The organism is Stenotrophomonas nitritireducens, from assembly GCF_050984405.1.
GTDB lineage: Bacteria > Pseudomonadota > Gammaproteobacteria > Xanthomonadales > Xanthomonadaceae > Stenotrophomonas > Stenotrophomonas nitritireducens_B.
This window is the reverse complement of sequence record NZ_CP158790.1, coordinates 2,068,610-2,123,995: the sequence shown is the minus strand read 5'-3', so window position 1 is coordinate 2,123,995 and position 55,386 is coordinate 2,068,610. Positions and strand designations below refer to the sequence as shown.

At 68.6% G+C, this 55,386-nt stretch carries 55 protein-coding genes (2 of these 55 only partly in view); 21 read left to right on the top strand and 34 right to left on the bottom strand.

The features are described from left to right. The 6 genes in view from ABTV91_RS09170 to ABTV91_RS09145 are tightly spaced (at most 4 nt apart) and all read right to left on the bottom strand, a layout consistent with a single transcriptional unit that may run on beyond the window. Positions 1-267, bottom strand: the 5' portion of a protein-coding gene (locus tag ABTV91_RS09170; protein WP_433851154.1) for a type IV pilin protein. The gene continues 138 nt to the left of window position 1, outside the view; 267 of the gene's 405 nt are visible here — the first part of the coding sequence; its start codon is at positions 265-267; its stop codon lies off the left edge, out of view. Positions 268-271: 4 nt separating this feature from the next. After that, positions 272-3,979 (bottom strand): pilus assembly protein, encoded by a 3,708-nt coding sequence (locus tag ABTV91_RS09165; protein WP_433851153.1) that lies wholly within the window; start codon positions 3,977-3,979, stop codon positions 272-274. Positions 3,980-3,981: 2 nt separating this feature from the next. Beyond that, entirely contained in the window at positions 3,982-4,536 is a 555-nt protein-coding gene (locus tag ABTV91_RS09160; RefSeq protein WP_433851152.1) for a pilus assembly PilX family protein, read from the bottom strand. After that, positions 4,533-5,393 (bottom strand): PilW family protein, encoded by an 861-nt coding sequence (locus tag ABTV91_RS09155; RefSeq protein ID WP_433851151.1) that lies wholly within the window; start codon positions 5,391-5,393, stop codon positions 4,533-4,535. The genes ABTV91_RS09160 and ABTV91_RS09155 overlap by 4 nt, the downstream gene beginning before the upstream one ends. Continuing rightward, entirely contained in the window at positions 5,390-5,878 is a 489-nt protein-coding gene (locus ABTV91_RS09150) for a type IV pilus modification PilV family protein (RefSeq protein ID WP_433851150.1), read from the bottom strand. The genes ABTV91_RS09155 and ABTV91_RS09150 overlap by 4 nt, the downstream gene beginning before the upstream one ends. Next, entirely contained in the window at positions 5,875-6,408 is a 534-nt protein-coding gene (locus ABTV91_RS09145; RefSeq protein ID WP_433851149.1) for a GspH/FimT family pseudopilin, read from the bottom strand. Before ABTV91_RS09145 ends, ABTV91_RS09150 begins: the two co-directional genes overlap by 4 nt. Positions 6,409-6,548: 140 nt before the next feature. On the opposite strand from ABTV91_RS09145, the gene ABTV91_RS09140 reads away from it, so the two are divergent. Continuing rightward, a complete protein-coding gene (locus ABTV91_RS09140; RefSeq protein ID WP_433851148.1) occupies positions 6,549-7,553 on the top strand; it encodes a sensor histidine kinase in 1,005 nt (334 codons plus the stop codon). Positions 7,554-7,714: 161 nt separating this feature from the next. Here the strand turns inward: ABTV91_RS09140 and ppnN are convergent, their stop codons facing one another. The 5 genes from ppnN to grxD form a co-directional block, all read right to left on the bottom strand. After that, entirely contained in the window at positions 7,715-9,100 is a 1,386-nt protein-coding gene (gene ppnN, locus ABTV91_RS09135; protein WP_433854163.1) for a nucleotide 5'-monophosphate nucleosidase PpnN, read from the bottom strand. Between the two features lie 114 nt (positions 9,101-9,214). Continuing rightward, positions 9,215-12,472, bottom strand: coding sequence for a TonB-dependent receptor (locus ABTV91_RS09130; protein WP_433851147.1), 3,258 nt, complete (start codon positions 12,470-12,472; stop codon positions 9,215-9,217). 216 nt (positions 12,473-12,688) lie between these two features. Beyond that, positions 12,689-13,282, bottom strand: a complete 594-nt coding sequence (locus tag ABTV91_RS09125) for a YhgN family NAAT transporter (protein ID WP_433851146.1) — start codon at positions 13,280-13,282, stop codon at positions 12,689-12,691. Next, positions 13,279-14,037, bottom strand: a complete 759-nt coding sequence (locus ABTV91_RS09120) for an SDR family NAD(P)-dependent oxidoreductase (RefSeq protein ID WP_433851145.1) — start codon at positions 14,035-14,037, stop codon at positions 13,279-13,281. Before ABTV91_RS09120 ends, ABTV91_RS09125 begins: the two co-directional genes overlap by 4 nt. Further along, a complete protein-coding gene (gene grxD, locus ABTV91_RS09115) occupies positions 14,034-14,354 on the bottom strand; it encodes a Grx4 family monothiol glutaredoxin (protein ID WP_104938499.1) in 321 nt (106 codons plus the stop codon). Before grxD ends, ABTV91_RS09120 begins: the two co-directional genes overlap by 4 nt. A 120-nt stretch (positions 14,355-14,474) precedes the next feature. Here grxD and ABTV91_RS09110 point away from each other — a divergent pair, with 120 nt between their 5' ends. After that, positions 14,475-15,050, top strand: a complete 576-nt coding sequence (locus tag ABTV91_RS09110) for a superoxide dismutase (RefSeq protein WP_433851144.1) — start codon at positions 14,475-14,477, stop codon at positions 15,048-15,050. Between the two features lie 107 nt (positions 15,051-15,157). On the opposite strand, the gene ABTV91_RS09105 is transcribed toward ABTV91_RS09110, so the two are convergent. From ABTV91_RS09105 to purE, 3 genes are all read right to left on the bottom strand, one after another. Next, entirely contained in the window at positions 15,158-15,493 is a 336-nt protein-coding gene (locus ABTV91_RS09105) for a carboxymuconolactone decarboxylase family protein (protein WP_433851143.1), read from the bottom strand. Positions 15,494-15,625: 132 nt separating this feature from the next. Continuing rightward, entirely contained in the window at positions 15,626-16,771 is a 1,146-nt protein-coding gene (locus ABTV91_RS09100; protein WP_433851142.1) for a 5-(carboxyamino)imidazole ribonucleotide synthase, read from the bottom strand. A gap of 67 nt (positions 16,772-16,838) precedes the next feature. Next, on the bottom strand, positions 16,839-17,342 hold the full coding sequence (gene purE / locus ABTV91_RS09095) for a 5-(carboxyamino)imidazole ribonucleotide mutase (protein ID WP_433851141.1): 504 nt from the start codon (positions 17,340-17,342) through the stop codon (positions 16,839-16,841). A gap of 59 nt (positions 17,343-17,401) precedes the next feature. Between purE and ABTV91_RS09090 the strand changes: the two genes are divergently transcribed. The 4 genes from ABTV91_RS09090 to ABTV91_RS09075 all read left to right on the top strand — a co-directional run bounded on the left by ABTV91_RS09090 (position 17,402) and on the right by ABTV91_RS09075 (position 20,060). Further along, a complete protein-coding gene (locus ABTV91_RS09090) occupies positions 17,402-17,671 on the top strand; it encodes a Trm112 family protein (RefSeq protein WP_433851140.1) in 270 nt (89 codons plus the stop codon). Beyond that, positions 17,671-18,543: a carboxylating nicotinate-nucleotide diphosphorylase gene (gene nadC, locus ABTV91_RS09085; RefSeq protein ID WP_433851139.1), complete on the top strand. Its 873-nt coding sequence runs from the start codon at positions 17,671-17,673 to the stop codon at positions 18,541-18,543. The genes ABTV91_RS09090 and nadC overlap by 1 nt, the downstream gene beginning before the upstream one ends. A 145-nt stretch (positions 18,544-18,688) precedes the next feature. Beyond that, on the top strand, positions 18,689-19,624 hold the full coding sequence (locus ABTV91_RS09080) for a DUF2272 domain-containing protein (RefSeq protein ID WP_433851138.1): 936 nt from the start codon (positions 18,689-18,691) through the stop codon (positions 19,622-19,624). An 85-nt stretch (positions 19,625-19,709) separates the two neighbouring features. Next, positions 19,710-20,060, top strand: a complete 351-nt coding sequence (locus ABTV91_RS09075) for a DUF3301 domain-containing protein (protein WP_433851137.1) — start codon at positions 19,710-19,712, stop codon at positions 20,058-20,060. Positions 20,061-20,126: 66 nt separating this feature from the next. Here ABTV91_RS09075 and ABTV91_RS09070 read toward each other — a convergent pair whose 3' ends face one another. The 6 genes from ABTV91_RS09070 to ABTV91_RS09045 all read right to left on the bottom strand — a co-directional run bounded on the left by ABTV91_RS09070 (position 20,127) and on the right by ABTV91_RS09045 (position 25,157). Further along, positions 20,127-20,567, bottom strand: coding sequence for a ClpXP protease specificity-enhancing factor (locus ABTV91_RS09070; RefSeq protein WP_433851136.1), 441 nt, complete (start codon positions 20,565-20,567; stop codon positions 20,127-20,129). Between the two features lie 77 nt (positions 20,568-20,644). Then, entirely contained in the window at positions 20,645-21,280 is a 636-nt protein-coding gene (locus ABTV91_RS09065; protein ID WP_433854162.1) for a glutathione S-transferase N-terminal domain-containing protein, read from the bottom strand. Positions 21,281-21,433: 153 nt separating this feature from the next. Next, positions 21,434-22,177: a cytochrome c1 gene (locus tag ABTV91_RS09060; protein ID WP_433851135.1), complete on the bottom strand. Its 744-nt coding sequence runs from the start codon at positions 22,175-22,177 to the stop codon at positions 21,434-21,436. Beyond that, entirely contained in the window at positions 22,170-23,432 is a 1,263-nt protein-coding gene (locus tag ABTV91_RS09055; protein WP_433851134.1) for a cytochrome b, read from the bottom strand. Before ABTV91_RS09055 ends, ABTV91_RS09060 begins: the two co-directional genes overlap by 8 nt. Before the next feature lie 2 nt (positions 23,433-23,434). After that, positions 23,435-24,055 carry a ubiquinol-cytochrome c reductase iron-sulfur subunit gene (gene petA, locus ABTV91_RS09050; protein WP_433851133.1) on the bottom strand — a complete coding sequence of 207 codons (621 nt, stop codon included), beginning with the start codon at positions 24,053-24,055 and terminating at the stop codon, positions 23,435-23,437. Between the two features lie 172 nt (positions 24,056-24,227). Then, a complete protein-coding gene (locus tag ABTV91_RS09045; protein WP_433851132.1) occupies positions 24,228-25,157 on the bottom strand; it encodes a lytic transglycosylase domain-containing protein in 930 nt (309 codons plus the stop codon). Positions 25,158-25,299: 142 nt separating this feature from the next. On the opposite strand from ABTV91_RS09045, the gene miaB reads away from it, so the two are divergent. Continuing rightward, a complete protein-coding gene (gene miaB, locus ABTV91_RS09040; protein ID WP_433851131.1) occupies positions 25,300-26,754 on the top strand; it encodes a tRNA (N6-isopentenyl adenosine(37)-C2)-methylthiotransferase MiaB in 1,455 nt (484 codons plus the stop codon). Positions 26,755-26,892: 138 nt separating this feature from the next. Here the strand turns inward: miaB and ABTV91_RS09035 are convergent, their stop codons facing one another. From ABTV91_RS09035 to ABTV91_RS09025, 3 genes are read right to left on the bottom strand one after another with little or no spacing between them, the layout of a single operon-like run. Continuing rightward, entirely contained in the window at positions 26,893-27,981 is a 1,089-nt protein-coding gene (locus ABTV91_RS09035) for an ABC transporter permease (protein WP_433851130.1), read from the bottom strand. Next, positions 27,978-28,898 carry an ATP-binding cassette domain-containing protein gene (locus tag ABTV91_RS09030; protein WP_433854161.1) on the bottom strand — a complete coding sequence of 307 codons (921 nt, stop codon included), beginning with the start codon at positions 28,896-28,898 and terminating at the stop codon, positions 27,978-27,980. The genes ABTV91_RS09035 and ABTV91_RS09030 overlap by 4 nt, the downstream gene beginning before the upstream one ends. A gap of 28 nt (positions 28,899-28,926) precedes the next feature. Next, complete coding sequence (locus ABTV91_RS09025; RefSeq protein ID WP_433851129.1) at positions 28,927-29,895, bottom strand: HlyD family secretion protein; 969 nt, start codon at positions 29,893-29,895, stop codon at positions 28,927-28,929. A gap of 289 nt (positions 29,896-30,184) precedes the next feature. On the opposite strand from ABTV91_RS09025, the gene ABTV91_RS09020 reads away from it, so the two are divergent. The 7 genes from ABTV91_RS09020 (at position 30,185) to ABTV91_RS08990 (ending at position 36,816) form a co-directional block, all read left to right on the top strand. Continuing rightward, positions 30,185-31,171, top strand: coding sequence for a PhoH family protein (locus ABTV91_RS09020; RefSeq protein ID WP_433851128.1), 987 nt, complete (start codon positions 30,185-30,187; stop codon positions 31,169-31,171). Then, positions 31,168-31,653: an rRNA maturation RNase YbeY gene (gene ybeY, locus ABTV91_RS09015; RefSeq protein WP_433851127.1), complete on the top strand. Its 486-nt coding sequence runs from the start codon at positions 31,168-31,170 to the stop codon at positions 31,651-31,653. The genes ABTV91_RS09020 and ybeY overlap by 4 nt, the downstream gene beginning before the upstream one ends. Before the next feature lie 4 nt (positions 31,654-31,657). After that, on the top strand, positions 31,658-32,224 hold the full coding sequence (locus tag ABTV91_RS09010) for a hypothetical protein (protein WP_433851126.1): 567 nt from the start codon (positions 31,658-31,660) through the stop codon (positions 32,222-32,224). A 70-nt stretch (positions 32,225-32,294) separates the two neighbouring features. Further along, positions 32,295-33,173 (top strand): HlyC/CorC family transporter, encoded by an 879-nt coding sequence (locus tag ABTV91_RS09005; protein WP_433851125.1) that lies wholly within the window; start codon positions 32,295-32,297, stop codon positions 33,171-33,173. An 89-nt stretch (positions 33,174-33,262) separates the two neighbouring features. After that, on the top strand, positions 33,263-34,423 hold the full coding sequence (locus tag ABTV91_RS09000; RefSeq protein WP_433854160.1) for a DUF4105 domain-containing protein: 1,161 nt from the start codon (positions 33,263-33,265) through the stop codon (positions 34,421-34,423). Positions 34,424-34,437: 14 nt separating this feature from the next. After that, complete coding sequence (locus ABTV91_RS08995) at positions 34,438-35,451, top strand: magnesium and cobalt transport protein CorA (protein ID WP_433851124.1); 1,014 nt, start codon at positions 34,438-34,440, stop codon at positions 35,449-35,451. Positions 35,452-35,511: 60 nt separating this feature from the next. Further along, the gene (locus tag ABTV91_RS08990; protein WP_433851123.1) at positions 35,512-36,816 is read left to right on the top strand and encodes a M24 family metallopeptidase; all 1,305 of its coding nucleotides are present in this window, start codon (positions 35,512-35,514) and stop codon (positions 36,814-36,816) included. A gap of 255 nt (positions 36,817-37,071) precedes the next feature. Here the strand turns inward: ABTV91_RS08990 and ABTV91_RS08985 are convergent, their stop codons facing one another. The 6 genes from ABTV91_RS08985 to ABTV91_RS08960 all read right to left on the bottom strand — a co-directional run bounded on the left by ABTV91_RS08985 (position 37,072) and on the right by ABTV91_RS08960 (position 44,418). After that, positions 37,072-38,439 carry an NAD-dependent succinate-semialdehyde dehydrogenase gene (locus tag ABTV91_RS08985; RefSeq protein ID WP_433851122.1) on the bottom strand — a complete coding sequence of 456 codons (1,368 nt, stop codon included), beginning with the start codon at positions 38,437-38,439 and terminating at the stop codon, positions 37,072-37,074. A 146-nt stretch (positions 38,440-38,585) separates the two neighbouring features. After that, positions 38,586-39,431: an ABC transporter permease subunit gene (locus ABTV91_RS08980; RefSeq protein WP_433851121.1), complete on the bottom strand. Its 846-nt coding sequence runs from the start codon at positions 39,429-39,431 to the stop codon at positions 38,586-38,588. Then, the gene (locus tag ABTV91_RS08975) at positions 39,428-40,354 is read right to left on the bottom strand and encodes an ABC transporter permease subunit (protein WP_433851120.1); all 927 of its coding nucleotides are present in this window, start codon (positions 40,352-40,354) and stop codon (positions 39,428-39,430) included. The genes ABTV91_RS08980 and ABTV91_RS08975 overlap by 4 nt, the downstream gene beginning before the upstream one ends. Further along, a complete protein-coding gene (locus tag ABTV91_RS08970) occupies positions 40,351-41,493 on the bottom strand; it encodes an ABC transporter ATP-binding protein (RefSeq protein ID WP_433851119.1) in 1,143 nt (380 codons plus the stop codon). The genes ABTV91_RS08975 and ABTV91_RS08970 overlap by 4 nt, the downstream gene beginning before the upstream one ends. Positions 41,494-41,754: 261 nt before the next feature. Beyond that, positions 41,755-42,879: a polyamine ABC transporter substrate-binding protein gene (locus ABTV91_RS08965; protein ID WP_433851118.1), complete on the bottom strand. Its 1,125-nt coding sequence runs from the start codon at positions 42,877-42,879 to the stop codon at positions 41,755-41,757. A 147-nt stretch (positions 42,880-43,026) separates the two neighbouring features. Next, the gene (locus ABTV91_RS08960) at positions 43,027-44,418 is read right to left on the bottom strand and encodes a glutamine synthetase family protein (RefSeq protein ID WP_433851117.1); all 1,392 of its coding nucleotides are present in this window, start codon (positions 44,416-44,418) and stop codon (positions 43,027-43,029) included. 187 nt (positions 44,419-44,605) lie between these two features. On the opposite strand from ABTV91_RS08960, the gene ABTV91_RS08955 reads away from it, so the two are divergent. The 3 genes from ABTV91_RS08955 to ABTV91_RS08945 all read left to right on the top strand — a co-directional run bounded on the left by ABTV91_RS08955 (position 44,606) and on the right by ABTV91_RS08945 (position 47,909). Next, positions 44,606-45,898 carry an NAD(P)/FAD-dependent oxidoreductase gene (locus ABTV91_RS08955; protein WP_433851116.1) on the top strand — a complete coding sequence of 431 codons (1,293 nt, stop codon included), beginning with the start codon at positions 44,606-44,608 and terminating at the stop codon, positions 45,896-45,898. Positions 45,899-46,053: 155 nt separating this feature from the next. Then, entirely contained in the window at positions 46,054-47,358 is a 1,305-nt protein-coding gene (locus ABTV91_RS08950; RefSeq protein WP_433854159.1) for a GGDEF domain-containing response regulator, read from the top strand. A gap of 89 nt (positions 47,359-47,447) precedes the next feature. Continuing rightward, positions 47,448-47,909 (top strand): bacteriohemerythrin, encoded by a 462-nt coding sequence (locus ABTV91_RS08945; RefSeq protein ID WP_433851115.1) that lies wholly within the window; start codon positions 47,448-47,450, stop codon positions 47,907-47,909. Between the two features lie 144 nt (positions 47,910-48,053). Here the strand turns inward: ABTV91_RS08945 and ABTV91_RS08940 are convergent, their stop codons facing one another. Next, positions 48,054-49,334, bottom strand: coding sequence for an MFS transporter (locus tag ABTV91_RS08940; RefSeq protein WP_433851114.1), 1,281 nt, complete (start codon positions 49,332-49,334; stop codon positions 48,054-48,056). Positions 49,335-49,697: 363 nt separating this feature from the next. Between ABTV91_RS08940 and ABTV91_RS08935 the strand changes: the two genes are divergently transcribed. Next, positions 49,698-50,132: a PepSY domain-containing protein gene (locus ABTV91_RS08935; RefSeq protein WP_433851113.1), complete on the top strand. Its 435-nt coding sequence runs from the start codon at positions 49,698-49,700 to the stop codon at positions 50,130-50,132. A gap of 92 nt (positions 50,133-50,224) precedes the next feature. Here ABTV91_RS08935 and dapA read toward each other — a convergent pair whose 3' ends face one another. The 4 genes from dapA to ABTV91_RS08915 all read right to left on the bottom strand — a co-directional run bounded on the left by dapA (position 50,225) and on the right by ABTV91_RS08915 (position 52,478). Continuing rightward, positions 50,225-51,124 carry a 4-hydroxy-tetrahydrodipicolinate synthase gene (dapA, locus tag ABTV91_RS08930; protein WP_433851112.1) on the bottom strand — a complete coding sequence of 300 codons (900 nt, stop codon included), beginning with the start codon at positions 51,122-51,124 and terminating at the stop codon, positions 50,225-50,227. 149 nt (positions 51,125-51,273) lie between these two features. Beyond that, entirely contained in the window at positions 51,274-51,708 is a 435-nt protein-coding gene (locus ABTV91_RS08925; RefSeq protein WP_433851111.1) for a hypothetical protein, read from the bottom strand. A gap of 4 nt (positions 51,709-51,712) precedes the next feature. Further along, entirely contained in the window at positions 51,713-52,069 is a 357-nt protein-coding gene (locus ABTV91_RS08920; RefSeq protein WP_433851110.1) for a GlpM family protein, read from the bottom strand. Positions 52,070-52,118: 49 nt separating this feature from the next. Further along, on the bottom strand, positions 52,119-52,478 hold the full coding sequence (locus tag ABTV91_RS08915) for a DUF1304 domain-containing protein (protein ID WP_433851109.1): 360 nt from the start codon (positions 52,476-52,478) through the stop codon (positions 52,119-52,121). 120 nt (positions 52,479-52,598) lie between these two features. On the opposite strand from ABTV91_RS08915, the gene ABTV91_RS08910 reads away from it, so the two are divergent. The 3 genes from ABTV91_RS08910 to ABTV91_RS08900 all read left to right on the top strand — a co-directional run. Beyond that, positions 52,599-53,462 carry a plasmid replication/partition related protein gene (locus ABTV91_RS08910; RefSeq protein ID WP_433854158.1) on the top strand — a complete coding sequence of 288 codons (864 nt, stop codon included), beginning with the start codon at positions 52,599-52,601 and terminating at the stop codon, positions 53,460-53,462. A 135-nt stretch (positions 53,463-53,597) separates the two neighbouring features. Further along, a complete protein-coding gene (locus ABTV91_RS08905; RefSeq protein WP_433851108.1) occupies positions 53,598-54,671 on the top strand; it encodes a DUF5671 domain-containing protein in 1,074 nt (357 codons plus the stop codon). Between the two features lie 2 nt (positions 54,672-54,673). Then, positions 54,674-55,386 carry the 5' portion of a DUF445 domain-containing protein gene (locus tag ABTV91_RS08900; RefSeq protein WP_433851107.1) on the top strand. The gene runs 571 nt beyond the window's last position, so 713 of the gene's 1,284 nt are visible here — the first part of the coding sequence; the start codon lies at positions 54,674-54,676; its stop codon lies beyond the right edge, outside the window.

The window sequence follows — 55,386 nt, the reverse complement described above, 5'->3', positions numbered from 1 at the left end:
GTAATAACGGAGCGCATCGCTGTCGCAGGAGGCGCTCAGCGTGGCGATGTTCGGCGCCGCGGCGTAACTCAGGTCGGTCGTATATACCCGCTCCAGGCGCTGGGCGACCGCAGCCACGCACGCCGCGCCGGCCGCCCGGCGCGCCTTGCGCACGTGGTTGTTGTAACTGGGCAAGGCGATGCTGGCCAGTATCGCCAGTATCGCCACCACCACCATCAACTCGATCAGGCTGAAGCCGGATTGCCGGGCGTTTCTTGCGTTCTTCACGTTCTCAGTCCCCCCTCAGGTCGCGCCAGGATACCCGCTCCCAGCGCGGCGGGATGGTCGGCACGGCTACGATTTCACCATTGCTGCCGGCAACCAGCATGACGCCGCGCATCAGGTTCGGCAGCGTGGGCATGCCCACCCCGGCGTCCACCGAGCCGATCGGCAGGTCATTGACCGTGTCGTTCGTACTCGAGTTCCTGTCCAGATCGAAATAGGACGTACTGGCGCTGGTGCCGGTGAAAGCATCCAGGGCGTTGATGTAGCCACGCCCGTCCGCTTCGCAGGCGTTGCCGGTCGGAATCATGCTCGCAGTAAGCAGATAGCTGGAAACCACCTGTGCATCCTGCACGATGCGCTCACCGGTGTCGGGCAGGTCGATGTACCAGCCCTTGGAATCGGACGGCAGCTTGGCCTTTTCTTCGAAGGCACGCACCGGATAACCATCCTGCGTCGCCGACGTCACTTCGACACTGCGCTGGGTCAGGTCGGAACGCTCGACCGCCGAGCCCTCATCCATGAAGCCGTACATGCTCTGCACGGCTACATTGCTGGAATCGGCGTCATCCACGGTGAGGTAGCGGCCGGTGCCGAAGAACACCCAGCGCTTGTTGTTCCAGGGGTTCGTCGCCACCGTCACGCCCGCGCTGATCGGCTGGGCGTTGCCGTCTTCATCCTGGGCGGTGAACAACTTGGTGGCGGTCCAGGCCGCTGCCGAGGTATTGGTCAGGTCGAACTTCCACACGTTGCCCAGCAGGTCGCCGGCGTAGACGTATGCCAGCGTCCTGCCATCGGCCCCGTAGATGCCGGTCGCCGCGGAAAGGCCATTCGGCGCATCGGCGGAGCCGGCGCCGGTATCGATCTCGCGGATGACGGCGCCGGTCTCGGCATTGAGCACGACGAGTACCGCACGATCATGGCTGCTGTTGACGCCGTTACCGAAGACGACGGCGGCACTGCTACTGCCCTGCACCTTCGCCAGGATCGGCCTGCCCAGCACCTGCCCCATGTTGCCTTCGGTGGTTTCCGCACGCTCCCACAGCGAGACGCTCGTCGCGGTAGCGTCCGCCGGAGCCGTCACGTCCAGCGCGTACATGCCCTTGCCGCCCCTGCCCAGGGTGCCCACGAGGATGTTCCTGTTGGGCGTCAACGCCCGGTTGGTCACGACGACCGGACCATCGACGAAGAACTTGTGCGCATAGTCGCCGCGGCTCAGCGTCCCGAGCTGGGTGAAGTTGATGATGCCCGGCACATAGGCGAAAAGCTCCTGGCCGCCGCTGCCGTCGAACGCATGCAGCATGCCGTCGTTCGCACCCACATACAGGGTGTCGGTCTCCTTCACGTAGTAGGGAGAGGAGCCGACGATGTCGCCCAGCACGGTCAGGGAACGATTGCGCAGCAGGCCACGGTTGCGCTCCTCGTTGCTGCTGTCGCCCTTGATGTAGTTGGCGTTGGCCTCGCCCGTCACCGCGTAGTCCGCAGGTCCGCCGGTACGCGTCAACGCCGTCTGCTGGGCGCTGGTCGGGAACGTGCTGCCATAGGTGAACACCCTGCGGTCGGCGAACGCCGGGATGCTGGACGTCCAGCCATCGCCGACGCCGTCGCGGGTTACCGCCCGGCCCCGCACCTCGCCCGTCCAGACCCCGGACACATAGCTGGCACTGAACACCTTGGAGCCGGTATTGAGGGAGGCGGAGTTGGTGGCCACGTTGGAGAACGAACCCGTACGCTGCGCGATGGCCGCCAGCGCCTTGCCCAGGCCCGCCGTGAATTCGGAAGGACTGGAAGCAGCCACGAACTGGCCATGGCCATTGACCGCGGCATGCAGCAGGTCGTCGATACGCCGCGCGTTGTCCGTACCGGGATTCGCGGTATCGGGGTCGGGCCAGGCAGGATTGGCGGGCACGCCCTCGACGCTCGACCAGCCCATGGTGGTCTTCAGGCCGATCGAGATGCCAAAGGTGACCATGTGCTGCCAGAACGCCGGATCGGCATCCGTGGAGGGCACATTGTTGTTGTCCGGCTTGGTCGCATTGCCCATGTAATCTTCGGTGCGAAGATCCGTCTTCCAGTACTTCATGGCCACGTCGGCCAGCGTCTTGGAATAGCTGTCGCTGTACGGCGCCGCCGCGGCATAGGTATAGGTCTTGCCTTTCGGCCCCTTGATGGTGGATCCGCTCGTACCGTCGGCGTTCCCGCTGTCGACGGTGGAACTGTTCCAGTAGCCGTCGGTGGTGAGGATCGCGAAGTTCTGACGGCAGGAAAGCTGGTTGTTGCCATCTTCAGGGCCGTAAGGCCCACTGGCGCTGGCACTGCTGAAGTACTGGCCGGCATCGTTCAGCGCGCTCTGCAACGGCGTACCGCCATTGGCGCCGGCCGCGAACAGGCGGTTGTACCAGGTCGACCGCGAAGTGGTGCTGGTACTGCCAGGCACGGAGGAATCGGCCACGTTGTTGACGAAGCGCCCGTCGTTGCCGTCGCCGACCGGAATGTCGAAGCCGTTGCGCCCCCAGATGGTACGGAACCCGACGCGCACCTTGCTGTTCAAGGGGCTGAATGCCTCAGCGGCACCCGCCTTGGCGGCCTTGGTGCGCGTGCGATGGTAGGAATACCAGGCCGCGAAGTTGGCCTTCTCCGCCTCCACGGTGTTCGCGACATCGGTGCGGGAAGCGGGCAGAGCCGACGTACAGTCGATCCAGCCATAGCCGCTCGTGTCGGCGTCGCAGCTGTTGGTGGTGTAGCGTACCGCCGAAAGACTGTAGCTCGTGGAGTTGTTGGTTGCCCGCTGCACCCTGACCGTGTACTGGCCCGCCTCTGCGACCGGCACCGAGCAATCCACCGAGCGTCCACGGGATACCGTCCCGGAACATACCCGGGTACCCGACGGGCTGTTCACCTGATAATCCATGTCCCGGTTTCTGGACGAAGAGGACGTGTTTTCGATGGTGATCACAAGGCCGGAGCCGGCCGACACGGAAGCCAGCCTGTTGTCGACAGCCGTGTTGTTTTCAAGGCTGCCCGTATCGATATTGCTGCCATCGATCTGCACCGTCTGTCGGCTGGATACGACGACCGCGCCATAGACGCCGCGCTGGATGCCCGCGTTCCCCGGCAGGATCTGGTAGCGATAATAGTTGGAGACGTTGGAAAGATAGGCGGCACTGGTGTTCGCCACGTTCTTCGGAACGTAGAAGGTCTGGGTGTTGGCCGACAGATCCTTCGAACCACCACTTGTGCCCGCCCCCGAGTGGGTCACATACAGGTCGCTGCTGTAGACCGCGGTGAAATCGGTGCCCCCCGTCAGTCGATTGCCATCGGCCCCCATCCACGGCTGGTATGTCACCGCAGGATTGTAATAAAGCGAGTTGGTGGCGTAGCTCTGCATGTACATGCGGGTATTGCCGGTGGTTTCGCTGCTGATACCGGTGCCCGACGACACGCCATTGGCATCGGGCCGGCTGCTGAATCCGTCCGGACCGGTGATCTCGCTGACATCCTGGTTGTTCATGTTGCGCCAGGCCATGGAGCCCGAGTCGTCGAGGATGAACAGGATGTTCGGCGCCACGCGCGCCGAGGTGGTCAGCGGATCGTCCGGGATCACGATGCCCGCATTGACCGGCAATGCCAGCATGCTGACAAGAAACGCGGCCGGGCCTGCCCACCACTGGCGCGACGGCCGCGCGGACATTTCGTGTTGTGGATGCTTGCGTTTCATGATCATTGTCCCGGCGTTGGGGTGCGGCTGGCCACGTTGGCCTGGAGCACGACATCGGCGCGTCCTTCGGAACGGCTGCGCGCGGTGATACGGAAGAGCGGGCTTTCGCAGTCCGGCGAGGGCGGCAGGCTGTCGCAGCTGCCCTTGTAACCAGGACCGATACCCAGGTACTCGATCCAGTACTGCGGCGCTGCGCCCAGGCGCGTGTCGTAGGTGCCAGTGGGCAGGCTGGCCCAGACCGCTGTCGCCCCTGTCGGGCAGATGCTGGAGTTGGTGCAGTTTTCGGCCACCGGCACGGTCCCGCTTTCCCAGGTCGAATTACCGGCCAGCACCACCTCCTGGGCGTAACGAAGCGCCGTCTCCGCGCCCTGGAACGCAAGGCTGCGGTCGCGCATGTTGGCACTCATGCGCTCCTGCATGGCGGAACTGCGCAGGATCACGATCCCCAGCACCGAAAGGATCAGCAGCAGGATCAACACCACCAGCAGGGTGATGCCCGCCTGCCTGCCACCGGCCGCCAGGCGGATATGGCGACGGACGTCGACGGCAGGGCTCATAGCGTACGACTCCGCAGGCTGAAGACATTGGAGGAGTTGCGGGTCAGCGCCTTGCCGTCCACGTCCTGTCCAGTGAGTACCAAGGCGGCGCGTACGCCGATGACGGTCGACCAGTCACCGGGAGAAGACGTGTAACTGGAGCCTCCCTGCTGCAGATAGGAGAAGGCGATGGACTGGACACCGTCGGTGACCTCCTCGCCCGCACCGCCGAAGCGCGAGACAAAAAGGGAGCTGCCGCCACGGTCGTTGTCGGCGACATACCAGCGCGCGCTGCGCAACCGGCCCACCATCAAGGAGGAAGGCGGCGCATGTGGATCCGCACCCGGGTTGTAACCGCCGGGCAACGCCGCGAATCCGATCGAGCTGGAGGTCACGCTCGTCGCCTGCACCACGAAGCTCTTGCGCACATTGCACAGCAGCAGCCAGTCGCCAACTTCGAACCGCTCGGTCGCGTCCGAGATCTGCGACGAATCCAGGGTGATGGACGTAGCGCTCGAAGCCGTGATCCTGAAAGCGGCATCTTCGCCGGACACCACCGTCAACTGGCTGGCATTGCCGCTGATGGGCGCATCGCGGAACGCATTGGACTGGGTGCCCGTCGTCTCCACCACCGAAGCGGTGGAACAGGCCGAACCACCCGCCGAACGGATGTCCTGCGACATCAGTTCGAAGGCGACACGCGCGCTTTCCTGGATGCGGTTCAGGCCTTCATTGGCGCGGTAGGAGTTCTGGTTCGACTGGAACACGACGAAGGCCGCGCCCAGCACCAGCAGGCCCAGCACCAGCGCGATCATCAGTTCGATCAGGCTGAAGCCGCCCATGCGACGCGGCCCCTGGAAATGGCGTTGTCCTTTCATATGCGCACCTCGGTGGCGACCTGGCGGGTGCTGCTGCCGCCGGCGCGCTGGTCATCCCATTGCACGGTGACCCGGTAACGGCCATTGCCCAGCGCCTCGATCCGGCCGCAGGTGCTGGTGTCGTTCGTCGTGCCCATCGTGCTCTTCAACGCGTTGATCCAGGCCGCCAGGTCGTTCTGCGCCAGGCTCCCGCCCGAGCCCGCGGTGCAGGTCATGTTCATCGCATAGCTGGCGGCGTTCACACGGTTGGCGCGCATGGCCTCGACGATGGACGTGGTCTGCATGACCGCCTGGCTGCTTTCCAGCGACCCTTGGCCGCCGCGCAGCGCGAGCGCCTGCATGGCCGCGATGCCCAGCAGGCCGATGCCTAGGATCAGCACGGAAATCATGACTTCCAGCAGGCTGACGCCATGCTGCCTTCGTCCCGAACGGCACGCGCCGCTCCGGCGCCGACCACCCACGACGCATCGGGTGCGATTGTTCATGAACATGCTCCATCTCCACTCTGCTTGCTGGTGGCGACCCCGCCCCCCACCATCATGGTGACGACGCGCTGGTTGCTGGGCGGGTTGCTGACCGGCAGGCACAACGTCACGGCGGCCTGCGCATCGAGCAGGCCGGTTGGACGGAAGCGGATGCCCGCCGCCGGGCCGGCTACCTGCATGTCGCCGGTCACGCTCGAATCGCGGATGACTTCGGCGTTGCCGGTGGCGTTGTCCGTGCCGGTCACGATCCAGCGTCCCCAGTCGGTCGAGTTCTCGCAGTTCGTTCCATCGTCGCTGGCGCAGACCGTGACCGGCGCGTTTCGGCGGATCGCTTCCGAACGCGCGAGCTGCAGCGCGGTGACCAGTTCGGTCGAGGCCGCGCTGAGGCGGTTGGCGGCGATCAGCCCCTGCATGGCGGGCACGGCGATCGTGGCGATGATCGCCAGCACCGCCACCGTCACCATCAGTTCGATCAAGGTGAACCCCGCCCCTTTCGATGGCCGCGGAATTCCAGCATCGCGTCGCGACATAACACCCCCATGCTTCCCGGTCGGACATTACGCAGGATCACCCGGCCCTTTCCACACAAAGGCGACGGGCGGGCCGATCACCGGAGCCAGCGGTAGCCCGCCGTGGCTATGATCAGCAGCTCCTCGTCCAGGACGGCCCCGTGCCCCACCCCAACCGCCCGATCGACATCCTGTTCAGCCCGACAACCCTGATCGCCGTGGTCCTGGCCGGCGAGGCGCTGGCCGCGCTGCTCGCCTTGTCGCCGGCGCCGATGGACGACCGCCTGGTGCTGTTCGGCCTGTTGTCGCTCGGAATCCAGTGGGCGACGCTCGGCACGCTGGCGGTGGCCCACGCGCTGCGCCCCGCCCTGGGCCGCCTGCCGCCGCAGACACTGGCATGGGCGTGCCTCGGCATGCTGCTGGTCATGACCCTGCTGGTCGCCCTGGTTTCCTGGAAGCTGGTGAGCTTCCGCCACGCGCCAGGCGGGCAGGCGGGCGCCATCTTCGTGCTGCGCGCCTTGGCCCTGGCCCTTGTGGCCGGCCTGCTGGTGCTGCTCGCCTTCCAGAACCACTGGCGCGCACGGCAACTGGTCCTGCGCGCCAAGCAGGCCGAACTGGACGCACTGCAGGCGCGCATCCATCCCCACTTCCTGTTCAATACGCTCAACACCGGCGCCGCGCTGGTGCACCAGCAGCCGGAAAAGGCCGAGGAACTGCTGCTGGACCTGGCGGACCTGTTCCGTGCCGCACTCACCGGATCGCGCCGGATTCCACTACGGGAGGAACTGGAGCTCGCCCGCCGCTACGCAGGCATCGAGCAACTGCGCTTCGGCGCGCGCATGCAGGTGGAATGGGCGGTGCCGGAAACGCTGCCCGATCTGGAAGTACCGATCCTGTCGATCCAGCCGCTGGTCGAGAACGCCATCCATCACGGGGTGGAACCCTCGCCGGGCACCTGCACGCTGCGGATCGCCATCCAGCCCGAGGGCGGAGGCATACGCATAACGGTCAGCAACGACCTGCCTCCGACGCCCGCCACCGCCCACCGGGGGCATCACGTGGGTCTGCAGGCGCTGCGCGCGCGTGTCCAGGCGATGGGCGGGGATGTCGAGAACGGGGAAGTCGACGGCCGCTACCTGGCAACGCTGGTCGTACCTGCGCCGTGACTGCCGGACGCTGCGTGGCAGGCAGCGCCCACCTTCGCGGAATACTGATCCAAGGCCCCGCATCCAACGGCGCTGTGCCCCGCGACGGCGCCAAGGCAGGCAGAAGCAGAATGCCGCCCCGGAGGGCGGCATCCGATGTCAGGCCCCGGAGCGCTGCCGGCTCAGGTCACGACCCGATAGCAGGGATGGTATTCGCCGGAAATCTTCATGCGCCGCTGTTCGACGAAGGCGCGCAGCAGCGCATCCAGCGCCTGCATCATGTCCGGGTCACCGTGGATCACGAACGGCCCGAACTGCTCGATGCGCTGCATGCTGTCCTCCTTGACGTTGCCGGCGACGATGCCCGAGAACGCACGCCGCAGGTCGGCGGCCAGTTCCGGCGCGGAGCGCCCGTGATGCAGGTCCAGCGCGGCCATCGCCTCGTGCGTCGGCACGAACGGCTGCTGGTACTCGCTCGGGATTTCCACCGACCAGTTGAAGAAGAACGAATCCTTGTGCGCCAGCCGGTACTCGCGCACGCGCTTGATGCCCTGCGCCATGCGGCGGGCCACGGCGACGGGATCGCCGATGATGATCTCGTACCGGCCGGCCGCCTCCTCGCCCAGGGTCATGCGGATGAACTGGTCGATCTGCTCGAAGTACGGCGCGGCGACGGTCGGGCCGCTGAGGATCAGCGGGAACGGCAGCGCCTTGTTCTCCTCGCGCAGAAGAATGCCCAGCAGGTACAGGATCTCCTCGGCGGTACCGACGCCGCCCGGGAACACGATGATGCCGTGGCCCATGCGCACGAACGCCTCCAGGCGCTTCTCGATGTCCGGCATGATCACCAGGTGGTTCACGATCGGATTCGGCGACTCGGCCGCGATGATGCCCGGCTCGGTGATGCCGATGTAACGCGTATTGGTCCGGCGTTGCTTGGCGTGAGCGATGGTCGCGCCCTTCATCGGCCCCTTCATCGCGCCCGGCCCGCAGCCGGTGCAGATGTCCAGGCCGCGCAGCCCCAGCTCGTAGCCGACCTGCTTGGTGTACAGGTATTCGTCGCGGGAAATCGAATGGCCGCCCCAGCACACCACCAGGTTCGGTTCGCTCGGCTGCAGGATGCGGGCGTTGCGCAGCACGCCGAACACGGCGTTGGTGATGCCTTCCGGTGTCTCCAGGTCGGAGGCGTACTCCGGCCCCAGTTCGATGGCCATGTAGGCCAGGTCGCGCACCACGGAGAACAGCAGCTCGGCGATGCCGCGGATGATCTCGCCATCGACGAAGGCCATCGCCGGCGCGTTGCTCAGGTCGATGCGGACGCCACGGTCCTGCTGGGCGACCTGGATGTCGAAATCGGGGTACAGGTCGCGCGCGGCGCGCGGATCGTCCGAGGCGCTGCCACTGGTGAGCACGGCCAGCGCGCAACGCCGCAGCAGTTCGTGCATGCCGCCGCTGGACGCGTCGCGCAGGCGCGCCACCTCCGCCCGCGACAACACGTCAAGGCCACCGCGCGGGTAGATCCGCGCGTCCTGCACCGGCAGCGCCCGCGCCACCGCTTCTTTCGTCATTTCCATCGTCGGTTCCGTCTTCACAGTTGGTCGAATGTAGCGCTGCCCCCATGAAAAGGAAAACGGCCGGGTTGCCCCGGCCGTTTCCTTGTCCAGCACTGATCCGTCAGGGCATCAGAACTTGTACTTCAGGCTCAGCATCATCGACCAGCGCGACACGGCGGTGTTGCCCTTGTCGTTGTTGTTTTCCTGGATCTGCGAGTTGTCCGTGGAACCGGTGAAGTTGTAAACGTACTTGCCGGTAGCCGGATCGATGCCCGCATAGTTGGCGATGCGACGGGTCGCATAGAAGCCGTAATCGTCGATCAGGCCCCACTTCTTGTTGAGCAGGTTGCCGACATTCATGATGTCCAGCGCCAGCTCGGTCTTGTGGCCCTTGAAGAAGCCCGGCAGTTCCTGGCTCAGGCGCACATCGAAGCTGTTGACCCACTTGGCGCGGTGCGAGTTGGCCGGCACGACCTGGCCCGCATAACCCGCCAGTTCCGGGGTCTTCTCCAGCCAGTCGAAGAACGCCTTCTCCATGTCCGCACCACCGGTCCACAGCACGTCGCCATAGCCCTTCGGCACATAGAACAGATCGTTGGTCGCAGCGCCGTCGCCGTTCGCGTCGTTGTAGAAGATGTAGCTGTACGGACGACCGGTGCGGCCTTCGTAGAACAGGCCGACGCGGGTGGAGTAATCGCCGAAGAAGGCGTGCTTCCACTCCACGGTACCGGTCACGCGGTCCTTGATCGCATAGCGCGAGTCGTAGGCTACGTTCTCATTGGCCTGATAGATCAGCGTGTTGTTCCAGTTCGAAGTGTTCTGCGAGCTGGTCAGCGGGCTGACTTCCTTGGCGGCGGTATAGGTATAACCCAGCGACCAGCCCCAATGCTCACCCATCGGCTTGCTCAGCGCGAAAGTCGCCTGGGTGCTGCGGCCCTTGTCGGTATTGCGGAGCAGCATCACATCGCCGATGTCGCTCGGGCGGTTGCCCTTCACATCCGGGCACAGGCCGGCGCTGACCTGGGCGGGGGTGCAGTTGCTGCCCTTGATCTTGCCAATTTCCATGCCGTACTTGCCGGCATTCTTCGGGTCGCGGCCTGCGGCATTCCAGTAGTTGTCACGATCGTCCTGGGTGCCGGTGAACGTCGGGGCCATCACGTCCAGACGCTCGAAGTACAGCGCGTCCTTGACCTTGGTGACCAGCAGTTCGGCCGACGCGGTGATGCCGTACCACGGCAGTTCGTGATCGAACGCCAGGTTCGCCTTCCACACCGAGGGCAGGCGCGTGCCCGGCTCGATGATGTCCACGTTCTGACGGGCCGAACCCGGGGTCAGGCCGTCGGTCGACGGCGGCAGATCAAGATCGAACGCCGGGGCCTGGCCACCCTTGAGGTCGTATTCGACGTAGTTCAGGCCGGTGTTCTGATAAGCGCCGGCCAGCCACACGTTCGGGGCAGCGCCGCCGAACAGGCCTACGCCACCGCGCAGCTGGGTCGGGCGATCCGAGTCGAAGGTGTAGTTGAAGCCCACGCGCGGCTGCACCAGCTTGCGGTCAGGCAGCACGGTGTTGTCGTAGCCGTACAGCTGCTCGATGCGCGGGTTGTACAGGCGCTGGTTGCTGAAGTCCGGCATGTCGATGCGCACGCCGTACATCAGGCTCAGGTTGTAGTTGATCGCCCAGGTATCCTGCAGGAACAGACCCGCATTCTTCAGCGTGAACTCGGCCGGGATGTCGCTGTAGCTGCCGCCATTCGGACGCGGAGCGCGCAGCTGATACTGGTTCACCTTGCCGTTGAGGAAATCTTCCAGGTTGCTGAAGACGTAAACGCCATTCAGGTTGCGGCCGTAGAAGTTCATCAGATCGTTCTTCGAATAATCGAAGCCGAACTTGACGGTATGGTCGCCCACGTACCAGTTCGCGGCACCGAAGGCACTCAGCTCCTTCGATTCAACGATGTTGACGTGCGTGTTCTGCTCGGTGCCGAACAGCAGGCCCGAGGTGCTGGAGCCGAAGCCGTTGATGCGGACCTGCGGCATGTTGACCGAGGGCACGCGCGAGGCGTTGTAGTCCTTGTGCGAGACCTTGAACTCGGTGGAGAAATTGTCGCTCCAGTCGGAGAACAGCTCGCCCATCCAGGTTTCATAGGTCTTGGGCTGCGCATACCAGTGGCTGCTCAGCGAAACGGCGCTGGAGGACATGCCCGGGAAACGCATGACGCTCTGCTCCATCTTGTTGTAGCGCAGGGCGGCACGGTGGTTCTCGTTGATGTTCCAGTCCAGCTTGACCGCGTATTCCTCGATCTCGGTCTTGTTGTCCGGAGCCGACAGTCCGCCGATGTCATAGCCCTTGGCGGACATGAAATCCTGGACCTTCTTGATGTCGGCATCAGTGATGCTGCCCTTGCCGTACAGCGTGTCGCTCAGCGCAACGCCCGGCGCCGAACGCTCGTACTTCTCGTAGTTGGCGAAGAAGAACAGCTTGTCCTTGACGATCGGGCCGCCGAAGGTCAGGCCGTAGGTCTTCTCGTCCTCGAACCCGTTGAAGTCGCCCTTGTCGGCATCGAGGCGGCGGCGGACCATGTCGTCCTTGTTGCGGTACGAGCCATAGACCGTGCCGTGGAACTCGTTGGTACCCGACTTGGTCACGGCGTTGATCACCGCGCCGGTGCCACCGTAGATGGTGGTGTCGTAGTTGGCCAGGTCGATGTTGATTTCCTGGATGGCGTCCATCGACACCGGCTGACGCTCGGTCGGCAGGTTGTTGGACTCCAGGCCGAACGGATCGCCGGCGCCGATGCCGTCGATGCGGATGGCGTTGTAGCGGGTGTTCTGGCCACCGGCAGAGATCGCGCCGTCAGCCTTGCTGACCTGCGAGATGCGCGGATCCAGGCGGATGTAGTCCTGGATGTTGCGGTTGGCCGACGGCAGCGCGTCCATCTGCTCGCGGGTGACGTTCGAACCGGTGCCCATCTTGTTGGCGCTGAACAGGTCGGAACCGACCATCGCGGCCACCACTTCCACGCCCTGCAGGGTCGTCACGTCGCCGGCAAGCGCGGCGTTGACGGTGTTCACCTGGTTCAGGTTGAGATACACACCCTCTTCGGTCTTGGTGCCTTCACCCGGCTTGGTCACGGTGATCGTGTACGGACCGCCCACGCGCAGACCGCGCGCGTTGTAGCGACCGGACGCGTCGGTGGTGGCGCGGCTGACCGTGCCCGACTCGACATGGGTGATGGTGACTTCGGCACCGGCCACCGGCGAACCGCCGTTGTTGGTGACCAGGCCGCCGACGCCGGCGGAGGTGCTCTGTGCGAAAGCCGGCGCGGCCGCGAGAGCGGCGACGAGACCAAGGGCAAGCTTGGACATCCGGATGCGAGGGTGGTTCATTCTGGGTAGCCTCGATACGAGTTGGCGATTGGGAAAAAACGCGATCCATCAGCCCCGGGGCCACCGGGCGCCTGATCGGCTTGAATCTGGGGGTACCTTCCGCGGCGGTTACATACGCAACGGTTAAGATAAGGTTAACACGGTAAGCACCGAATATGACCGCAGCAAGACAGCGATCTTGCAGTGCAGCAAAACCAGAACAATCGAATCAACGACTTACGGAATCGACGCTAGGTAGACGGCGACACCGTCCAGCAACATTTGCACGGAAATCGCGACAAGCAGCATGCCCATCAGGCGCTCCAGCGCCGTCAACGCACGGGCGCCGAGCAGCTTGTAGAGCAGCGTGGCCGACATCAGGATCGCCGCCGTCGCCCCCCAGGCCAGCAGCAGCGCCAGGCTCCATTCACCGAGCCGGTCGGGCTCGTTGCTGCCCATCAGCATGACCGCCGCCATCCCCGACGGACCGGCCACCAGCGGGATGGCCATCGGCACGATGAACGGCTCGCCGTCCGGCACCGCGCCCATCAGCCCTTCCGGCCGCGGGAAGATCATGCGGATGCCGATCAGGAATAGCACGATGCCGCCGGCGATGGAGACCGATTCCTGGCGCAGGTGCATCAGCTCCAGCGCGTACTTGCCGCCCCACAGGAAAGCCATCAGCACCGCCAGCGCGATCAGCAGCTCACGCACCAGCACCACGCGCTGGCGCCGTGGCGCCAGCGGCTTGAGCAGGCTGAGGAACACCGGGATGTTGCCCAGCGGATCCAGGATCAGGAACAGCAGCAGCGCGGCGGAAAGAACGGTCACCCGTGCAGTTCCATCACCTTGCCGCGCCAGGACGCTCCCTCGGTGGCCAGCAGCTGCACGCAGGCATCGGCGCAGGCCGCGGGATCGACCGGCGCGAAGTCGGTTTCATGGGTGAATGCGCGCGCGCGCAGGGGCGTACGCATCGGCCGCGGCTGCAACCCGCTGACCCGTACCGGGCCGCTGCGCAGTTCGTGGTGCAGCGTGTCCAGCAGCCCGCGCAGGCCGTACTGGGCCACGCCATAGCCGCCCCAGTAGGCCTGCCCGACCCGCTGCGGGTCGTCGAGCGCGAACACCACGGCCGCGTCCTCGCGCTGGCGCAGCAGCGGCAGGCAGGCCTGGGTGAGCCAGGCGCGGGCGGTGAGGTTCACGTGGATGGCGCGGGCGAAGGCGGCCGGATCGCCCAGGGCGAACGGCGTCAGCCCGGCGAAGTCGGCCGCGCAGTGCAGCAGGCCATCCAGCCGGCCGACCTCCGACTCCAGGCGGGCGGCCAGTTCGGCGTAGTCGTCCGGCGAAGCGCCTTCCATGTCCAGCGGATACAGCAGCGGCTCGGGGCCGAGCGGCGCGGCGCTGTCGTAGACGCGGTTGAGCTTGGCGACCTTGCGCCCGAGCAGCACCACCGTGGCGCCGGCGGCCGCACAGGCCCGCGTCGCGGCCGCGCCCAGGCCACCGGCCGCGCCGGTCACCAGCACCACCCGCTCCGCCAGCACGCCTTCTCCAGCGGCATTGCCCGCCACGTTCGTCGGCTGCGCGCTCACGCCTGCCCCGCTTCGGCGACGATGCGCTTGAGTTCGCCGGACTCCAGCAGTTCGAGGATGATGTCGCAGCCGCCGATCAGTTCGCCGTGCATGAAGAACTGCGGGAACGTCGGCCAGTTGGAATAGCGCGGCAGGTTGGCGCGCACTTCCGGCAACTCGAGCACGTTGACGGTGCGCAGGTTGACCGCCCCCGCGGCCAGCAGCGCCTGCACGGCGCGGCTGGAGAACCCGCACATCGGGTATTGCGGCGTCCCCTTCATGAACAGGACGAGGGGATGCTGCTCCACCTCCGCCTGGATTTGCTCCATCACCGCCATTGAATTCTCCCTGCTGCGGCGGAAGAAGGTCCGTCCGGTCGGATAGACTCTTCCTCCGTGGCTGCCGATTGTAAGCCGAGCCGGCCGGCTCCCGGCGCCCTCGACCGAAAGAAACGGACCATGCCCGTCGAACTGCCCGACCCGCCCTACCCCCGCGACGCCCTGCAACCGCACTTCACGGCGGCGGCACTGGACCTGCATCACGGCCACCACCGCGCCGACGTCGACGCACTGAATGCACGCATCGCCGGCACCGAGCTGGACGGGCTGCCGCTGGAGGACATCGTCCGCGGCAGCCAGGGAAGCCTGTTCGAAGCCGCCGCGCAGGCATGGAACCACGCCTTCTACTGGCAGTGCCTGCATCCGCGGGCCGGCGGCGAGCCGCACGGCGCGCTGGCCGAACGCATCGCCCGACAGTTCGGCGACACCCAGAAGCTGCGCGAGGAATTCAACCGCGCCGCGATGGCGCTGTTCGGCTCCGGCTGGGCATGGCTGGTGCAGCACCCCGATGGCCGCCTGGCCATCGTCACCACCCGCAACGCGAATACGCCACTCACCGGCGACAGCACGCCGCTGCTGGCCTGCGACCTGTGGGAGCACGCTTACTACACGGACTTCCAGAACGACCGCGTGCGTTACCTGCAGTCGTTCTGGAAGCTGGTGAACTGGGATTTCGTCGGCGCCCAGCTGCGCTGAGCGCCGTCCGGAACCAGCGACATCGGCCACCGGCGCCAGGCCGGGAAAGGCCAGGCGCGGAATGACCCGACCCCAATCCACCGCCGAGCGGTCACGCATCGCCGGGTTCAGCCGTGGGCGGCCACCGCGTCCAGCACCCGCGCCGAGTACACCAGCGCCGCGCCGGCGTTGAGCGCCACCGCCACGCCCAGCGCCTCGGCAATCTCCTCGCGGCTGGCGCCCTGCTTCAGCGCCGCGTCCACGTGGGTGGTGATGCAGCCGTCGCAGCGGGTGGTCACCGCCACCGCCAACGCGATCAGCTCGCGGGTCTTGCCGTCCAGGTGCGCGGTCTGCGCGCCGGCGCCGCTCAGGGTCAGGTAGCCCTTGAGCGTATCGGGCGAAAGCCGGCCGAGTTCGCCGATCCGGCCCTTCAGTTCGCGACGGTATTCGTTCCAGTCCAGCATGGCGGCGACTCCGGTGAAAGGAGCTCCACGCTACCACCGCGTCCGTCGCGCCGCAGCGCGCATGGACGCATCGCTGCGTTGTCGAACCGGCGCGTGCGGGACCACGGCCGGCAGCGCCCGCGGAAAGGCCGGTCAGCTGCCGCGCAGCGCGCGCGCCACCGGTTCGACCTGCGCCTGCCGGCCCAGCGCCTGCCCCACCCGTTCCAGCGCGGCGGCCAGGGTTTCGGCGTCGTCGTCGCGCAGGTTGGCGTGGCCCACCTTGCGTCCTTCGCGCGGCTGCTTGCCGTAGTCGTGCCAGTGGCCGGCAGGTTCGGCCAGCACGGCATGCGCATCGGGCATCCGGCCGAGCCAGTTGAGCATGCAGGCATGGCCCAGCACGCGCGTATCGCCCAGCGGCAGGCCGAGTACCGCGCGCAGATGATTCTCGAACTGCGAGGTCTCGGCGCCGTCGCTGGTCCAGTGGCCGGAATTGTGCACGCGCGGCGCCATCTCGTTGGCCAGCAGTTCGTCGCCGCGGCAGAACAGTTCCAGCGCGAACACGCCCACGTAGTCCAGCCGCTCGGCCACGCGGCGCGCGTAACCGATCGCCGCCTCGTGCTGCGCCGCGCTCGCGACCGCAGGGGCCAGGCTCGCCGACAGCACGCCGTCGACATGCCAGTTGCCGGTCAGCGGCCAGGCGCGGAACTCGCCATCGCGGCCGCGCACGGCCACCACGCTCACCTCACGGTCGAAAGCGATGAAGCCTTCCAGGATCAGCCCGGTCGTCCCGACCTGCGCGCCCAGCGCCTGCCAGGCGGCGTCGATGTCGGCCGCGCCGCGGAGGCGGAACTGGCCCTTGCCGTCGTAGCCGAGCCGGCGCGTCTTGAGGATGCAGGGCATGCCGAACTCGACCGCCTTCGCCGCCAGTTCCTCGCGGCTGCGGATATCGGCGAACGGCGGCAGCGGGATGCCCAGCTCCTGGAACAGCGTCTTCTCGCTGAGCCGGTCCTGCGCCACCGCCAGCGCGGCGGGGTTCGGGAACACCGGCCTGCGCTCGGCCAGCCAGCGCGCGCTGGCGGCCGGCACGTTCTCGAAGTCGAAGGTGACCACATCCACCTTCGCGGCGAATTCGGCCAGCGCGGCAGTGTCGTCGAACGCCCCCACCTGCAGCGGCGCCAGTTGCCCGGCGCAGGCGTCGGCGGCCGGGTCGAACACCACGAAACGCAGGCCCAGCGGCGCGCCGGCCAGCACCATCATGCGGGCCAGCTGCCCGCCCCCCAGAATCCCTATCGTCGTCATGCGCGGAACTGCTCCGGAAATTCGTGCGGCCTGCCGATGCGAACCCGCGCGGCAATGCCGGCCGTGGTCATTGGCGCGGGTCGTCGGCGGCCATCACGTCGGCGGTCTGGCGCGCGCGGAACGCGTCCAGCGCCTGGCCGATGGCCGGTTGCGCCGGCGCCAGCATCGCCGCGGCGAACAGCGCCGCGTTCGACGCGCCGGCATTGCCGATGGCGAAGGTGGCCACCGGAATCCCCGCCGGCATCTGCACGATGGACAGCAGCGAATCCATGCCGTTGAGCGCCTTGGACTGCACCGGCACGCCCAGCACCGGCACCGCGGTCTTGGCCGCGATCATGCCCGGCAGGTGGGCGGCGCCGCCGGCACCGGCGATGATCGCGCGCAGCCCGCGCGGGCCGGCCTCCTCGGCGTAGGTGAACAGCACGTCCGGCGTGCGGTGCGCCGAAACCACCTTCACTTCATACGGAACGCCCAGCGCGTCGAGCTTCTGGGCCGCATGCTGCATGGTTTCCCAGTCGGAACGGGAACCCATCACGATGCCGACAAGCGGCGCGGAGGAATTGGGGGTCATTGGCCGTCACCTGCTGCAAAGACGTATTCTAGCCGTCTTCCACGCAAGACCACGACCCGATGGACCGCAAACTGCTCGACCTGCTCGTTTCGCCCGACACCCGCCAGCCGCTGGCCCTGCTGGACAGCGCCGGGCTGGAGGCGCTGAACCGCGCCATCGCCACCGGCGGCGTCGTCCGCGCCGACGGCAGCGCGCAGTCCGAAGCGCTGCGCGAGGCGCTGGTCACCCGCGACCGCAGGCAGGTGTTCCGCGTCGAGGACGGCATTCCGGTGCTGCTGGCCGAGGAGGCCATCGCCACCGCGCAGATCGACGGTTTCCCGGGCAAGTGATGCTGCCGCAGCCGCCGGCCGCTCCGCCGCAGGAGCAGATCGACGCCGACGTCGCCCGCGCCCTGGCCGAGGACATCGGCAGCGGCGACGTCACCGCCGCGCTGCTGCCCGATACCGCCGACAGCGCCTACCTGCTGTGCAAGCAGGACGCGGTGATCGCCGGCCGGCCGTGGTTCGACGCCACCCATCGCGCGCTCGACCCGCAGGTCCGGATCGACTGGCGGGTACGGGAGGGCGAGCACGTCGCCGCTGGCACCGTGCTGGCCACCCTGCAGGGCCGCAGCCGCGCGCTGGTCAGCGCCGAGCGCACCTCGCTGAACTTCATGCAGACGCTGTCGGCCACCGCCACCACCACCGCGCGCCATGTCGCGGCCGTGGCCGACACCGGCGCGCGCATCCTCGACACCCGCAAGACCCTGCCCGGCCTGCGCCTGGCGCAGAAGTACGCGGTGCGCTGCGGCGGCGGCGACAACCATCGCATCGGCCTGTTCGACATGGTGATGCTGAAGGAGAACCACATCCGCGCCGCCGGCTCGCTCACCGCCGCGGTGCGGGCCGCCCGTACGCAGCAACCCTACCTGCCGCTGGTGGTCGAGGTCGAGGACCTGGCGCAGCTGGAAGAAGCGCTGGCCGCCGGTTGCGACCGCATCCTGATCGACGACTTCACTCCGGCCATGCGCCGCGACGCGGTGCGCATCGCCGCCCTGCAGGCGCCAGGAAAACGCATTCCGCTGGAAGTCTCCGGCAGCGTGGGCCTGGACGGACTGCGCGCGATCGCCGAGGACGGCGTGGACTGCATTTCCATTGGCGGGCTGACCAAGCACGTGCAGGCCATCGACCTGTCCCTGAAGCTGGGCCTGCCGCCGCGCTGAGCCCTGCCCACGGATCGGGCCATGCCGCAGGCACGCACGCCGATCGAACATCGCCTTCGGGACGCAGCCCTGGCCTGTCCGTGATTTCACGACACAGGAACGGCCATTTCTGCGAGGCTCGCTCCATGCCCGAGGGGAGCCCGCCGTGGTTCAACGATTCCTGTTCTGCTGCACCCTGTCGCTGCCCGCCTTTTCCGCCGCGGCCGTGGAGGCCTGCGACGTTCCGCCACGTTACGGCGTGGGCGAAACCGCCAAGGCCATCGTCCGCGCCGCCTGCGGCGAGCATCGCCTGTGGTATCGCCCCTTCATCGACCGCGAAGGCCGCATCGCCAGCCTCGCCGTCACCGAGGCCGAGAGCGGCAGCCTGGCCGACGACGGCGTGGTCGCCTGGCAACGCGTGGCCGGCTACTGGCGCGAGAGCGGCACACTGTCGCCGATGGCCGCCCTGCCCGGCGCGCAGAGCTGTCTGGCCATACCCGGCGAACGCATCACCGACAACGATTGCCGCGCCTTCCTGATAGACAACCCGTGGTCGGCTGCGTTCGTGTCCTGGGTCATGCTCCGCGCCGGCGTGCCGGGCTTCGTCCGTTCGCCGCGCCACATCGACTACATCCGTGCCGCCTACCGGGGCGGCAATGCCGCCACACCCTATCGGCTGGTCGATCCCGCGCAGGACAAACCGGCCCCCGGCGACCTGCTCTGCTTCCTGCGCGACCGCAGCACCGCGCTGAACCACGACGGCCTGGTGAAGGCGCTCGCGGCGGGCGGTGCGGATCGCTGGAAATCGCATTGCGAAGTGGTCGTGGCGGCCAATGTCGGCGGCGACCGGACGCTGTACCTGGTCGGCGGCAACGTCGCCAACGCCGTGGTGATGCGCAAGCTGGCGCTGGACCGCAGCGGGCGCCTGGTCGCTCCAGCTCCTGTCGATGCGACGCGACAAACCTCGCCCGTGGATACGGCATGCTCGCCCGGCCGCGAGGAAGAATGCGATTTCAACCGGCAGGACTGGGCGGCGCTGCTGAAGCTGGTCGAGCCGCCAGCGCCGCCGGCATCGGCCGCGCAGCAACCCGGGCAGCAATAGCCACGGCGCCGTGCGGATCGCGCGCCATCGCCCCCTCAGGCGCTGAGTGGTTCCGCTTTCGCGCGCGCGCCCCTAAAGTGGCGTCATGCCTACCCTGCTGATCCTGATGATCCTCGGCGCCATCGGCTATGCGTTCTGGGATGCGTCCCGCGCCGCGGCCGAACGTGCCACCGAACTGGGCCGCAATGCCTGCCAGGCCGCCGACGTGCAGTGGCTGGACCAGAGTGTGCACGCGATCGGCCTGCGCCTGCGCCGGCTGCCCAGCGGCTGGCTCGGCTTCGAGCGCACCTTCCATTTCGACTATTCCTACGACGGCGTCGAACGCCACAGCGGACGCATGGTGCTGCGCGGGAAACAGCTGGTTTCGTTCGTCGGCCCCGCCACCGCGCGGGTCAGCATGCTGCAGCCGCGCAGCGACGAAGCCGAAGACATCTGACGGCGCCACCTGCGGTTGGGCGCGCTCTGCGGAACGAAAACCGCCGCCTTGCGTCGGCGGTACGGGTTACTTCACTACCCTGAGGAACGGACGCTTGCCCGAAGGCTGCGGCGGCTCCGGTGGCGCGCTGGGCGGCGGCGTATCGTCGTCATGCGGCTCCGGGCCGTCCGTGCCCGGGATGTCGTCGGGCAACGCCATGCCCTGGCCGGTCTCGCGCGCATACACCGCCAGCACCGCGGCGATCGGCACGTTCACCGGAAAACTGACACCGGAAAAACGTGCGGTGAAACTCACCGCCTCGTTGTCGATGTGCAGGCGCATCACCGCCCGCTCGGCGATGTTGAGCACGACCCGTTCGTCCTTGACGGCGCTGGCCGGCACCTGCACGCCCGGCACGCCGGCGTCGACCATGATGTGCGGGGTCATGCCGTTGTCGTTGATCCACTCCACCAGCGCCCGCAGCAGGTAGGGGCGATGGCTGCTCATGCGGAAAGATTCTTCACTCATGGGGCAAGTGTACGCGGCATCGATGCGCGATCGCCGCCCGCAGGCGGCGATCGATAAGTCAGCATACAGCCGGTCGCTCAGGCCGGCAGGTCGCGCAGCTTCTTTTCCTGGTCGGTGAGGCTGCGGATGAAACCCGGGTTGCGGAAGATGCGGTTGCCGTAGTCCTCGATGGCCTTGCCGTCCTTGGGCAGCGGGATGCCCAGCGCATCCAGGCGCCAGATGATCGGCGCCATCGCGCAGTCGGCCAGGCTCATTTCCGGGTTGAGGAAGAACTTGGACGCCTTGAACAGCGGCACCGACTGCGCCACCAGCTCCTTCAGGCGCTTGCGCGCCGCTTCGGCCTGGGTCTTGTTGCCCAGCTGGATGGCCTGCACCTGCGGCACCCAGTCGTGTTCGATGCGCAGCATCGCCAGGCGCAGGCGCGCCCGCGACAGCGGGTCCACCGGCATCAGCGGCGGATGCGGGTAGCGCTCGTCCAGGTACTCGCTGACCACGGACGCGGCGTAGAGCACCAGCTCGCGCTCTACCAGGGTCGGCACCGAGTGGTAGGGATTGAGGTCGATCAGGTCTTCCGGCGGGTTCTGCGGGTCGACCGGCACCAGATCGTAGGTGACGCCCTTGGCGGCCAGCACCAGCCGCACCCTGTGGCACAGGACATCGTCATTGGCCGAGAACAACGTCAGGGTATTTCGCATGCGCACACTCGCCGCCATCAAGGGCTCTCCAAGGGCCGGGTCCACCCGGCCTTACGGCTCCGCGGACCCAGCGCCCGCGGTCGCCACCTTCCCTGAGTGTGCAGTCAGCCGGCGCCGATGCCAAGTGCCAGCCGGCGTCCCGCACCGGCCCCGGGACCCACCCTCATCGTCTCAGTGCACGTCCTTCCAGTACTCGTTCTTGAGCAGATACGCCAGGAAGGAGAGCAGCGCCAGGAACAGCACCACCCACACGCCCATGCTCTGACGCTTGAGCACGGCCGGTTCGCCGGCGTACTCGAGGAAGTTGGTGATGTCGCGCACGGTCTGGTCGAACTCCTGCGGCGTCACCCGGCCCGGGCTGGTCACCACCAGCCGCTCCGGATGGCGCTCGCCGGCCGCGTCGGGCTCGCCGAACTCGGCGTGCTGCAGGCCCTGCAGCTCCCACAGCGGGTTGGGCATGGATGCGTTCGGGAAGAGCTTGTTGTTCCAGCCCAGCGGCCGCGTCTCGTCCAGGTAGAACGACTTCAGGTACGTGTAGACCCAGTCGCTCTGGCGCACCCGCGAGATCAGGCTCAGGTCCGGCGGCATCTTGCCGAACCACTTGTCGCCCTGCTCCTTGGTCATGGCGACCTGGATCTGCTCGCCGAACTTGGCGCCGGTGAAGTTCAGGTTGTCCATCACCTGCTGCTCGGTCAGGCCCAGGTCCTCGGCCATGCGCGAGTAACGCAGGTATTTCAGCGAGTGGCAGCCCGAGCAGTAGTTCATGTAGGCCTGCGCACCGCGCTGCAGCGACGCCTGGTCGGACAGGTCGTTGCCCGCCTGCTGCAGCGCCCCGCCCGAGGCAGCGAAGGTGGCGGCAGAGAACAGGAGCGCGGCGGTGGCCGTTGCCAGCAGGGCAATCCATTTCTTAGTCATGCGTCGTCACCCGCTCCGGCACCGGCTTGGTCTTGTCCAGCTTGGTCCACACTGGCATGGTCAGGAAGAAGAGGAAGTAGTACGCGGTCAGGAAGCGGCCGATGATGGTTTCGACCGGATCGGTACCCGGACCGGCACCGATCTTGCCCAGCCACACAAAGCTGATGGCGAAGCCGAACAGCAGCAGCTTGGAGAGCAGGCCGCGGTAGCGGTACGACTTGACCTTGGCGCGGTCCAGCCACGGCACCGCGAACAGGATCGCGATGGCGCCGAACATCACCAGCACGCCGCTGAGCTTGTGCGGGATCACGCGCAGCATCGCGTAGTACGGCGTGTAGTACCAAACCGGCTTGATGTGCTCGGGCGTGACCAGGCGGTTGGCCTCGGTGAAGTTGTCGTGCTCGAGGAACCAGCCGCCGAACGCCGGGGCGAAGAAGATGATGAAGGCGGCGATGACCATCATCGCGAACACGTAGAAGGTGTCCTTCACCGTGTAGTACGGATGGAACGGCACGCCGTCGGCCGGCGCGGTGGGCGACCAGCGGTTGCCCTTGGGGCCCTTCTTGATCTCCACGCCGTCGGGGTTGTTGGAACCCACTTCGTGCAGCGCGCCCAGGTGCAGCACGACCAGCAGCAGCAGCACCAGCGGCACCGCGATCACGTGCAGGGCGAAGAAGCGGTTCAGGGTGGCGTCGGACGGCAGGTAGTCGCCCATGATCCATTCGGTCAGGCCGTTGCCGATCACCGGGATGGCGCCGAACAGCGAGATGATGACCTTCGCGCCCCAGAACGACATCTGGCCCCACGGCAGCACGTAGCCCATGAAGGCTTCGGCCATCAGCGCCAGGTAGATCAGCATGCCCAGGATCCACACCAGCTCGCGCGGCTTCTTGTAGGAGCCGTACATCAGGCCGCGGAACATGTGCAGGTAGACGACGATGAAGAACAGCGAGGCGCCGGTGCTGTGCATGTAGCGGATCAGCCAGCCCCACTCCACGTCGCGCATGATGTACTCGACCGAGGCGAAGGCTTCCGCCGCGCTGGTCTTGTAATGCATGGTGAGGAAGATGCCGGTGACGATCTGGTTGACCAGCACCACCATCGACAGCACGCCGAAGATGTACCAGATGTTGAAGTTCTTCGGCGCGTAGTACTCGGACATGTGCTTCCGGTACATCGGCATCAACGCCGGGGCGCGGTCGTTGACCCAGCCCATCGCGCCGTTGGCGAGGCGAACGAGGATGTTGTCAGACATGGTTATGCCGCCCCCTTGGGATCAACGCCGATGACGATGGTGTTGTCGTCGGCGTAATGGTGTGGCGGCACGACCAGGTTGGTCGGCGCCGGCACGCCCTGGAATACGCGTCCGGCCATGTCGAAGCGCGATTTGTGGCAGGGGCAGAAGTAGCCGCCCTTCCATTCCGGATCATACGGTTCGGGCTTGATCTCGGCGGCCATTTCCGGCGAGCAGCCCAGGTGCGTGCACAGGCCGACCAGCACCGAGATCTCGGGCTTGATCGAGCGCAGTTCCGGGCTGGCCTTGCGCACGTAGTCGGGCTGCTGGTCCGCGTTCTCCGACTTGGGATCGCGCAGGCGGCCGTCCAGGGTCGGCAGCGCGTCGAGCACCGCCTTGGAGCGCTTGACGATCCAGATCGGCTGGCCTCGCCACTCCAGGATCAGGCGCTGCCCCTCCTGCAGCGCGCTGATGTCGGCATTCACCGGTGCGCCGGCCAGCTGGGCCTTGGCACTGGGATTCCATGACTTGATGAAAGGGACTGCTGCGAAACCTGCCCCGACCGCGCCGACCACGGCGGTTGTCGCTGTCAGGAAGCGCCGGCGTCCGGCATTGACTGGATCGTTTACCCCATCGTTGGCCATCCGGCACTCCGATATTGATTAGGTGGCTTGCGGCTGCCTGCGACCGGTGGAACCGGACCGCTCAGAATCGAATCTCCCCCGAGTTTAGCTGAACGTTCAGCGGCCGCACAACGCGATGAAACACGAGTCCATGACTTTTGTCACGTGCTCCAGGAATAAAGCGGAAAAGCACTCACTGGCGCGAACCCAGCTCGCCGCGATACCGGTCCGCCAGCTGCGCCACGCGCTTCACGTAGTACTGGGTTTCGCTGTATGGCGGCACGCCGCCGTGCCGGGCGACGGCGCCTTCACCGGCGTTGTAGCCGGCCGCGGCCAGCGTCAGGTCGCCGTTGAAGCGGCGCAGCAGCCACGACAGGTACTGCACGCCGCCGCGGATGTTCTGGGAGGCGTCGTAGGCATCGCTCACGCCGAACCGGCGCGCGGTGGCCGGCATCAGCTGCATCAGGCCCTGCGCGCCGGCGCGGCTCAAGGCGGTGGGATTGAACGCCGACTCGGCGTGGATCACCGCCCGCACCACGGCTTCCTCGACACCGAACTCGCGCGCGGCGGCGGCGATCTCGGCGTGATAGGCCTGCGTGTTGAGCCGTACCGTGCCGAAGTTGACCCCCGGGTTCGCGCCGCAGGCGTAGCAGCGTTCGATGTAGCTGTAGCGGATGGTGCGCACTTCGCCCAGGCTGGCGACCTGCGCCGGCCGGGCGCTGGTGTAGTGGCGCACGCCGTCCTTCATGTAGGTGTAGACCTGCCCGCTCACCACACGCTGCGCGCGACCGGCGCGCGCGGGCGCCGGGGCGGTCGTGGCGGCCGGGGCCGGGATCGCCGGTGCGGGCTGGGCGGCGGTGGCGACCGCGGCGGTCTGCGGCCGGTCCGCGCTGGCGGCGGTGCCGGCCGAAGGGCCGGGAGGTGTGGCGGCCGGCGGCCGGCTGGCCGGCCGCGCCGACGGGCGGTAGCTGCCGACCACGCTGCAGTTGGCGCCGCGGATGCGCTTGCTGACGTAGTTGGAGACGCCATCGGCGCCGAGGCACTTGTACAGGGTGCCGGCGCTGGCCGGCACAGCCGTCAGCGAGGCGATCAACAACCCTGCAATCCCCAGTCCGGTCTTCATTGCGGGCGGAAGTGTCCCAGTTTCGCGGCGCAAATGCCAACTGCCGGCGGCCAGCGGTAACGCCCCGGCGGCAACCCCGGTACAATCCGCCCCCTGCCGCGGCCCAGGCCGCCTGCCCGCCCACCCGTCTGGAATAAGCGCCATGCCCGGGACGCCCGCCTCCCCTCTGCCGAACGCGGCCGTTTCCGCCGTGCCTTCCGTTGAAATGAATACCCCTGAATTGATCCCCCTGCCCGGCGCCCGGCCGAAGGCGGCCGGCGGCGCGCGTGGAAAGCTCTACATCAAGACCCACGGTTGCCAGATGAACGAGTACGACTCGGCCAAGATGGCCGACGTGCTGGCGCAGGCCGAAGGCCTGGAGCTGACCGACAATCCCGAGGAAGCCGACGTGGTGCTGGTCAACACCTGCTCCATCCGCGAGAAGGCGCAGGAGAAGGTGTTCAGCCAGCTCGGCCGCTGGAAGGAGCTCAAGGCCGGCGGACGCGACGTCATCATCGGCGTCGGCGGCTGCGTCGCCTCGCAGGAAGGCGAGGCCATCGTCAAGCGCGCGCCCTACGTGGACCTGGTGTTCGGCCCGCAGACCCTGCACCGCCTGCCCGAGCTGATCCGCGCCCGCCGCGAGCAGGACCGGCCGCAGGTGGACATCAGCTTTCCCGAGATCGAGAAGTTCGACCGCCTGCCCGAGCCGCGCGCCGAAGGCCCTTCGGCGTTCGTGTCGATCATGGAAGGCTGCTCCAAGTACTGCTCGTTCTGCGTGGTGCCCTACACCCGCGGCACCGAGGTCAGCCGCCCGTTCGAGGACGTGGTGGTCGAATGCGCGCAGCTGGCCGCGCAGGGCGTGCGCGAGATCAACCTGCTCGGCCAGAACGTCAATGCCTATCGCGGGCCATACGGCGAAGGTGAGTTCGCCGATCTCGGCCTGCTGATCCGCACCATCGCCGAGATCGACGGCGTCGGCCGCATCCGCTTCACCACCTCGCATCCGCTGGAGTTTTCCGACTCGCTGGTGGACGCCTACCGCGACGTGCCCAAGCTGGCCAACTACCTGCACCTGCCGGTGCAGGCCGGCAGCGACCGCGTGCTCAGCGCGATGAAGCGCGGCTATACCGCGCTCGAATTCAAGGCCAGGATCCGCAAGCTGCGCGCGGTGCGCCCGGACATCTCGATCAGCTCGGACTTCATCGTCGGCTTCCCCGGCGAGACCGAGGCCGATTTCGAGAAGACCATGAAGCTGATCGAGGACGTGGGTTTCGACCAGAGCTTCTCCTTCATCTATTCGCGCCGCCCCGGCACGCCGGCCGCCGACCTGGAGGACACCACCTCCGAGGCCGAGAAGCATGCGCGCCTGTCGCGCCTGCAGGCGCGCATCAACGCGCATGCCGCCAGCATCTCGCGCGCAATGGTGGGAACCGTGCAGTCGGTGCTGGTCGAAGGCCCCTCGCGCAAGGACCCGAACGAACTCACCGGCAAGACCGAGAACATGCGCTCGGTGAACTTCCCCGGCCCGAAGCGGCTGGTCGGCCAGTTCGTCGATGTGGTCATCACCGAGGCGCTGACCAATTCGCTGCGCGGCCGCGTGGTGACCGACGCGGCCTGACGGCAGGCAGCCGGCCGTTGGCCGGGCACGCCTTCGCTGCGCCGCCGCCCCATGGCCTGCCTGGCAGGCCGCGGTTCCGATGCCGCCGCGCGGCGCGGCGTCTCCCCGGATGCATCCGGCAGGGCCGGCCGGCACCGCTCAATCCAACCGCTTGCGGAAACGCAGGATCGCCAGCGCCATCATCGCCACGCTGAAGCCGGCCAGCGCCAGCGCGTCGTGCCACAGCTCCGGCAGCGCGGCCCCGCGCAGCATCACGCCGCGGATCAGCCGCATGAAATGCGTCAGCGGCAGCACCTCGGCCAGCCACTGCGCCGACCGCGGCATGCCGTCGAACGGGAACATGAAGCCGGACAGCAGCATCGACGGCAGGAACAGGAAGAAGGTCATCTGCATCGCCTGGAACTGCGAGCGCGCGACGGTGGAAATCAGCAGGCCGAGGCTGAGGTTGGCGACGATCAGCAGCATCGACACCGCGTAGACCGGCAGCAGGCCACCGGCGATTGGCACGTCGAACAGCCAGCCGCCGAGCAGCAGGATCAGGCTGGCCTGCACCAGCCCCACGCCGATGTAGGGCAGCACCTTGCCCAGCATCAGCTCGGCGCTGGACACCGGCGTGGTGATCAGCATCTCCAGGTTGCCGCGCTCGCGCTCGCGCACGATGGCCATGGCGGTGAACATCACCAGGGTCATGGTGAGGATCACGCCGATCAGCGCCGGCACCACGTTGATCGCCGACTGCCGCTGCGGGTTGTACAACGGCAGCACGCTGATCCGGGCGCCGGCGCGCGCGGTGGACAGGCGGCCGTCCAGCGGCATCTGCGCCAGCTGCCGCGCCGCGGCCTGCACCGAGGTGTCGGCGCCGTCCACGATCACCTGCATCACCTCGCGGCCCTCGTCCAGCCGGCGCTCGAAATCCGGCGGCACCGCGATGCCCACCTCGATGCGTCCGGCGCGGATCAACGCCTGCAGTTCCTGCGGCGTGCGCGCCGCCGCCACCGGTTCGATCACGCCGGTGGAAAGCATGTCCTGCACCAGCGCGCGCGAGCCGACGGTATCGGCCTGGTCGGCGACCGCCGCCGGCAGGTGGCGCACATCCAGGTTGATGGCATAGCCGAACAGCAGCAGCTGCAACGTCGGGATGCCGATCATCATCGCCAGGGTCATGCGGTCGCGCGCCATCTGCCGCAGTTCCTTGACCATCACCGCGTGGATCTGCGCCAGCTTCATGCCGCGGCCCCTTCCTCGCGGCGGGTGGCGGCGACGAACACGTCTTCCAGGCTGGGCGCGATGCGCTCCACTTCCGCCTGCAATCCGCCATGCCGCAGGGCCGCGGCCACCGCCCCGGGATCGCCGCTGCCGGGCGCGCACAGCACACGCAGTTCGTTGCCCACCTGCGCCACCGACAACACGCCCTCGATCGCATGCAGCCGCTTCTGCGCCTGGCGCAGCGCATCGCTGCGCACGCCCAGCGTCCGCCCCTGCAGCCGTCCGGTCAGCTCGGCGGGGCTGCCGTCGGCGACCAGCCGGCCGCGATCCAGGATGGCGATGCGGTGGCAGCGCTCGGCCTCGTCCATGTAGTGCGTGGAAACCAGCAGCGTGGTGCCGGCGTCGGCCAGGTCGAAGAGTTTCTCCCAGAAATCGCGGCGCGATTCCGGATCGACCGCGCTGGTCGGCTCGTCGAGCAGCAGCAGCTGCGGCGCGTGCACCACCGCGCCGGCCAGCGCCAGGCGCTGTTTCTGGCCGCCGCTCAGGGTGCCGGCCAGTTGCCGCTGCAGGTCGCCCAGGCCGTAGGCCTGCAGCAGTTCCTCCACCCGCGGCGCCCGGCCCGCGCGCGGCAGGCCCTGCACGGTCGCCAGGAACATCAGGTTCTCACGCACGCTCAGGTCTTCGTACAGCGAGAAACGCTGGGTCATGTAGCCGATGTGGCGGCGCAGTTCCTCGGCCTGGCGCGGGATCGACAGGCCCAGCACCTCGATCTCGCCAGCGCTGGGGGTGAGCAGCCCGCACAGCATGCGGATGGTGGTGGACTTGCCCGACCCGTTCGGGCCGAGGAAGCCATGGATGCGCGCGCGCGGCACGTCCAGGTCGATGCCGTCCACGGCGGTGAAGGCGCCGAAGCGCTTGACCAGCCCGCGGGCCCGGATCGCCGGTCCGTCAGCGCGCGCGCCCGGCTCATTCACGCGCGGCATCCGTCAGCCGCACCTGCACCGGCACGCCGACCGGCTGGCGGGCGGCGCTGGCCGGCAGCTGCACCTCGGCCAGATAGCTCAGCCGCTCGGCGTCGCTGCCGGACAACGCGTAGTACGGGGTGAACATCGGCTCGCTGCGGATCATCCGTACCCGTCCGCGGTAGACCGCATCGCTGCCGGCCACCGTCACCGCCAGGGTCTGGCCGATGGCGATGCGCTGGCGCGCGGCCGCCGGCACGTAGATGCGCGCATACGGCGCCTGGCCGACCAGCAGGACCGCCAGCGTGGCGCCGACCGGCGCCTGGTCGCCGGCCTTGTACGGCAGGCTGTCGATACGGCCGTCGCGCGGCGCGACGATGTCCAGCCGTTCCAGGTTGACCGCCTGCACCGCCGCGTCGGCCTGTGCCGCGCGCACCGCCGATTCGCCCTGGGCGATCTCCTCCGCGCGCGTGCCGTTGCGCAGTTCCAGCAGCGCCTGCTGCGCCACGCGCACCTGCGCCCGCGCCTCCTCGGCGGCTGCCCGCGCGCGGTCGAGATCGGCGGCGGCCACCAGTTGCCGGCGGCCCAGCGGCTGCAGCCGCGCGTAATAGGCGTCGGCGTCGCGCGCCTGCGACTGCGCCGCCGCCAGTTGCGCCTGCGCCTGCGCGATCTGTTCGCGGCGCGCGCCGTTGACCAGTTCCTGCAGCGCCTGTTCGCGCTGGCTGGCCTGCGCCTGCAGCCCCTGCAGCTGCGAGCGGGCGCGGTCCGGCTCCAGCCGCAGCAGGCGTGTCCCCGCGCGCACCTGGTCGCCTTCGCGCACCTCCAGCGCGACGATGCGCTCGGCGGCGGGCGCCGGCAGGCTGATGCGGTCCCATTCCAGCGTGCCCAGCAGCGGCTCGGGCTGCTGCCGGCAGCCGGCCACCATCGCGGCGATGCCGAGCACCAGCGGTGCCATCACGATGCGCCCGTTCATGTCCCGGCCCTCCCCTTGTCCGCCTGTCCGACTCCGCCGCATGGCGGTACCGACGCCAGGCCGCGCACGATTATCCATCGCCGCCGCCGGCATGGCGATTTTCTGACCAGCCCCGCGAACGCCCCGTCACGGCAAGGGCCGCGGCAGGATATCCACAGCTTCGCCGCACCCGCATCCACATCCCCTGTGGAGAACGCGCCACGCCGCCCGCGCTGGTGGATGCCCGGCCGCGGCGGTACTCTTCCACGGTCCAGGCATGCGCCCTCCCCGCGCCGCAGGCGCCATAGAAATGACCGTCACCACGCATCACGACTTCACCCTCGAGCCCGCCGACAACGAACGGCTGGCCAACCTCGCCGGCCCCTTCGACGAGAACCTGCGCCAGATCGAACTGCGCCTCGGCGTGCAGATCGCCAACCGCGGCAACGTATTCCGCGTCAGCGGTCCCGGCCGGACCGCGGCCGAAGCCGAAAGGCTGCTCAAGGCACTCTACGAGGAAGCCGCCGACACCACGCTGGACAGCCACGCCATCCACCTGCTGCTGAGCCGCGCCAACGTCGAACAGGTGGCCGAGCGCGCCTACGAGGCGCAGGACGTGGCGATCAAGGTCAAGCGCGGCACCGTGCGCGGCCGCGGCCAGAACCAGTCGCGCTACCTGCACCAGATCGCCACCCACGACATCAACTTCGGCATCGGCCCGGCCGGCACCGGCAAGACCTTCTTGGCCGTGGCCATGGCGGTGGAGGCGCTGAACGAATCGCGCGTGCAGCGGCTGATCCTGGTGCGCCCGGCGGTGGAGGCCGGCGAGAAACTCGGCTTCCTGCCCGGCGACCTCACCCAGAAGGTCGATCCCTACCTGCGCCCGCTGTACGACGCGCTGTACGAAATGCTCGGCGTGGAGAAGGTCGCCAAGCTGCTGGAGAAGAACGTCATCGAGATCGCGCCGCTGGCCTACATGCGCGGGCGCACGCTCAACGACGCCTTCGTGATCCTGGACGAGGCGCAGAACACCACCATCGAGCAGATGAAGATGTTCCTGACCCGCCTGGGCTTCGGCTCCACCGCGGTGGTCACCGGCGACCTCACCCAGACCGACCTGCCCAAGCACGTCAAATCCGGCCTGCGCGATGCCATCGAGGTGCTGCGCGGGGTGGAAGGCGTGAGCTTCACCTTCTTCGAATCGCGCGACGTGGTCCGCCACCCGTTGGTGGCGCGCATCGTCAGCGCCTACGACCGCCGCGACCTGCAGCAGGTCAACCCTGGAGCCGCCGAATGACCAAGGGTCCCGTCCGTCTCGATGTCGCCGTCAGCTACGCCCTGCCCCGCGCCGGATTGCCGGCGGCGGTGAGTTTCCGCCGCTGGGTCGCCGCCGCGCTGAAGGGACGCATCCGCGAGGCCGACCTGGCCATCCGCCTGGTCGACGCGCGCGAGGGCCGTGCGCTGAACCGCCATTACCGCGGCAAGGACTACGCCACCAACGTGCTCAGCTTTCCGGCCGAGGTTCCCGAGGGACTGCCCAAGGGCGTCAAGTTCCCGCTGCTCGGCGACCTGGTGATCTGCGCGCCGGTGGTGGCACGCGAGGCCGACGAGCAGCGCAAGGCGCTCAACGCCCACTACGCGCACCTGACCGTGCACGGCGTGCTGCACCTGCTCGGCTGGGACCACGAGGACGACAAGGAAGCCGAGGCGATGGAACAGCTCGAACGCGAGATCCTGGCCGACCTGGGCATCGCCGATCCCTACGCCGGCGAGCGTTGATCCGATGCCGATGAAGCGCCTGCTCCCGTTGCTGCTTGCGCTGCCCACCACGGCTCAGGCCGAAGCGGCCATCGACCTGCCCGCGCTGATCGAGTGCCGCCAGGGCGTGAGCGATTTCGCCGCGCTGGCGCCGATCGCCGCCGATCCGCTGAAGGCGGTTGCGCTGGGCTGGCGGCCGCTGCCGCAGGGCAACCTGTTCATGAACGAGTACATGCTGAACACGCCGGTGACGGCGTTCGGCCACCGCGCGGACCATATCGCCATGGCCGGCTCGAGCATCGTGGCGATCCTCGATCTGGCCGACCCGCGCCCCTTGGCAAGGACGCTGGAGCTGGAAACCGGCTACGACACCGATGGCAAGTTCATGGCCGGCCGCGAGCTGCTCAGCCGCGACGTGATCGACGCCAGGACGGGCGAGGCGCTGATCGAATCGGTGATCCTGAGCGTGTCCAACGTGAAGTCGCACCCCGGCAAGACCCTGGCCGGCTGCACCTACAGCCTGGATATTCCGGCCGAAGGCGAGGCCCCGGCCGCCGCTTCCGGCACGGGCAAGGACGCGCCGCCGGCCTGAGCAGACGGCCGCGGACATCCTGCTAGACTTGCCCTCACCGCCCGGTCCGCCGGGTGCCCTGATTGAAGAGATGTCCGAAGACGACAGTAGTACCGCCCCGGAGCAGGGCGAAAAAAAGCGCGGCTGGCTCGAACGCCTGAGCGCGGCCTTCTCCGGCGAACCCCATACCCGCGACGAACTGGTAGCCGTGCTGCAGACGGCCGAGCAGGACGGCCTGATCGCCGCCGATACCCTGCGCATGATGGAAGGCGCCATCGCCGTGGCCGAACTGACCGTCGGCGACGTGATGATCCCGCGCTCGCAGATGGTCTCGCTGCCGGTCGAGCAGCCCTTCCTGGAACTGATGAAGCAGGTGGTCGAATCCGGCCATTCGCGCTTCCCCGTGCACGGCGAGAACAAGGACGACGTGCTCGGCATCCTGCTGGCCAAGGACCTGCTGCGCGGCGTGGTCGCCGACAACAGCCACGCCACCATCCGCGAACTGCTGCGCCCGGCGGTGCTGATCCCCGAGTCCAAGAAGCTCAACGTGCTGCTCAAGGAGTTCCGGCTCTCGCGCAACCACATGGCCATCGTGGTGGACGAATACGGCGGCGTGGCCGGGCTGGTCACCATCGAGGACGTGCTGGAACAGATCGTCGGCCAGATCGACGACGAGCACGACGAGGCCGAGGACCACACCGCGCAGATCGCCATCCAGGCCGACGGCCGCTACGTGGTCGATGCGCTGACCGCGATCGAGGACTTCAACGAGCGCTTCGGCGCGGAGTTCTCCGACGACGACTACGACACCATCGGCGGGCTGGTCACCGAAGCCACCGGCCACCTGCCCGAGATCGGCGACGAGCTCACCCTGGACCGCTTCGTGTTCCGTGTCGCGCGCGCCAACGCGCGGCGGGTGCAGGCCTTCCACGTCACCGTGCTGCCCCCCGACCCGCAGGACGACGCTTGACCGCCCCGCGTCTTTCCCGGCTGCTGCGCTCTCCCTTCCCGCTCGCGCGCCTGCTGGCGTGCGCGCTGCTGTGCCTGCTGGCGGCCGGCATGGCCCAGGCCGCGGCATCGCCCGCCAGCGACGCCGCGCCCCGCGCCCCACGCATCGGCGTGGTGACGATGCAGCCGGGCGAGGTGTTCTTCGAGCGTTTCGGCCACGACGCCCTGGTCGTGGCCGACCCCGACGGCGGCCCGGCCATCTCCTACAACTTCGGTTTCTTCGACCCGTCCGAGCCGGACTTCATCGGCAACTTCGTGCGCGGGCGGATGATGTACTACCTCGTCGCGCTGCCGCTGGACGAGGACCTGGCGCAGTACCGCGACGCCGGGCGCGGCGCTTCCATCCAGTGGCTGGACCTGCCGCCGCCGCAGGCGCGGGCGCTGGCCGAGGACCTGGCCGAGCGTTCCCGCCCGGAGAACGCGCGCTACCGCTACGACTACTTCACCGCCAACTGCTCGACGATGGTGCGCGACGCGCTCGACCGCGCCATGGGCGGCAGCCTGCAGTCGCAGCTGGCCGGTCGGTCGCGCGGCAACTCCTACCGCAGCGAGGCGGTGCGGCTGGCTTCGCCGTCGCCGTGGATGTGGCTGGGTTTCGACCTCGGCCTCGGTCCGTGGGCCGACCTGCCGCTGTCGCGCTGGCAGGAGGCTTTTGTGCCGATGCGCCTGGCCGACGGCCTGCGCGAAGTCCGCAACAGCGAGGGACGACCCTTGGTGCAGTCCGAACAGGAACTGCTGCCGCAGCGGCTGGCGCCGGAACCGGCCGAGTTCGACCGCGCCTGGTGGCCGTGGCTGCTGACCGGCCTGGTGCTGGCCGGCGCGGTATTCGCCGCGCGCCGCCACCGCCGCGCGCTCGGCGGCGTCGCCCTGCCGTTCTGGCTGTTCTGCGGCCTGGCCGGCCTGCTGCTGGCCTACCTGTGGGGCTGGAGCGAACACCGTGCCGCGTGGGGCAACCGCAACCTGCTGCTGCTCAGCCCGCTGGCGCTGGCGCTGCTGCCGGGCGCATGGCGACTGCTGCGCGGGCGCCTGCCCGGCCGCTGGTTCAGCATGCTGCTGTGGACGGTGGCCGCCATCGCCATGCTGTCGCTGCCGCTGCACTGGCTGTCGCTGCAGGCGCAGTTCAACATGCAGTGGATCGTGCTGCTGCTGCCGGTCCACCTGGCGCTGGCGCTGGTACTGGGCCGCCGCGGCTTGGCGGCCTCTCCACGCTGAGGCACGATGCGGCCATGGACGTCGGCAATTCTCCCGCGGCAGCGCCCGCCAACCCGCCCTGTGTCATCAACTGCACCTGGTACGGCGAGGACGGCACGCTGCGCAATCTCCCGCTGGATGCGATCAGCGACGCGCTCGAAGCCAGCAGCCGCGGCTTCGTCTGGGTCGGCCTGTACGAGCCCGATGATGCCGTGCTGGAGAAGGTGCAGGCCGAGTTCGGCCTGCACGACCTGGCCATCGAGGACACGCGCAAGGCGCACCAGCGGCCCAAGGTGGAAACCTACGGCAACTCCCTGTTCGTGGTGGTGCACACCGCGCAGGTGGTGGAGGAACGCATCCGCTACGGCGAAACCCACGCCTTCCTGGGCCCGCGCTACCTGGTGACGGTGCGCCACGGCGCCTCGCTGTCCTACGCGCCGGTGCGCGCGCGGCTGGAGCGCGAGCACGACCTGGTGGCGCTGGGCCCGTCGTTCTGCCTGTATGCGGTGCTCGACGCGGTGGTGGACAACTACCTGCCGATCACCGACAGCTTCCGCGACACGCTGGATTCGCTGGAGAAGGACATCTTCGCCGAGAACTACCGGCGCCGTACCGTCATCCGCCTGTACGACCTCAAGCGCGAGCTCAACAAGATGCGGCTGGCGGTCACCCCGCTGCAGGACGCGCTGTCGCAGCTGCAGCGCAACCCGGCGCAGCTGCTCAACGACGAGGCGCGGCTGTACCTGCGCGACGTGCAGGACCATGCCGCGCGGACCAACGACGCCATCGACACCCTGCGCGAGATGCTCGGCACCGCGCTGAGCGTAAACCTGTCGCTGGTCACCCTGGCGCAGGGCGAGACGGTCAAGCGGCTCGGCGCCTGGGCAGCGCTGCTGGCCGCGCCGACCCTGATCACCAGCTGGTACGGCATGAACTTCACTCACATGCCCGAATTGGCCGGCCGCTTCGCCTACCCGCTGCTGATCGTGGTCGTCGGCGCGGTCTGCGCGGCGCTGTACCGGCTGTTCAAGCGCTCGGGCTGGCTGTAGGCCCACGCGATCGCGGTCGTCCGCGGCCACGCCAACCATCACTGCTTTCCGGGGGATCCCATGGGAAACGACGCCATCCTCGACAACCGCCGCCGGCATTTCCTGCGCGGCTCGCTGGCCGCCGGCGCCGCGGCGCTGCCCCTGCTCGGCCAGACCCGCAACGCGCTGGCGGCCGGGGACGGTGGCAACGCGTCCGCGCTTCCCGACTCCCTCCGCGCGCTCACGCCGGTCGCGCACCGGGTGGTGCCGATCAGCGCCGACGAGCGCAGGCAGCGCCTGGCACGGGCGCAGCAATTGATGGACGAACACAGGATCAACGCGGTGTTCATCGGCGCCGGCACCTCGCTGACCTACTTCACCGGCATGCACTGGTGGAACAGCGAGCGCCTGACCGGCGTGATCCTGCCGCGCTCGGGCGAACCGGTGTACGTCACGCCCGAGTTCGAGCGCGGCCGCACGCTGGAGCAGATCAAGCTCGGCAACGACGTGCGCGGCTGGCAGGAAGACGAGGACCCCTACGCGCTGGTCGCGCAGGTGCTGCGCGGCTTCGGCGCCGCCAACGGCACGGTCGGCATCGAGGAAACCGTACCGTTCTTCCGCAGCAAGGGCATCATGGACGCCCTGCCCCACGCCACCTTCGTCGATGCCTGGCCGGTCACGGCCGGCTGCCGGCGCATCAAGAGTCCGGCGGAACTGGCGCTGATGCGCCTGGCCAACCAGACCACGCTGGCGGTGTACGAGGCCGTGTGGAAGGCGCTGACGCCGGGCATGACCGAGGACGACATCGCCGCACTGGTGACCATGGCCTATGCGCGCACCGGCCTGCGCGGCAGCGCCGACGTCAACATCGGCAAATACACCGCCTCGCCGCACGGCTCGGACGCGCCGCAGCGGCTCACCGAGGGCACGCCGGTCATCTTCGACGGCGGCTGCAGGGCCGACGGCTACACCAGCGACATCACCCGCACCGTGGTGCTGGGCAAGGCCGGCGACGACATCCGCCACATCTTCGACATCGTGCTGAAGGCCCAGACCAGCGCATTGAAGGCCGCCCGCCCGGGCGTGGCGATGGAAGCGCTGGACGCCGCCGCACGCAAGGTCATCGTCGACGCCGGCTACGGTCCGGACTACACCTATTTCAGCCACCGCCTCGGCCACGGCATCGGCATGGACATGCACGAGTGGGATTACCTGGTCCGCGGCAACAAGCACCTGCTCGAACCGGGCATGACCTTCAGCGACGAACCGGGCATCTACATCCCGGACAGGTTCGGCGTACGCCTGGAGGACATCCTGCACATCACCGCCGACGGCGCCGAGCTGCTGACGCCGCAGAGCCCGTCGATCGACCACCCGTTCGGCTGACGGAACCCCGGCAGGAGCGGCTTCAGCCGCGACGGGGACTTCCCGGCGAAAGGCCATCGCGACTGAAGTCGCTCCTACATGATGCCGTCGAGCCCACCGGCGCCCTCTTCGGCTGCAGGAATCCCCGTAGGAGCGTTTTCAGCCGCGAACGGGGCCTTACCTGCGAAAAGCCAACGCAACTGAAGTCGCTCCTACGGGTGTGCAGTGTCATCGGCGGCGCGAGTTGCCGACGTCCCCTGCCGACTGAAAACCGCCTCAGGCCACATAGATCGTCTTGATGTTGGTGAACTCGCGGATGCCGTGCTCGGCCAGTTCGCGGCCGAAGCCCGAGCGCCTGGTGCCGCCGAACGGCAGCCGCACGTCGCTCCTGACCACCGAATTGACGAACGCCGCGCCGCACTGCAGCTGCGCGGCGACGCGCTCGCCGCGCGCGACATCGCGCGTCCATACGCTGCCGCCCAGGCCGAAGGTGGTGTCGTTGGCCACGCGCACCGCGTCGGCCTCGTCCTTCACCCGCAGGATCGCGGCGACCGGGCCGAACAGCTCCTCCTCGTACGCCGGCATGCCCGGCGCCACGTGGTCGAGGATCGACGCCGGGTAACCGGCGTGGGTGCCGGCCAGCGGTTCGCAGCCCAGCAACGCCCTGGCGCCGCTGTCGATGCTCGCGCGTACCTGCCGGTGCAGGCCGTCGCGCAGGTCGGCGCGGGCCATCGGCGCCAGCGTGGTGGCTTCGTCCTGCGGATCGCCATACACCCGCGTCTTGGCCGCTTCGACGAAACCCCGCACGAAGGCGTCGGCGATGGATTCGACCAGCACGAAGCGCTTGGCGGCGATGCAGGTCTGTCCGGCGTTGTCGAAGCGCGACTTCACCGCCGCGGCGACGGCGGCGTCCAGGTCGGCATCGTCCAGCACCACGAAGGCGTCGCTGCCGCCCAGTTCCATCACGCATTTCTTCAGCTGGTCGCCGGCGTTGGCGGCGATGGAGCGCCCGGCGCGCTCGCTGCCGGTGAGCGTGACCGCCTTGATCCGGCGGTCGCGCAGCACGTCGGCGGCCTGGTCGTTGTCGATGTGCAGCACGTCGAACACGCCGGTCGGCACACCGGCATCGGCCAGCACCGCGGCGATCAGGTCGGCGCAGCCGGGCACGTTGCTGGCGTGCTTGAGCAGGGCGACGTTGCCGGCCATCAGCGACGGCGCCAGGAAGCGGAACACCTGCCATACCGGGAAATTCCACGGCATCACCGCCAGCACGCAGCCGATGGGCTGGTAGCACACGTAGCTGCGCTGCGCCTCGGTGGGTATCGCCTGCGGCTGCAGGTAGCCGGCGGCGTGGTCGGCGTAATACTCGCAGGCCGCCGCACTCTTCTCGATCTCAGCCAGCGCCTCGCCGCGCAGCTTGCCCATCTCCAGGGTCATCGTGCGCTGGAGCTCGTCGCGGCGCGCGCGCAGCCCCGCGCCCACGCCGCGCAGCAGGTCGCCACGCTGCGCCAGCGACCTGCCCGACCACGCGGGAAACGCCGCCTCGGCGGCGGCCAGCCGCTGCTCGACGGCAACGGCGCTCATCAGCTCGATCGTGCGCAGGGCGCGGCCGTCGAAGGGATTGAGGGTCTGGTAAGAAGCCATGGCGCTGCACCTGCATCCAACGAAGGCCCGCAGGATAGCGCCGGCGATGTTGCGGTTGCGTCGACCCGGTCCGGTGCCGGGCAAGCCCGACACCTACGGGGCAGCACGTAGATGCGGAGCTTGCCCCGCATGAAGCCCGGCGCGCCTCAGCCGTTGTCCTGCAGCGCCAGCTGCATGTCGCGCTGGCGCCGCTTCTCGGCGCGGGCGGAGATCCACCAGCCGACGAAGGCCACGGTCGATACCGCCAGCACCAGCAGGGTGGCCAGGGCGTTGATCTTCGGGCTCACGCCCATGCGCACCGAGGCGAAGATCTTCATCGGCAGCGTGGTCGAGCTGGGGCCGGCGACGAAGCTGGCGATCACCACGTCGTCCAGCGACAGGGTGAAGGCCAGCAGCCAGCCGGACAGCAGCGCCGGGGCGATGATCGGCAGGGTGATCAGGAAGAACACCTTGAGCCGGTTGGCGCCCAGGTCCATGGCCGCCTCCTCCAGCGAGCGGTCCAGTTCCTGCAGGCGCGAGGACACCACCACGGTCACGAAGGAGATGGTGAAGGTGACGTGTGCGATCCAGATCGCCACCACGCCCTTGGACGGCAGCCCGAACAGGCCGCCCATCGACACCAGCATCAGCAGGATCGACAGCCCGATGATCACTTCCGGCATCACCAGCGGCGCGGTCACCAGCGCGCCGAACACGGTCTTGCCGGGGAAGCGCCGGAAACGGGTCATCGCCATCGCCGCCATGGTGCCGAGCACCATCGACGCGCTCGCGGTCCAGAACGCGACCTTGAGGCTGACCCAGGCCGCCTCCAGCAGTTGCCGGTCTCGGAACAGCTCGCCGTACCACTGCGTGGAGAAGCCCGCCCACACCGTCGCCAGCCGCGAGGAGTTGAACGAGTACAGCACCAGCAACAGGATCGGCAGGTACAGGAAGGCGAAGCCGAACAGCAGCACGTTCCAGCCCAGCCAGGAACCACGCCGGGTCATGCTCATGCCAGCTTTCCTTCCAGCTCGCGCTGCTGGGCGCGGTTGAAGACCAGGATCGGGATCAGCAGCAGCAGCAGCATCACGATCGCCACCGCCGAGGCCAGCGGCCAGTCGCGGTTGTTGAAGAACTCGCCCCACAGCACGCGGCCGATCATCAGCGTGTCCGGGCCGCCGAGCATTTCCGGAATGACGAACTCGCCCACCGCCGGGATCATCACCAGCATGCAGCCGGCGACGATGCCGCTGCGCGACAGCGGCAGGGTGATGCGCACGAACGCCTGCCACGGCCTGGCGCCGAGGTCGTAGGCCGCTTCCAGCAGGCGGTGGTCGAGCTTGACCAGGTTGGCGTACAGCGGCAGCACCATGAACGGCAGGTAGCAGTAGACGATGCCGATGTAGGCCGCCAGCGGCGTGTAGAGGATGCGCAGCGGTTCGTCGATCAGGCCCATGCCCATCAGCGTGCGGTTGAGCAGGCCGTTGCTGTCGAGGATGCCGATCCACGCGTAGACGCGGATCAGGAACGAGGTCCACGACGGCAGCACCACCAGCATCATCGCGATGTTGCGCGCCGACGGCGACATGCGCGAGATCACGTAGGCCATCGGGTAGCCGATCAGCAGCGTGAGGAACGTGGCGATGACCGCGATCCTGATCGAGCTGAGGTAGGCCACGACGTACTGGCTGTCGGCGAACAGCTGGGTGTAGTTGCCCAGGTTGAGGTTGATGGTGAAGGCGTTGTCCACGTACGCCACGATGGCCGTGTACGGCGGCATCGCCACCGCCATCTTCGCGAAGGAGATCTTCAGCACGATCAGGAACGGGATCGCGAAGAACAGCAGCAGCCACAGGTAGGGCACGCCGATCACGCCGGCGCGCGTGCCCGGCAGCCAGCGCCGCCACCCCGCCGGGTTCGGCCCGCGCGCGCTCATGAGGTCAGCACCACGCCGTCGTTGTCGTCCCAGCTCACCCAGACCTCGTCGTTCCAGGTGATGCCGTCGCTGTCCCAGCGCTTCATGTTGGCGAAGTTGGACAGGATCTTGGCGCCGCTGGGCAGGCGCACGTGGTAGACCGAGTGGCTGCCGAAATAGGCGATGTCCTCGACCACGCCGAACGCCTTGTTGGTGTCGCCCTCGGGCTCGTCCTTGGCGATGTGCACCTTCTCCGGGCGCAGCGCGAAGGCCACCGGCTGCCCTTCGTAGCCGGTGATGCCGTGGCCGACGTAGATCGGCGCCGGGAAATCGGCGGTGCGCACGGTGACGTATTCGGGCAGGTCCTCGTCGATCACGCCCTCGAACAGGTTCACCGAGCCGATGAAGCCGGCGACGAAGCGGTTGGCCGGCTGCTCGTAGATGTCGTCCGGCTTGCCGATCTGCTGGATCCAGCCCTGGTCCATCACCGCGATGCGGGTGGCCATGGTCATCGCCTCTTCCTGGTCGTGGGTGACCATCACGCAGGTCACGCCGAGCTGCTCGATGATGTTGACCAGCTCCAGCTGCATCTTCGAGCGCAGCTTCTTGTCCAGTGCGCCCATCGGCTCGTCCAGCAGCAGCAGCTTCGGCCCCTTGGCCAGCGAGCGCGCCAGCGCCACGCGCTGCTGCTGGCCGCCGGAGAGCTGGTGCGGCTTGCGCTTGCCCAGCTTCTGCAGCTGCACCAGTTCCAGCATCTCGCCGACGCGACGGGCGATGGCGTCCTTGGCCATGCCGTCCTGCTTCAGGCCGAAGGCGATGTTCTGCTCCACGGTCATGTGCGGGAACAGCGCATAGGACTGGAACATCATGTTGATCGGCCGCTCGTAGGGCGGCAGCGCGTTGATCTCCTGCCCGTCGAGCAGGATCCTGCCGCGGGTCGGCGTCTCGAAGCCGGCCAGGCAGCGCAGCAGCGTGGACTTGCCGCTGCCCGAGCCGCCCAGCAGGGCGAAGATCTCGCCCTTGCGCACGTCCAGGTTGACGTCGTCGACGGCGACGAAGCCGTCGAATTCCTTGCGCAGGTCGCGAATGGACAGGTAGCCGGGTTCGCTGTTCAGGGCGATGGCGTCGGGCCGGACGTCGGTCTTGGCATCAACGGGCATGAAGGATTCCGGGTGCGGGCGGGACGGGCAAACGCGCGTAGTGTAGTCCCGGCTTTTTGCCGGCGACACCCTGCCGTTCCACGCAGGAATGCCCTGTTCGACGCTGCATGGACCGGGTGGCGCGCCAGAAATGCCGGCCGAAGGAGAAGCCCCCCTTGGAGTCCAAGGGGGGCGCGCCAAAGGCGCGGGGGATGTGGATGAAGATGAGCCGGGGCCCAAGGTTTGCCTTGCAAACCTTGGGGAACTACGCGAATGCGTAGTTCAGCGCCCGGTCTTGATCTCGGTCCACAGCCGGGTGTAGAGCTTGTCCACTTCCGGCGGGTTGATCGCGTAGGTGAACATCTTCGCCGCCACGTCTTCCGGCGGGTAGATGGTCCTGTCCTCGCGGATCGCCGCGTCCACCAGCGGCGTGGCCGACTTCACCGGGTTGGCATAGTGGGTGACGTTGGTGTTGTTGGCGGCCACCTGCGGTTCGAGCAGGTAGTTGATGAACGCATAGGCGTTCTCCGGGTGCTTGGCGTCCTTGGGGATGGCCAGCATGTCGAACCACTGCGGCGCGCCTTCCTTCGGGATCGAATAGGCCACTTCCACGCCGTTGCCGGCCTCCTCGGCGCGGTCGCGGGCCTGGATGATGTCGCCCGACCAGCCCACCACCAGGCAGGTGCTGCCATTGGCCAGCGAACCGACGTACTGGCTGGAGTGGAAATTCTGCACGTACGGGCGGATGGTCTTGAGCAGGTCGGCGGCCTTCTGGATCGTGGCCGGATCGGTACTGTGCGGGTCCTGGCCCAGGTAGTGCAGCGCGATCGGAATCATGTCCGACGGGGTGTCGAGGATGGTGACACCGCAGTCCTTCATCTTTGCGATGTTCTCCGGCTTGAACACCAGGTCCCAGCTGTTGGCGATGTCGTCGCTGCCGCCGAAACGCTCCTTGAGCTTGGCCACGTTGTAGCCGATGCCGGTGGTGCCGATCATGTACGGCACGCCGTACTTGTTCTCCGGGTCCTGGCCGGCGATGCGCGCCATCACGTCCGGATCGAGGTTGGCCAGGTTGGGGATCCTGCTCTTGTCCAGCGGCAGGAACACGCCGGCCTGGATCTGGCGGCCGAAGAAGTTCAGCGTCGGCACCACGATGTCGTAGCCGCTGTTGCCGGTCAGCAGCTTGGTCTCGACCATCTCGTCGCTGTCGAACACGTCGTAGGTGACCTTGACGCCGGTCGCCTTCTCGAAGTTCGGGATGGTGTCCTCGGCGATGTAGTCCGAGTAGTTGTAGACGTTGAGGACCTTGGCCTCGCCGCCGTCGGCGGTCCTGGCGCCCTCTTCCTTGCCGCCGCAGGCGGCGAGCAGGGACATGGCGACGCCAACGGTCAGGATGCGCAGATTCATGGGTTCTCCAGTGTGATCCGGGAGGGGCCGGCTGAACCGGCGGGCGGGATATTGTCCCATGAAGCCCCTGCAGGAGCGACTTCAGTCGCGATGGGGCTTTGCCGGGCAAACCCCATCGCGGCTTAAGCCGCTCCTACGGACGCGGGGTCAGACGTTGAGCAGCAGGAATTCGCGTTCCCAGGAGCTGATGACGCGGAAGAAGGTCTCGTACTCCTTGCGCTTGACCGAGACATAGGCGCGGCAGAAGCGACGGCCGAGCAGTTCCTGCAGCGGCTCGCAGCCCTCCAGCCCGTCCAGCGCCTCGCCCAGCGAGCGCGGCAGCTGGTAGCCGGGCGCCTTGGCGTTGCCGGCCACCGGCGCGGCCGGGGTGAGCTTCTCGCGGATGCCGAGCAGACCGCAGGCCAGGGTCGCGGCCATCGCCAGGTAGGGGTTGGCGTCGGAACCGGCGAAGCGGCTTTCCACGCGGCTGTTCTCCAGGCTGTCGATCGGCACGCGCAGGCCGCAGGTGCGGTTGTCGAAGCCCCATTCGACGTTGCTCGGCGACACCTCGCCGAACACCAGCCGGCGGTAGGAGTTCACGTTCGGCGCGAAGAAGGCCATGGCCATCGGCACGTACTTCTGCAGCCCGCCCAGGTACTGCATGAACAGCGCGCTGTACTCGCCCTCGCCTTCGCCGGCGAACACGTTGCTCCCGTCGCTGGTGCGCAGCAGGCTCTGGTGGATGTGCATCGCGCTGCCCGGCTCGGTCTCCATGGGCTTGGCCAGGAAGGTGGCGTACACGCCGTGGCGCATCGCCGCCTCGCGCATGGTGCGCTTGAACAGGAACACCTGGTCGGCCAGCGCCATGGCGTCGGCGTGGGTGAAGTTCACTTCCAGCTGCGCCGCGCCGGATTCGTGGATCAGCGTGTCCACGTCCAGCTGCATCGCGTCGCAGTAGTCGTACATCAGGTCGAGGATGGGATCGAACTCGTTGACCGCGTCGATCGAATACGACTGGCGCGCGGTTTCCGGGCGCCCGGAGCGGCCGGCCGGCGGCAGCAGCGGGAAATCCGGGTCGGTGTTCTTCTGCACCAGGAAGAACTCCACCTCCGGCGCCACGATCGGCTTGAGCCCCAGCTCGTCGTAGGCGGCCAGCACCCGCCGCAGCACGTTGCGCGGCGCCAGTTCGTGCGGCTGCCCGCTGCGCGTATAGCAGTCGTGGATGACCTGGGCGGTGGGGTCGGCCGCCCACGGCACCATGCGCACCGTGTCCGGGTCCGGGCGCAGCACCATGTCCGAATCGGCCGGGGCCACCAGTTCGTAGTAGTCGTCGGGGGAATCGCCGGTGACCGTGGTGGCGAAGATGCCCTCGGGCAGGCGCGTGCCGTAGTCGTGGGAGAACTTGTCGGCCGGGATGATCTTGCCGCGCGCGTTGCCGGTGATGTCCGGCACCAGGCACTCGACCTCGGTGATGTTCCGCTGCTTGAGCCAGCGCAGCAGGGTGCTGTCTTCCTGCGCGGCGACGGTCTTGCGGGGACGGGAACGGGGGCGGGAGCTCATGATGGTTCGGCTTCGGTTGCATGACAGGCGCCCGCCACCGGCACGCATGCCCTGCCCCGGTGGCGAGGCGTGCAGGCACGCTACTGCCGCCCCGCCATTTAGGCAACCGGCGGCGCCGCGCCGCGGCGGTGCGGACGGGGCGCCCGGGCACGTAGACTGCACTGCCCCGCCTGTTTCGATGCGCCTGATGCCCGTGGACGCTACCCGGTCCGACCATCCGCCCAGCTGGTACGCCGCCAGCCTGCCGCCGGCCGCGCCGCGCGCGCCATTGCGCGGCCAGGCGCGCGCGGACGTGGCGGTGCTGGGCGCCGGCTATACCGGGCTGACCGCCGCACTGGCCCTGGCCGAAAAAGGCTACCGGGTGACCGTGCTGGAGGCCGCGCGCGTCGGCTGGGGCGCTTCCGGCCGCAACGGCGGCCAGGCGCTGGTCGGCTACGGCTGCGACCAGCACACGCTGGAATCGCTGCTCGGCGAGGACGACGCGCGCCTGCTGTTCGATTTCTCGCGCGACGGCCTGAGCAGGCTCAAGGAGCGCATCGCGCGCCACCGCATCGACTGCGACTGGCGCGACGGCCACGCCAGCGTGCCGATCCGCCGCCGCCAGGAGCGCGCGCTGCGCGCCGGCCTGGAAACGATGGCGCGGCGCTACGACTACCCGCTGCAGTGGTGGGACCGCGCGCAGCTGCGCCAGGTGCTGGCCAGCGACCGCTACCGCGGCGCGCTGTACGACCCGGCCAGCGGCCACCTGCATCCGCTGGCCTATGCGCAGGGGCTGGCGCGCGCCGCCGAAGCGGCCGGCGTCATCGTGCACGAGCACTCGCCGGTGCAGCGCCTGGAGCGCGGCGCGCGGCCCGCGCTGCACACCGCGCAGGGCCGGGTCGGGGCCGACTTCGTGGTGCTGGCCGGCAACGCCTGGCTGCAGGGCATCGCGCCGGAGCTGGAAGCGCGGATGATGCCGGTGGGCACTTACATCGGCGCGACCGCGCCGCTCGGCGCCGAGCGCGCGCGCGGCCTGATCGGCAACGACATGGCCGTGGCCGACGTGAACTGGGCGCTGGACTATTTCCGCCTCAGCCGCGACCACCGCCTGCTGTTCGGCGGCCAGGCCAGCTACTCGGCGCTGCCGCCGCCGGGCCTGCGCGGGGTGATGACCCGGCGCATGCGCGCGGTGTTCCCGCAGCTGGCCGACGTGGAACTGGAGTACGTGTGGGGCGGCTACATCGACATCACCCGCAACCGCGCCCCGCACTGGGGCCGGCTCACGCCCAACGTCTATTTCGCGCAGGGTTTCTCCGGCCACGGCGTGGCCAGCACCGGCCTTGCCGGCGAGGTCATCGCCGAGGCCATCGCCGGGCAGGCGCAGCGGCTGGACGTGTTCGAGCGCATTGCCCACCAGCGTTTTCCCGGCGGCGCGGCGCTGCGCCGGCCGCTGCTGGTGGCGGCGATGTCCTGGTACAAGCTGCGCGACCTGCTGTGGTGAGGGCGCCGGCCACGGCGCCGATGCCCGCCACACCTGCGCGACCCGCGCCATGATCCCCGTCATCGTGCTGTCGGCGGCGCCGGGTTAAAGTCCGCCGCGCGCCGGCCGCTAACCGGATGCGACGACCCGCCACCGGATCCCCCGCCCCCATGACAGTGTCGCCACCGGCCGGCTTCGACAGCCGACCGATCGCCCCCCTGCCGCAACGCATCCTGCTGGTCGAGAACTCGCGCACCTTCACCTCGATGCTGCGCGAGGCGATCGAGCAGCGCCTGGAACTGCCGGTCAGCGTGGCGTCCTCGCTGGCCGAGGCCGGCGCTCTTCTCGACGCCGAGGACGACTGGTTCCTGGTGCTGACCGGGCTGGTGCTGTCAGACGGCGACCGCGACGGCGTGGTGGCGTACTTCGTCGAGCGCGGGCTGCCGACCATCGTGGTCAGCAGCGTCTACGACGAGGACCTGCGCAAGCGCGTGCTGCAGCAGGACATCATCGACTACGTGCTGAAGAACACCCCCGGCAGTCTGGACTACCTGGTCTGGCTGGTGCAGCGGCTGGACCGCAACCGCCGCATTTCGGCGCTGGTGGTGGACGACTCGCCCTCGGCGCGCGGCTACGCCGCCTCGCTGCTGCGCATGTACGGCTACCGCGTCGCGCAGGCCGCCGACGGCCACGCCGCGCTGCAGGCGCTGGAGGCCGACCCGGCGATCCGCCTGGCCATCGTCGACCAGGAAATGCCGGGCATGGACGGCGTCGAACTGACCCGCCGCCTGCGCGCCCTGCGCGCGCGCGACAAGGTCGCGGTGATCGGCATCTCCGGCAACGCCGACCCCTCGCTGATCCCGCGCTTCCTCAAGAACGGCGCCAACGACTTCCTGCGCAAGCCGTTCTCGCGCGAGGAGTTCTTCTGCCGGGTCTCGCAGAACGTGGACCAGCTCGAGCTGATCGGCACCCTGCAGGACCTGGCCACGCGCGACTTCCTCACCGGCCTGCCCAACCGCCGCAGTTTCCTGGAACAGAGCCAGCGCCGGCTCGAGCGGCATGCCGCCGATGCCGATGGCGTGGCGGTGGCGATGGTCGACATCGACCACTTCAAGCACATCAACGACAGCCTGGGCCACGAGGCCGGCGACCAGGCGCTGCGCGCGGTGGCCGGCGTGCTGCACGCCCATACCCGTGCCCAGGACCTCAGCGCGCGTTTCGGCGGCGAGGAGTTCTGCCTGCTGGTCGCCGCGCCGGACGAGGACGCCTGCGCGCGGCACTTCGAACAGCTGCGCGCGGCCGTCGCCGCGCTGGAACTGACCCTGGGCGGCCGCACGCTGCGCATGACCGTGAGCATCGGCGTCTGCCGCATGCCGGCCCGCAGCGGCACCCTGCATGCGCTGATCGCCGAGGCCGACCGCCAGCTCTACCTGGCCAAGGCCGGCGGCCGCAACCGCGTGCACACCGTCACCCTGGCCTGAACCGCCGGCCGGCTTTGATCCAGATCAACGCGGCGGTCCGCCGCCGTCCCTAGAGTGCGCCCCGACAGCACTCATCTGGAGAAACGGCGTTGGCACTTCTGGTCTGGCAGGACGATCTCAACACGGGCGTGGAGGTCATCGACCACCAGCACATGCGCATCGTGGAGATGCTCAACCACCTGCACGTGACCCAGAAGAGCCTGGAGCGCGTCGCCGTCGGCGAGGTCATCAACGAACTGATCGACTACACCCTGTCGCACTTCGCCTTCGAGGAAGAGCTGATGGAGGAGGCCGGCTACCCGTTCTGCGCCGCGCACAAGCGCGTGCACGAGGTGTTCATCAAGCGCGTCTCCGAATACCGGATGCGCTTCGAGGCCGGCGAGGACATCACCGACGAGCTGCGCAACATGCTCTCGCGCTGGCTGTTCAACCACATCCGCGGCGACGACAAGGCCTACGCCGAACAGGTCAAGCGCCACCTCAACAAGTTCGCCCGCGACCACGAGGAAGGCGGCTGGCTCGGACGCACGCTCAAGCGCCTGTTCCGCTGACTTCCCGCGGCCGCCCGGCGCCGTGCGGCGCAGGGAGCAAACCATGGAACGGGAACCGCCGGGAACGACGCCCGGCACCGGCCATCGACGGCCGACGGCCGCCATGGACGGCGGCCACCCCGCTCGTACCCCGCGCGGGCCGCGTCAGCGCCGCGCCGTATCGCGGCGCTGGATCGCCCACAGCGCCAGCGCGGTGGCCAGCGCGGTCGCGCACAGGTACCCCCCGACCGCGCCGACGCCGAACTTCCCGGCCAGCCACGTCGCCGCATACGGCGCGGGCGCCGCGCCGAGGATGCCGGCCAGGTTGAACGACAGCGACGCGCCGGTGTAGCGCACCTGCACCGGATAGAGGCCGGCCAGCATGGTGCCGCAGGGGCCGTAGGTCAGGCCCATCAGGAACAGCCCCAGCGACAGGAAGCCCAGCACCTGCCACGGGTGCGCGGCCTGGAACAGCGGCTTGAACAGCAGCCCGAACACGAAGATGGCCAGCGTCGCCAGCAGCATCGTGCGGATCGTGCCGTGGCGGTCGCCGTGCAGCGCCGCCAGCGGGATGCCGGCGGCGAAGAACAGGATGCCGACCATCTGCAGCAGCAGGAACTGTTCGCGCGTATAGCCCAGCGCCGAGGTGCCGTAGCCCAGGGTGAACACCGTCATCAGGTAGAACAGCACGAAGGTCGCGAACGCGGCCAGGGTGCCGGCGACCAGCGCGAAGCCGTGCCCGGCGATCACCTCGCGCATCGGCAGGCGCACCCGCTGCCCGCCTTCCACCGCGCGGCGGAAGTCCGGGGTCTCGTGGATGTTCAGCCGCACCCACAGGCCCACGATCACCAGCAGCGCGCTGGCCAGGAACGGCACGCGCCAGCCCCAGGCCTGGAACGCCGCATCGTCCATCAGCCGGCCCAGCAGCAGGAAGATGCCCGCCGACATCAGGAACCCCAGCGGCGCGCCCAGCTGCGGGAACATGCCGTACCAGGCGCGCTTGCCCGGCGGCGCGTTCTCGGTGGCCAGCAGCACCGCCCCGCCCCACTCCCCGCCCAGGCCCAGGCCCTGGCCGAAGCGGCACAGCGCCAGCAGCGCCGGCGCCAGCAACCCGATGCTGGCGTAGGTCGGCAGCAGGCCGATCGCCACCGTGGACAGCCCCATCGTCAGCAGCGCCGCCACCAGCGTGGCCTTGCGGCCGATGCGGTCGCCGTAATGGCCGAACAGCGCCGAGCCGACCGGCCGCGCGATGAAGGCCACCGCGAAGGTCGCCAGCGACTGCAGCAGCGCCGCATTCGTGCTGCTCTCGGGAAAGAACAGCTTCGGGAACACCAGCACCGCCGCGGTGGCGTAGATGTAGAAATCGAAGAACTCGATAGTGGTGCCGACCAGGCTGGCGGCGAGCACGCGGCGCGGGGAGTTGGCGGAAGCGGCGGTGGAAGGCATGGGCGCCAGGGCAATGGGAGACCGGCGCAGTCTGCCATGCGCCCGGCGCCCGCCGCAGGCCGGTTGCAGACGACACCGATGACCGGCGCGCACGTTCCATCCGTCGCGGCCGCAGGCGCCTGGATGGGTCACGTCGCGAACCGTCCCGGCCTTCGCCGGTTCCGCCGATGGCGGTGCGGTTTCATCCCGCTTCGACGCCCATCGACGGGCATTGAACGATTTCTTGCCCTGCCTTACACCTCGGTTAACCGCGGCGGAGCGGATGCACGCGTGGAGGGCGCCGGTTCACGGCGCGGTATAGGGTCGCCCGGCTACGGTCCGGGCTGCGTGCAATGCGCGATGAAACGAACAGGAGCAGACCCCATGAACAAGCGACCGCTACAGACCGCCCTTCTCGCCGCCGCCTTCGCGCTGGCCGGCACCGGCATCGCCCAGGCGCAGGACGCGCTCACCGCGCCGCAGGTGCGCGCGCAGCTGGAGGCGCAGGGTTACACCAAAGTGAAGGACCTGGAGTTCGAGGACGGCATGTGGAAGGCCGATGCGACCAGCGCCGATGGCAAGGACGTGGACGTGCGCCTGGATCCGCGCACCGGCCGCGTCTACCCGGAAAAGGCGGTTTCGCAGCTGGGCGAGGCCGATGTGCGCGCCCAGCTTTCCGCGGCCGGCTACAGCGGCGTGCATGACGTCAAGCTCGACGACGGCCTGTGGGAAGCCAAGGGCCGGACCGCCGAAGGCGAGAAGGTCAAGGTGCGCCTGGACCCGGCCACCGGCGAAGTAATCGCGCTGGAAAAGGACTGATTCCCGCGGCCACCGGCCGCATGTGGCGGCCGGTAGCCGTTCGCGGCCTGGAGTGCGCCCGCGCGGCGCGCTCCGGGCCGACGTCGTGCCGGTCAGGCCAGCAGGCCGGCCTCGCGCAGCGCCGCTTCGACCTTGGGCTGGTTGCCGGGTTCGAGCTCGGTCATCGGCAAACGCAGGGTGCCGCCGCACAGGCCCAGGCGATGCATCGCCCACTTCACGGGGATCGGGTTGGCCTCGACGAACAGCTGCCTGTGCAGCGGCAGCAGGCGCTGCTGGATCGCCATCGCCGCGCGCACCTCGCCGGCCAGCGCGGCCACGCACAGCTCATGCATCAGGCGCGGGGCGAGGTTGGCGGTGACGCTCACGTTGCCGTGGCCGCCGCAGAGCATCAGCGCCACCGCGGTGGCGTCGTCGCCCGAATACACCGCGAATCCTTCCGGCGCCTCGCGGATCAGCCACTGCGCGCGCTCCAGGTTGCCGGTGGCTTCCTTGATGCCGATGACGCCCGGCACCTGCGCCAGCCGCAGCACGGTGTCGTGCTGCAGGTCGGCCACGCTGCGGCCGGGCACGTTGTAGAGCACGATCGGCAGGTCGCCGGTGGCCTCGGCGATCGCCTTGAAATGGCGGTATTGCCCTTCCTGCCCCGGCTTGTTGTAGTACGGCACCACCTGCAGCTGGCTGTCGGCGCCGACCCTGCGCGCGTACTGCGCCAGCGCGATGGCCTCGGCGGTGGAGTTGCCGCCGCAGCCGGCCATCACCGGCACGCGGCCGGCGGCCTGCTCCACGGTCACGCGGATGATCTCGCAGTGTTCCTCCACGTCCACCGTCGGCGACTCGCCGGTGGTGCCGACCACGCCGATGCAGTCCGTGCCCTCGGCCACATGCCAGTCGACCAGCCGGCGCAGCGCCGGATAATCCACGCTGCCGTCTTCGTGCATGGGCGTGACGAGCGCGACGATGCTGCCGCGGAGGGGGACGTGGGAGGAAGTCATCGCGGTATCCGGAGGGCGTTGGGGAGGGGAAACCCCGATTCTAAACGGGAAGGTCTAATCGGGAAGACGCGCACGCTGCCCTGCACGCACGACCGTACGCCAGCGATGGTTTCAGCCCGAACGAAACCGCACTCCGCCCCGCGCCGATGTCACGGCGCGCCGCAGTCCTCGCAGCGGTACCTGCCCGGTGTTCCCAGCCGCACGGTGAAGGTGCGCGGTTGGCCGGAATATGTGTGCGTGGCCCGTACCGCCAGGAGGTCGCCGTCGAGCCGCACGCCTTCCGCGTCCGCGTCGCAGGCCCAGAAGCCGTTCGACAGTTCGGCGAACGGAACCTCGGCCAGCACCGCCGCCGGACGACCGGTGGTTGCAGCCGCCATCCAGGCGATGCCGACACGGCAGCTGACGTGCTCGAAACCGACGTGCTCGACCACGATGCGGTAAGTGCCGCCGGCGGCGCCCTGCTGCCAGCGCCCGCCTTCGATCGTCCATGCGGAGGACGCCTCCTGGGCGGACGCGGCGGACAGTGCAAGAACGGCCAGGAGCGCGGACAACGGCAGGCGTTTCAGCGCGTTCCCGCCGGCCATGGGCTCAGGCACCCGCCGCCGAAGGATGCAGCCGTCCCCACAGCACGATCATGCCCAGCGCCATCAGCACCCACACCGCCGTCGCCACGCCCAGCGTCACCGCCAGGGGCCAGCGCACGCTGCCGAAATAGACCGCGACCAGGTAACCGGCGTAGGGAAAGAGCGACCACAGCCCGAACAGCGCCGTCTTCTGCAGGTCGGCGCCGGAGCGCTCCGTGCCGACGATGTAATGGGCGATCAGCGCGAAGGTGGGAAACAGCGGCACCAGGCCGGCGATGAAGAAACTCCTGGACCGGGCCAGCAGCGCGATGGCCAGCACGGCCAGCGCGCCCAGCAGCGATTTCAGGAACAGGGGAATCATCGGGTCGTCGATGTGGCTCTATGGGAAACCCGGACTTCGTGCCGCGGCGCTAGCGGACCGCCAGGACCAGCGCCAGCGCGAGCGCGGCCGGCAGCGCCTGCACGAACAGGATCCTGCGGCTGGCGGTGGCGGCGCCGTAGAGGCCGGCCACCAGGACGCAGGCCAGGAAGAACGTCCGCACACCGTAGCCGGCCGGGCCCAGCACCAGGCCATAGACCAGACCGGCGGCCAGGAAGCCGTTGTAGAGCCCCTGGTTCGCCGCCAGCACCTTCGTCTGCCCGGCGAACTCGCGGCTCAGGCCAAAGGCCTTGCGCCCTGCCGGCCTGGTCCACAGGAACATCTCCAGGACAAGGATGCAGGCATGGATCAGCGCGACCAGGGCGGTGGCGATATCGGCAATGAGGAGCATGACCGCCTCGTCCAGTCGCGGCAGGCGAGCATGATCGACTTCCTGCAGGCCGGCAAGCAGGGCGGCCGTGCCGTCCTCCGCCTCACTTACAATGCCGCCCCCCGTTCCACCGGCATGCGCATGGACATCATCGTCAACGAAGAACTCAAGGCCTACATCGATCCGCTGACGCCGGATGAACACGACGCGCTGGAGCGCAGCCTGCTGGCCGAGGGCTGCCGCGACGCGCTGGTGCTGTGGGGCAACGTGCTGGTCGACGGCCACAACCGCTATGGCATCTGCAGCAGGCACGGCATTCCCTTCCAGACGGTGCAGAACACGCGCTTCCAGTCGATGGAGGACGTGCACCTGTGGATGATCGAGCAGCACCTGGGCCGGCGCAGCGTGTCCGATTTCCAGCGCGGCGTGCTGGCGCTGCGCAAGCGCGCGATCGTCGAGGCGCGCCGCCGCGCAGAACAGGAGCAGCTGCGCCGCGAGAGCGAGGGCGAAGCGGCGCCGTCCGCCGCGCAGGGCCAGGCCGACGCCGATTCGCCGCCGTGGGAACCGGCGCCGAAGCTGTCCAAGGCCGACCTTGCGCGCGAAGCCAAGCTCAGCGCCAGCCAGGTGACGCTGATCGAGAAGATCAGCGCGCACGCCGCGCAGGAAGTGATCGAGGCGGTGAAGGCGGGCGAGATTTCGCTCAGTGCCGCCGCCGTGGTCGCCAGCCTGCCGGAGGAGGAACAGCGCGCGGCCGCACAGGGCGGCCGGAGCGAGCTGAAGGAAGCGGCCAAGCGCGTGCGCGAATCGCGCCGCAAGCCCAGGGCGGCCGTCGAACCCATGGCCGACGCCAACGATGCCACGCAGCCCAGCTCCATGCAGACCATGCCGGATGAAGGCGAAGTGGAAACCCTGCGCCAGCGCGTGGCCTCGCTGACCGCGGAGAACCAGGCACTGCGCATGGAACTGGATGCGCTGCGCGCGCGGCTGAATGCCGGCGAGCCCTAGAGCGGCCGGACCCCGCCCTGTCGAACCCGGCAGGCATCCCGCACACCTGCGGGGACCAACGCGTGATGGCCGGGCGCGATTGCATGACTGCCCGCGGGGCGTTCACCATGCGCCATCCCCCAACGAGGAACCGCGATGGCCTCGGCATCCCCGGAACTGGAGCAATTCGTCCGCGACGCGCTGATGCGCGGCCACGACCGTGAACAGGTGACCGCGGCCCTGCTCGCCGCAGGCTGGAGCGCCGAGCAGGTAAGCGGCGTGCTCGACGGCTGGGCCGAGGTGGATTTCGCGCTGCCGGTGCCGCGCCCGCGCGCCTCGCTGTCCGCGCGCGAAGCCTTCCTCTACCTGGTGCTGTTCAGCACCCTGTACTTCTTCGCCTGGAACCTGGGCAGCCTGCTGTTCGCGCTGCTGGAGCACGCCCTGCCCGACCCGGCCGACGCGCAGTGGCAGGTGGTGCGGCTGACCGGCTCGATCCGCTGGTCGATCTCGGCGCTGGTCATCGCCTTCCCGGTGTTCGCCTTCCTCTCCCGCCACCTCGCCCAGGACGTTGCGCGCAACCCGATCAAGCGGCTGTCGCCGATCCGCCGCTGGCTGACCTACCTGACCCTGTTCGTCGCCGCCACCGTGCTGATCGGCGACCTGACCACGCTGGTGTTCAACCTGCTCGGCGGCGAGCTGAGCCTGCGCTTCGTGCTCAAGGTGGCGGTGGTGGCGGCGATCGCCGGCACCGTGTTCGGCCACTACCTGCGCGACCTGCGCCGCGAGGAGGTCGACGACGGCGGCCGTGCCGGTTCCGGCCGCGGCGTGCTGTGGGCGACCGGCATCGCCACCGCGCTGGCGGTCGCCGCCGGCGTGTGGACCATGGATTCGCCGATGCAGCAGCGGCAGCTGCGGCTGGACGAGGCGCGCATCGCCGACCTGCAGACCCTGGAGATGGCCGTCGCCGCCTGGCGCAACCAGCACGAGGCGTTGCCGCCCGACCTCGACGCGCTGGACGCGCAGCCGGGCGTCAGCCTGCCGCGCCGCGATCCGGCCGGCGGCGCGGACTACCGCTACCGCCGCATCGACGACACCCACTACGAACTGTGCGCCGATTTCGCCACCGACAGCGGCCAGCGCCGCGCGCGCTGGCGCCTGCCGCAGGCCGGGCAGTGGGCGCATCCGGCCGGTCCGCACTGCTTCGGCCGCGGCGCCGGCGACAAGGACTGAGCATGGAGCGCGCCGATCCGCGCCGCGCGCAGCTGCGCCGGCTCAAGCTGTACGCGCTGGCGATGCTGCTGGCGATGCTGGCCGGCTTCGTCGTCAGCCACCTCAACGGCGAGCGCGGCGTCTGGGCGTGGGTGGGCGCGTTCTGCGAGGCGGCCACGGTCGGCGCGCTGGCCGACTGGTTCGCGGTGGTGGCGCTGTTCCGCCGCCCGCTCAACCTGCCCATCCCGCATACCGCGATCATCCCGCGCAACAAGGCGCGCATCGCCGACAGCCTGGCGGTATTCGTGCGCGACCACTTCCTCGAGCCGCAAGCGCTGCTGGCCAAGCTGGAGGTGTTCGACCCGGCCACGCGCCTGGGCCAGTGGCTGGCGCAGCCGCAGCAGGCGCGCATGCTCGCCGGCATGGCGCGCGGCTGGGCGCTGCAGGCGCTGGACCTGCTGGACGAGGCCGCCGTGCGCCGCGCCATCCAGGGCTTCGTGGCCGAACAGCTGCGGCAGTGGAACGCCGCGGCCACCGCCGGCGACCTGCTCGGCCTGCTCACCGCCGACGACCGCCACCAGCGCGTGCTCGACGAGGGCCTGACCCGCGTCGCCGGCTGGCTCGACAGCGAGGCCGTGCGCGAGCGCGCGTCGGCGCTGATCGTGCGCTACATCCGCAAGGAATGGCCGAAGCTGGCCAGCACCGTGGACTGGGTCAAGCCCATCGACGAGATCGG

Bases quoted from the DNA above. Each gene is read 5' to 3' on its own strand.
- ABTV91_RS09165 (WP_433851153.1), bottom strand. From the start codon at position 3,979: ATGAAACGCAAGCATCCACAACACGAAATGTCCGCGCGGCCGTCGCGC.
- ABTV91_RS09160 (WP_433851152.1), bottom strand. From the start codon at position 4,536: ATGAGCCCTGCCGTCGACGTCCGTCGCCATATCCGCCTGGCGGCCGGT.
- ABTV91_RS09155 (WP_433851151.1), bottom strand. From the start codon at position 5,393: ATGAAAGGACAACGCCATTTCCAGGGGCCGCGTCGCATGGGCGGCTTC.
- ABTV91_RS09150 (WP_433851150.1), bottom strand. From the start codon at position 5,878: ATGAACAATCGCACCCGATGCGTCGTGGGTGGTCGGCGCCGGAGCGGC.
- ABTV91_RS09145 (WP_433851149.1), bottom strand. From the start codon at position 6,408: ATGTCGCGACGCGATGCTGGAATTCCGCGGCCATCGAAAGGGGCGGGG.
- ppnN (WP_433854163.1), bottom strand. From the start codon at position 9,100: ATGACGAAAGAAGCGGTGGCGCGGGCGCTGCCGGTGCAGGACGCGCGG.
- ABTV91_RS09130 (WP_433851147.1), bottom strand. From the start codon at position 12,472: ATGAACCACCCTCGCATCCGGATGTCCAAGCTTGCCCTTGGTCTCGTC.
- grxD (WP_104938499.1), bottom strand. From the start codon at position 14,354: ATGGCGGTGATGGAGCAAATCCAGGCGGAGGTGGAGCAGCATCCCCTC.
- ABTV91_RS09110 (WP_433851144.1), top strand. From the start codon at position 14,475: ATGCCCGTCGAACTGCCCGACCCGCCCTACCCCCGCGACGCCCTGCAA.
- ABTV91_RS09105 (WP_433851143.1), bottom strand. From the start codon at position 15,493: ATGCTGGACTGGAACGAATACCGTCGCGAACTGAAGGGCCGGATCGGC.
- ABTV91_RS09100 (WP_433851142.1), bottom strand. From the start codon at position 16,771: ATGACGACGATAGGGATTCTGGGGGGCGGGCAGCTGGCCCGCATGATG.
- purE (WP_433851141.1), bottom strand. From the start codon at position 17,342: ATGACCCCCAATTCCTCCGCGCCGCTTGTCGGCATCGTGATGGGTTCC.
- ABTV91_RS09090 (WP_433851140.1), top strand. From the start codon at position 17,402: ATGGACCGCAAACTGCTCGACCTGCTCGTTTCGCCCGACACCCGCCAG.
- nadC (WP_433851139.1), top strand. From the start codon at position 17,671: ATGCTGCCGCAGCCGCCGGCCGCTCCGCCGCAGGAGCAGATCGACGCC.
- ABTV91_RS09075 (WP_433851137.1), top strand. From the start codon at position 19,710: ATGCCTACCCTGCTGATCCTGATGATCCTCGGCGCCATCGGCTATGCG.
- ABTV91_RS09070 (WP_433851136.1), bottom strand. From the start codon at position 20,567: ATGAGTGAAGAATCTTTCCGCATGAGCAGCCATCGCCCCTACCTGCTG.
- ABTV91_RS09065 (WP_433854162.1), bottom strand. From the start codon at position 21,280: ATGGCGGCGAGTGTGCGCATGCGAAATACCCTGACGTTGTTCTCGGCC.
- ABTV91_RS09060 (WP_433851135.1), bottom strand. From the start codon at position 22,177: ATGACTAAGAAATGGATTGCCCTGCTGGCAACGGCCACCGCCGCGCTC.
- ABTV91_RS09055 (WP_433851134.1), bottom strand. From the start codon at position 23,432: ATGTCTGACAACATCCTCGTTCGCCTCGCCAACGGCGCGATGGGCTGG.
- petA (WP_433851133.1), bottom strand. From the start codon at position 24,055: ATGGCCAACGATGGGGTAAACGATCCAGTCAATGCCGGACGCCGGCGC.
- ABTV91_RS09045 (WP_433851132.1), bottom strand. From the start codon at position 25,157: ATGAAGACCGGACTGGGGATTGCAGGGTTGTTGATCGCCTCGCTGACG.
- miaB (WP_433851131.1), top strand. From the start codon at position 25,300: ATGCCCGGGACGCCCGCCTCCCCTCTGCCGAACGCGGCCGTTTCCGCC.
- ABTV91_RS09035 (WP_433851130.1), bottom strand. From the start codon at position 27,981: ATGAAGCTGGCGCAGATCCACGCGGTGATGGTCAAGGAACTGCGGCAG.
- ABTV91_RS09025 (WP_433851129.1), bottom strand. From the start codon at position 29,895: ATGAACGGGCGCATCGTGATGGCACCGCTGGTGCTCGGCATCGCCGCG.
- ABTV91_RS09020 (WP_433851128.1), top strand. From the start codon at position 30,185: ATGACCGTCACCACGCATCACGACTTCACCCTCGAGCCCGCCGACAAC.
- ybeY (WP_433851127.1), top strand. From the start codon at position 31,168: ATGACCAAGGGTCCCGTCCGTCTCGATGTCGCCGTCAGCTACGCCCTG.
- ABTV91_RS09010 (WP_433851126.1), top strand. From the start codon at position 31,658: ATGCCGATGAAGCGCCTGCTCCCGTTGCTGCTTGCGCTGCCCACCACG.
- ABTV91_RS09005 (WP_433851125.1), top strand. From the start codon at position 32,295: ATGTCCGAAGACGACAGTAGTACCGCCCCGGAGCAGGGCGAAAAAAAG.
- ABTV91_RS09000 (WP_433854160.1), top strand. From the start codon at position 33,263: ATGGCCCAGGCCGCGGCATCGCCCGCCAGCGACGCCGCGCCCCGCGCC.
- ABTV91_RS08995 (WP_433851124.1), top strand. From the start codon at position 34,438: ATGGACGTCGGCAATTCTCCCGCGGCAGCGCCCGCCAACCCGCCCTGT.
- ABTV91_RS08990 (WP_433851123.1), top strand. From the start codon at position 35,512: ATGGGAAACGACGCCATCCTCGACAACCGCCGCCGGCATTTCCTGCGC.
- ABTV91_RS08985 (WP_433851122.1), bottom strand. From the start codon at position 38,439: ATGGCTTCTTACCAGACCCTCAATCCCTTCGACGGCCGCGCCCTGCGC.
- ABTV91_RS08980 (WP_433851121.1), bottom strand. From the start codon at position 39,431: ATGAGCATGACCCGGCGTGGTTCCTGGCTGGGCTGGAACGTGCTGCTG.
- ABTV91_RS08975 (WP_433851120.1), bottom strand. From the start codon at position 40,354: ATGAGCGCGCGCGGGCCGAACCCGGCGGGGTGGCGGCGCTGGCTGCCG.
- ABTV91_RS08970 (WP_433851119.1), bottom strand. From the start codon at position 41,493: ATGCCCGTTGATGCCAAGACCGACGTCCGGCCCGACGCCATCGCCCTG.
- ABTV91_RS08965 (WP_433851118.1), bottom strand. From the start codon at position 42,879: ATGAATCTGCGCATCCTGACCGTTGGCGTCGCCATGTCCCTGCTCGCC.
- ABTV91_RS08960 (WP_433851117.1), bottom strand. From the start codon at position 44,418: ATGAGCTCCCGCCCCCGTTCCCGTCCCCGCAAGACCGTCGCCGCGCAG.
- ABTV91_RS08955 (WP_433851116.1), top strand. From the start codon at position 44,606: ATGCCCGTGGACGCTACCCGGTCCGACCATCCGCCCAGCTGGTACGCC.
- ABTV91_RS08940 (WP_433851114.1), bottom strand. From the start codon at position 49,334: ATGCCTTCCACCGCCGCTTCCGCCAACTCCCCGCGCCGCGTGCTCGCC.
- ABTV91_RS08935 (WP_433851113.1), top strand. From the start codon at position 49,698: ATGAACAAGCGACCGCTACAGACCGCCCTTCTCGCCGCCGCCTTCGCG.
- dapA (WP_433851112.1), bottom strand. From the start codon at position 51,124: ATGACTTCCTCCCACGTCCCCCTCCGCGGCAGCATCGTCGCGCTCGTC.
- ABTV91_RS08925 (WP_433851111.1), bottom strand. From the start codon at position 51,708: ATGGCCGGCGGGAACGCGCTGAAACGCCTGCCGTTGTCCGCGCTCCTG.
- ABTV91_RS08920 (WP_433851110.1), bottom strand. From the start codon at position 52,069: ATGATTCCCCTGTTCCTGAAATCGCTGCTGGGCGCGCTGGCCGTGCTG.
- ABTV91_RS08915 (WP_433851109.1), bottom strand. From the start codon at position 52,478: ATGCTCCTCATTGCCGATATCGCCACCGCCCTGGTCGCGCTGATCCAT.
- ABTV91_RS08910 (WP_433854158.1), top strand. From the start codon at position 52,599: ATGGACATCATCGTCAACGAAGAACTCAAGGCCTACATCGATCCGCTG.
- ABTV91_RS08905 (WP_433851108.1), top strand. From the start codon at position 53,598: ATGGCCTCGGCATCCCCGGAACTGGAGCAATTCGTCCGCGACGCGCTG.